Annotated in this window: 54 protein-coding genes, 2 tRNA genes, 1 other RNA gene and 1 riboswitch (1 of these 58 running past the window's edge); of the genes, 25 read left to right on the top strand and 32 right to left on the bottom strand. The window is 60.1% G+C overall.

Features of this window, described 5'->3' with window-relative positions; all coding sequences use genetic code 11:
* The 3 genes from ACCW71_RS00285 to ACCW71_RS00275 all read right to left on the bottom strand — a co-directional run.
* Positions 1–700 carry the 5' end (the start) of a DUF3772 domain-containing protein gene (locus ACCW71_RS00285; RefSeq protein WP_436368827.1) on the bottom strand. Its footprint begins 1,745 nt before the window's first position, so the window shows 700 of its 2,445 coding nt (coding positions 1–700); it begins with the start codon at positions 698–700; its stop codon lies beyond the left edge, outside the window.
* A gap of 227 nt (positions 701–927) precedes the next feature.
* Positions 928–1,875, bottom strand: coding sequence for a D-alanyl-D-alanine endopeptidase (gene pbpG, locus ACCW71_RS00280; RefSeq protein WP_436368826.1), 948 nt, complete (start codon positions 1,873–1,875; stop codon positions 928–930).
* Positions 1,876–2,051: 176 nt separating this feature from the next.
* The gene (locus tag ACCW71_RS00275) at positions 2,052–2,639 is read right to left on the bottom strand and encodes a Yip1 family protein (protein WP_436368824.1); all 588 of its coding nucleotides are present in this window, start codon (positions 2,637–2,639) and stop codon (positions 2,052–2,054) included.
* A gap of 205 nt (positions 2,640–2,844) precedes the next feature.
* Between ACCW71_RS00275 and ACCW71_RS00270 the strand changes: the two genes are divergently transcribed.
* Positions 2,845–3,423, top strand: a complete 579-nt coding sequence (locus tag ACCW71_RS00270) for a DedA family protein (RefSeq protein ID WP_436368823.1) — start codon at positions 2,845–2,847, stop codon at positions 3,421–3,423.
* Here the strand turns inward: ACCW71_RS00270 and ACCW71_RS00265 are convergent.
* On the bottom strand, positions 3,417–4,190 hold the full coding sequence (locus ACCW71_RS00265; protein ID WP_436368821.1) for an SDR family oxidoreductase: 774 nt from the start codon (positions 4,188–4,190) through the stop codon (positions 3,417–3,419). The genes ACCW71_RS00270 and ACCW71_RS00265 overlap by 7 nt on opposite strands.
* A 138-nt stretch (positions 4,191–4,328) precedes the next feature.
* On the opposite strand from ACCW71_RS00265, the gene ACCW71_RS00260 reads away from it, so the two are divergent.
* The 3 genes from ACCW71_RS00260 to ACCW71_RS00250 all read left to right on the top strand — a co-directional run bounded on the left by ACCW71_RS00260 (position 4,329) and on the right by ACCW71_RS00250 (position 9,254).
* Complete coding sequence (locus ACCW71_RS00260; RefSeq protein ID WP_436368819.1) at positions 4,329–6,143, top strand: glycoside hydrolase family 15 protein; 1,815 nt, start codon at positions 4,329–4,331, stop codon at positions 6,141–6,143.
* 199 nt (positions 6,144–6,342) lie between these two features.
* Positions 6,343–7,467: a L,D-transpeptidase family protein gene (locus ACCW71_RS00255; protein ID WP_436368818.1), complete on the top strand. Its 1,125-nt coding sequence runs from the start codon at positions 6,343–6,345 to the stop codon at positions 7,465–7,467.
* Between the two features lie 185 nt (positions 7,468–7,652).
* Positions 7,653–9,254 carry an inorganic phosphate transporter gene (locus tag ACCW71_RS00250; RefSeq protein WP_436368816.1) on the top strand — a complete coding sequence of 534 codons (1,602 nt, stop codon included), beginning with the start codon at positions 7,653–7,655 and terminating at the stop codon, positions 9,252–9,254.
* A gap of 21 nt (positions 9,255–9,275) precedes the next feature.
* Here the strand turns inward: ACCW71_RS00250 and ACCW71_RS00245 are convergent, their stop codons facing one another.
* The 4 genes from ACCW71_RS00245 to ACCW71_RS00230 form a co-directional block, all read right to left on the bottom strand.
* Positions 9,276–10,463 carry an MFS transporter gene (locus tag ACCW71_RS00245; protein WP_436368815.1) on the bottom strand — a complete coding sequence of 396 codons (1,188 nt, stop codon included), beginning with the start codon at positions 10,461–10,463 and terminating at the stop codon, positions 9,276–9,278.
* 70 nt (positions 10,464–10,533) lie between these two features.
* Positions 10,534–11,484 (bottom strand): tRNA dihydrouridine(16) synthase DusC, encoded by a 951-nt coding sequence (gene dusC / locus ACCW71_RS00240; protein ID WP_436368814.1) that lies wholly within the window; start codon positions 11,482–11,484, stop codon positions 10,534–10,536.
* A 2-nt stretch (positions 11,485–11,486) separates the two neighbouring features.
* On the bottom strand, positions 11,487–12,854 hold the full coding sequence (gene rhlE, locus ACCW71_RS00235) for an ATP-dependent RNA helicase RhlE (RefSeq protein WP_436368812.1): 1,368 nt from the start codon (positions 12,852–12,854) through the stop codon (positions 11,487–11,489).
* A gap of 233 nt (positions 12,855–13,087) precedes the next feature.
* Positions 13,088–13,480 carry a YbhQ family protein gene (locus ACCW71_RS00230; RefSeq protein WP_436368811.1) on the bottom strand — a complete coding sequence of 131 codons (393 nt, stop codon included), beginning with the start codon at positions 13,478–13,480 and terminating at the stop codon, positions 13,088–13,090.
* 179 nt (positions 13,481–13,659) lie between these two features.
* Here ACCW71_RS00230 and ACCW71_RS00225 point away from each other — a divergent pair, with 179 nt between their 5' ends.
* From ACCW71_RS00225 to ACCW71_RS00215, 3 genes are read left to right on the top strand one after another with little or no spacing between them, the layout of a single operon-like run.
* Complete coding sequence (locus ACCW71_RS00225) at positions 13,660–14,421, top strand: endonuclease/exonuclease/phosphatase family protein (RefSeq protein ID WP_436368810.1); 762 nt, start codon at positions 13,660–13,662, stop codon at positions 14,419–14,421.
* Positions 14,418–15,662, top strand: a complete 1,245-nt coding sequence (gene clsB / locus ACCW71_RS00220; RefSeq protein ID WP_436368809.1) for a cardiolipin synthase ClsB — start codon at positions 14,418–14,420, stop codon at positions 15,660–15,662. The genes ACCW71_RS00225 and clsB overlap by 4 nt, the downstream gene beginning before the upstream one ends.
* Positions 15,662–16,627 carry a lysylphosphatidylglycerol synthase domain-containing protein gene (locus ACCW71_RS00215; protein ID WP_436368807.1) on the top strand — a complete coding sequence of 322 codons (966 nt, stop codon included), beginning with the start codon at positions 15,662–15,664 and terminating at the stop codon, positions 16,625–16,627. Before clsB ends, ACCW71_RS00215 begins: the two co-directional genes overlap by 1 nt.
* Positions 16,628–16,681: 54 nt before the next feature.
* Here the strand turns inward: ACCW71_RS00215 and ACCW71_RS00210 are convergent, their stop codons facing one another.
* Together ACCW71_RS00210 and ACCW71_RS00205 are read right to left on the bottom strand one after the other, a co-directional pair.
* Entirely contained in the window at positions 16,682–17,389 is a 708-nt protein-coding gene (locus tag ACCW71_RS00210; RefSeq protein ID WP_436368806.1) for a Bax inhibitor-1/YccA family protein, read from the bottom strand.
* Positions 17,390–17,612: 223 nt separating this feature from the next.
* Positions 17,613–18,707, bottom strand: a complete 1,095-nt coding sequence (locus ACCW71_RS00205) for a DUF1615 domain-containing protein (protein ID WP_436368805.1) — start codon at positions 18,705–18,707, stop codon at positions 17,613–17,615.
* Positions 18,708–18,813: 106 nt separating this feature from the next.
* Between ACCW71_RS00205 and ACCW71_RS00200 the strand changes: the two genes are divergently transcribed.
* Complete coding sequence (locus ACCW71_RS00200; protein ID WP_436368804.1) at positions 18,814–19,599, top strand: OBAP family protein; 786 nt, start codon at positions 18,814–18,816, stop codon at positions 19,597–19,599.
* Here the strand turns inward: ACCW71_RS00200 and moaE are convergent.
* From moaE to moaA, 5 genes are all read right to left on the bottom strand, one after another.
* Entirely contained in the window at positions 19,596–20,048 is a 453-nt protein-coding gene (moaE, locus tag ACCW71_RS00195) for a molybdopterin synthase catalytic subunit MoaE (protein WP_436368802.1), read from the bottom strand. The genes ACCW71_RS00200 and moaE overlap by 4 nt on opposite strands.
* A gap of 1 nt (position 20,049) precedes the next feature.
* On the bottom strand, positions 20,050–20,295 hold the full coding sequence (gene moaD, locus ACCW71_RS00190; protein ID WP_436368801.1) for a molybdopterin synthase sulfur carrier subunit: 246 nt from the start codon (positions 20,293–20,295) through the stop codon (positions 20,050–20,052).
* The gene (gene moaC, locus ACCW71_RS00185; RefSeq protein ID WP_436368799.1) at positions 20,288–20,773 is read right to left on the bottom strand and encodes a cyclic pyranopterin monophosphate synthase MoaC; all 486 of its coding nucleotides are present in this window, start codon (positions 20,771–20,773) and stop codon (positions 20,288–20,290) included. The genes moaD and moaC overlap by 8 nt, the downstream gene beginning before the upstream one ends.
* Before the next feature lie 2 nt (positions 20,774–20,775).
* On the bottom strand, positions 20,776–21,291 hold the full coding sequence (gene moaB / locus ACCW71_RS00180; RefSeq protein WP_436368797.1) for a molybdenum cofactor biosynthesis protein B: 516 nt from the start codon (positions 21,289–21,291) through the stop codon (positions 20,776–20,778).
* A 14-nt stretch (positions 21,292–21,305) separates the two neighbouring features.
* Positions 21,306–22,292, bottom strand: coding sequence for a GTP 3',8-cyclase MoaA (gene moaA, locus ACCW71_RS00175; RefSeq protein ID WP_436368796.1), 987 nt, complete (start codon positions 22,290–22,292; stop codon positions 21,306–21,308).
* A riboswitch (molybdenum cofactor riboswitch) is annotated at positions 22,282–22,415 on the bottom strand. (Overlaps the previous gene by 11 nt.)
* Positions 22,416–22,622: 207 nt before the next feature.
* Here moaA and ACCW71_RS00170 point away from each other — a divergent pair.
* Positions 22,623–23,546: a gluconeogenesis factor YvcK family protein gene (locus ACCW71_RS00170; protein WP_436368794.1), complete on the top strand. Its 924-nt coding sequence runs from the start codon at positions 22,623–22,625 to the stop codon at positions 23,544–23,546.
* On the opposite strand, the gene uvrB is transcribed toward ACCW71_RS00170, so the two are convergent.
* On the bottom strand, positions 23,530–25,551 hold the full coding sequence (uvrB, locus tag ACCW71_RS00165) for an excinuclease ABC subunit UvrB (RefSeq protein WP_436368793.1): 2,022 nt from the start codon (positions 25,549–25,551) through the stop codon (positions 23,530–23,532). The genes ACCW71_RS00170 and uvrB overlap by 17 nt on opposite strands.
* 413 nt (positions 25,552–25,964) lie before the next feature.
* On the opposite strand from uvrB, the gene ACCW71_RS00160 reads away from it, so the two are divergent.
* Both ACCW71_RS00160 and ACCW71_RS00155 read left to right on the top strand, forming a co-directional pair.
* Positions 25,965–26,261: a hypothetical protein gene (locus ACCW71_RS00160; RefSeq protein WP_436368792.1), complete on the top strand. Its 297-nt coding sequence runs from the start codon at positions 25,965–25,967 to the stop codon at positions 26,259–26,261.
* 187 nt (positions 26,262–26,448) lie between these two features.
* Complete coding sequence (locus ACCW71_RS00155) at positions 26,449–27,171, top strand: ABC transporter ATP-binding protein (RefSeq protein WP_436368790.1); 723 nt, start codon at positions 26,449–26,451, stop codon at positions 27,169–27,171.
* Positions 27,172–27,183: 12 nt separating this feature from the next.
* On the opposite strand, the gene bioD is transcribed toward ACCW71_RS00155, so the two are convergent.
* The 4 genes from bioD to bioB are packed head-to-tail and all read right to left on the bottom strand — an operon-like array spanning position 27,184 to position 30,773.
* Positions 27,184–27,855, bottom strand: coding sequence for a dethiobiotin synthase (bioD, locus tag ACCW71_RS00150; RefSeq protein WP_436368789.1), 672 nt, complete (start codon positions 27,853–27,855; stop codon positions 27,184–27,186).
* Entirely contained in the window at positions 27,852–28,607 is a 756-nt protein-coding gene (bioC, locus tag ACCW71_RS00145; protein ID WP_436368787.1) for a malonyl-ACP O-methyltransferase BioC, read from the bottom strand. The genes bioD and bioC overlap by 4 nt, the downstream gene beginning before the upstream one ends.
* The gene (gene bioF / locus ACCW71_RS00140) at positions 28,591–29,742 is read right to left on the bottom strand and encodes an 8-amino-7-oxononanoate synthase (protein ID WP_436368785.1); all 1,152 of its coding nucleotides are present in this window, start codon (positions 29,740–29,742) and stop codon (positions 28,591–28,593) included. Before bioF ends, bioC begins: the two co-directional genes overlap by 17 nt.
* A complete protein-coding gene (bioB, locus tag ACCW71_RS00135) occupies positions 29,742–30,773 on the bottom strand; it encodes a biotin synthase BioB (protein WP_436368783.1) in 1,032 nt (343 codons plus the stop codon). The genes bioF and bioB overlap by 1 nt, the downstream gene beginning before the upstream one ends.
* 87 nt (positions 30,774–30,860) lie before the next feature.
* Here bioB and bioA point away from each other — a divergent pair, with 87 nt between their 5' ends.
* Positions 30,861–32,150, top strand: coding sequence for an adenosylmethionine--8-amino-7-oxononanoate transaminase (gene bioA / locus ACCW71_RS00130; RefSeq protein WP_436368781.1), 1,290 nt, complete (start codon positions 30,861–30,863; stop codon positions 32,148–32,150).
* Positions 32,151–32,215: 65 nt separating this feature from the next.
* Positions 32,216–32,692: a kinase inhibitor gene (locus ACCW71_RS00125; RefSeq protein ID WP_436368780.1), complete on the top strand. Its 477-nt coding sequence runs from the start codon at positions 32,216–32,218 to the stop codon at positions 32,690–32,692.
* 46 nt (positions 32,693–32,738) lie between these two features.
* Here ACCW71_RS00125 and pgl read toward each other — a convergent pair whose 3' ends face one another.
* Positions 32,739–33,734 carry a 6-phosphogluconolactonase gene (pgl, locus tag ACCW71_RS00120; RefSeq protein ID WP_436368779.1) on the bottom strand — a complete coding sequence of 332 codons (996 nt, stop codon included), beginning with the start codon at positions 33,732–33,734 and terminating at the stop codon, positions 32,739–32,741.
* Between the two features lie 154 nt (positions 33,735–33,888).
* Here pgl and ACCW71_RS00115 point away from each other — a divergent pair, with 154 nt between their 5' ends.
* Positions 33,889–34,707, top strand: coding sequence for a pyridoxal phosphatase (locus tag ACCW71_RS00115; protein WP_436368778.1), 819 nt, complete (start codon positions 33,889–33,891; stop codon positions 34,705–34,707).
* 1 nt (position 34,708) lies between these two features.
* Here the strand turns inward: ACCW71_RS00115 and modC are convergent, their stop codons facing one another.
* The 4 genes from modC to ACCW71_RS00095 form a co-directional block, all read right to left on the bottom strand.
* On the bottom strand, positions 34,709–35,767 hold the full coding sequence (modC, locus tag ACCW71_RS00110) for a molybdenum ABC transporter ATP-binding protein ModC (protein WP_436368777.1): 1,059 nt from the start codon (positions 35,765–35,767) through the stop codon (positions 34,709–34,711).
* Positions 35,767–36,456 (bottom strand): molybdate ABC transporter permease subunit, encoded by a 690-nt coding sequence (gene modB, locus ACCW71_RS00105; RefSeq protein WP_436368776.1) that lies wholly within the window; start codon positions 36,454–36,456, stop codon positions 35,767–35,769. Before modB ends, modC begins: the two co-directional genes overlap by 1 nt.
* The gene (gene modA, locus ACCW71_RS00100) at positions 36,453–37,226 is read right to left on the bottom strand and encodes a molybdate ABC transporter substrate-binding protein (protein WP_436368775.1); all 774 of its coding nucleotides are present in this window, start codon (positions 37,224–37,226) and stop codon (positions 36,453–36,455) included. Before modA ends, modB begins: the two co-directional genes overlap by 4 nt.
* Before the next feature lie 155 nt (positions 37,227–37,381).
* Positions 37,382–37,537, bottom strand: a complete 156-nt coding sequence (locus tag ACCW71_RS00095) for an AcrZ family multidrug efflux pump-associated protein (RefSeq protein WP_436368773.1) — start codon at positions 37,535–37,537, stop codon at positions 37,382–37,384.
* A 139-nt stretch (positions 37,538–37,676) separates the two neighbouring features.
* Here ACCW71_RS00095 and modE point away from each other — a divergent pair, with 139 nt between their 5' ends.
* From modE to gpmA, 6 genes are all read left to right on the top strand, one after another.
* Positions 37,677–38,459 (top strand): molybdenum-dependent transcriptional regulator, encoded by a 783-nt coding sequence (modE, locus tag ACCW71_RS00090; protein ID WP_436368771.1) that lies wholly within the window; start codon positions 37,677–37,679, stop codon positions 38,457–38,459.
* 75 nt (positions 38,460–38,534) lie between these two features.
* Positions 38,535–40,007 (top strand): molybdate ABC transporter ATP-binding protein ModF, encoded by a 1,473-nt coding sequence (gene modF / locus ACCW71_RS00085; protein WP_436368770.1) that lies wholly within the window; start codon positions 38,535–38,537, stop codon positions 40,005–40,007.
* A 222-nt stretch (positions 40,008–40,229) separates the two neighbouring features.
* A complete protein-coding gene (gene galT, locus ACCW71_RS00080; protein ID WP_436368769.1) occupies positions 40,230–41,276 on the top strand; it encodes a galactose-1-phosphate uridylyltransferase in 1,047 nt (348 codons plus the stop codon).
* Complete coding sequence (gene galK, locus ACCW71_RS00075) at positions 41,273–42,421, top strand: galactokinase (RefSeq protein ID WP_436368767.1); 1,149 nt, start codon at positions 41,273–41,275, stop codon at positions 42,419–42,421. Before galT ends, galK begins: the two co-directional genes overlap by 4 nt.
* Entirely contained in the window at positions 42,415–43,449 is a 1,035-nt protein-coding gene (gene galM, locus ACCW71_RS00070) for a galactose-1-epimerase (protein ID WP_436368766.1), read from the top strand. Before galK ends, galM begins: the two co-directional genes overlap by 7 nt.
* 151 nt (positions 43,450–43,600) lie before the next feature.
* Positions 43,601–44,353, top strand: coding sequence for a 2,3-diphosphoglycerate-dependent phosphoglycerate mutase (gpmA, locus tag ACCW71_RS00065; protein ID WP_436368765.1), 753 nt, complete (start codon positions 43,601–43,603; stop codon positions 44,351–44,353).
* Between the two features lie 60 nt (positions 44,354–44,413).
* Here the strand turns inward: gpmA and aroG are convergent, their stop codons facing one another.
* Positions 44,414–45,466 (bottom strand): 3-deoxy-7-phosphoheptulonate synthase AroG, encoded by a 1,053-nt coding sequence (gene aroG, locus ACCW71_RS00060; RefSeq protein ID WP_436368764.1) that lies wholly within the window; start codon positions 45,464–45,466, stop codon positions 44,414–44,416.
* A 287-nt stretch (positions 45,467–45,753) separates the two neighbouring features.
* Between aroG and ACCW71_RS00055 the strand changes: the two genes are divergently transcribed.
* From ACCW71_RS00055 to zitB, 4 genes are all read left to right on the top strand, one after another.
* Positions 45,754–46,107, top strand: a complete 354-nt coding sequence (locus tag ACCW71_RS00055; protein ID WP_436368763.1) for a YbgS-like family protein — start codon at positions 45,754–45,756, stop codon at positions 46,105–46,107.
* Between the two features lie 99 nt (positions 46,108–46,206).
* Entirely contained in the window at positions 46,207–46,788 is a 582-nt protein-coding gene (locus tag ACCW71_RS00050) for a response regulator (protein WP_436368761.1), read from the top strand.
* A complete protein-coding gene (locus tag ACCW71_RS00045) occupies positions 46,770–49,847 on the top strand; it encodes an ATP-binding protein (RefSeq protein ID WP_436368759.1) in 3,078 nt (1,025 codons plus the stop codon). The genes ACCW71_RS00050 and ACCW71_RS00045 overlap by 19 nt, the downstream gene beginning before the upstream one ends.
* On the top strand, positions 49,825–50,820 hold the full coding sequence (gene zitB / locus ACCW71_RS00040; protein ID WP_436368758.1) for a CDF family zinc transporter ZitB: 996 nt from the start codon (positions 49,825–49,827) through the stop codon (positions 50,818–50,820). The genes ACCW71_RS00045 and zitB overlap by 23 nt, the downstream gene beginning before the upstream one ends.
* Here zitB and pnuC read toward each other — a convergent pair.
* From pnuC to ACCW71_RS00025, 3 genes are all read right to left on the bottom strand, one after another.
* Positions 50,814–51,536 carry a nicotinamide riboside transporter PnuC gene (gene pnuC, locus ACCW71_RS00035; protein WP_436368757.1) on the bottom strand — a complete coding sequence of 241 codons (723 nt, stop codon included), beginning with the start codon at positions 51,534–51,536 and terminating at the stop codon, positions 50,814–50,816. The genes zitB and pnuC overlap by 7 nt on opposite strands.
* Before the next feature lie 24 nt (positions 51,537–51,560).
* Positions 51,561–52,622, bottom strand: a complete 1,062-nt coding sequence (nadA, locus tag ACCW71_RS00030) for a quinolinate synthase NadA (RefSeq protein ID WP_436368756.1) — start codon at positions 52,620–52,622, stop codon at positions 51,561–51,563.
* Between the two features lie 126 nt (positions 52,623–52,748).
* Positions 52,749–53,279, bottom strand: a complete 531-nt coding sequence (locus tag ACCW71_RS00025; RefSeq protein WP_436368755.1) for a methylated-DNA--[protein]-cysteine S-methyltransferase — start codon at positions 53,277–53,279, stop codon at positions 52,749–52,751.
* 159 nt (positions 53,280–53,438) lie between these two features.
* Between ACCW71_RS00025 and ACCW71_RS00020 the strand changes: the two genes are divergently transcribed.
* Positions 53,439–54,911, top strand: coding sequence for an AlkA N-terminal domain-containing protein (locus tag ACCW71_RS00020; protein WP_436368754.1), 1,473 nt, complete (start codon positions 53,439–53,441; stop codon positions 54,909–54,911).
* A gap of 435 nt (positions 54,912–55,346) precedes the next feature.
* On the opposite strand, the gene ACCW71_RS00015 is transcribed toward ACCW71_RS00020, so the two are convergent.
* The 3 genes from ACCW71_RS00015 to ACCW71_RS00005 all read right to left on the bottom strand — a co-directional run bounded on the left by ACCW71_RS00015 (position 55,347) and on the right by ACCW71_RS00005 (position 55,718).
* A non-coding RNA gene (locus ACCW71_RS00015) (RtT sRNA) lies at positions 55,347–55,480 on the bottom strand.
* A 43-nt stretch (positions 55,481–55,523) separates the two neighbouring features.
* Positions 55,524–55,599 (bottom strand) — tRNA-Lys (locus ACCW71_RS00010).
* Between the two features lie 43 nt (positions 55,600–55,642).
* A tRNA-Lys gene (locus ACCW71_RS00005) sits at positions 55,643–55,718 on the bottom strand.
* Positions 55,719–55,859: the final 141 nt, after the last annotated feature.

Below are 55,859 nucleotides of genomic sequence, written 5' to 3'. Positions count from 1 at the left end.
GCCCCACCGTCATCACCAGCAGAGCGGCCAGCAGCCAGAATACGCTGCCCACGCGCCAGCCCGGCTCCCAGGAGAGCGCCGCCGTGTCCTGTAGCTCCTGGAGGAACTCACCAATCTTCTCGCCATCCAGATCCTGACTGTTAATCAGCGGAGACCAGAAGCGTGCGCCCAGAATGGTGCCGGAGTTGAGTGCCAGCTGGCTTTTCAGCTGATCGCGCCGCAGGTTCACAATCTGCGACGAGAGCATCAGCGCACTGTTTTTAATGGTTTCAGCCTGCTTAATCTGATCGTCGAGTTTGCTTTTCTGACTCTCCAGCGCGTTACGCTTGCGCGTCACTTCCGGGGTCTCTTTCACACCGCTGTCAGCCTTGGGTGCCGGACCCAGTACCGCCAGCTGCGCATCCAGCTGCTGGCGATCGGGGATCAGCGCCTGGCCCAGGGTTTCGGCGTTGCCTGACAGCTCCAGCGCCATTTCATTCAGCTGGGTCAGCTTATTTTCGCTGGTGTCGCCTGAGACCTGGCTTTTGATTTTGTCGAGGATCTTCTGCATTTTCGGCAGTTCAACCGCGGCATTCAGCTTCGGCGGAGCATCCTGTTCCTGGTCAGCGCTGGCCGTATCATCCGCGGCCAGCGTCAGCGCCGGGGCAAAGGCCACCAGCGCCAGCATTAACAATGCAAAAAAGGATCGTAGCTTAAACATATGAGTAAGATTCCGGCAGCATAATCAGGCGATCTTCCCTCGCCAGTGGCGCGTAGTGTAGGGCTTTGCAAGGGAGGAAACTATAGGAATAGCGGGCAATTCTCTGGCTGAGAACCGGCCTGCGCTGGCGGCGGAAAGCGCGGCATATGGCGGGCTGCCGCGCCCTCCCCGCCCGCTCAGCGCGCGGACGCAGCCGGTGAGCGCAGCCGCGCTACACCGGCGATGTTCTACTCCACGCCGGCACTGTCGGCACCGTTGCTGGCGACCTGACCCGACTTCTGTTTTTTATAGGCCAGCGCGGCGGCTGGCACCGGTGCGGCTTTGCCGGTCTCAATCCAGCTGCGCAGGCGGCTGGCGTCGGCGAAGTGGGTATATTTGCCAAAGGCATCGAGCACCACCAGCGCCACCGGACGATTGTTGATCATGGTGCGCATCACCAGGCAGTGGCCCGCCTGATCGGTGTAGCCGGTCTTGGTCAGCTGAATATGCCAGTCATTCTTATAGACCAGATGGTTGGTATTGCGGAACGGCAGCGCGTAGCTCGGATGGGCAAACACCGCCGTCTCCTCTTTGGTGGTGCTGAGCGCGCCGAGCAGCGGATATTCCCGCGTCGCCTTGAGTAATTTCACCAGGTCCTGGGCGCTGGAGACGTTTTGCGTCGACAGCCCGGTTGGCTCGACGTAGCGGGTCTGCTTCATTCCCAGCGCACGCGCTTTGGCGTTCATCGCCCGGATAAAGGCGTTATAGCCGCCCGGATAGGCGTGGGCGAGGCTGGCGGCGGCGCGGTTTTCCGAGGACATCAGCGCCAGCAGCAGCATATTGCGGCGGCTGATCTGGCTGTTGAGTTTGACGCGCGAGAAGACGCCTCGCATCTCCGGGGTCTGGCTGATGTCGACGGTCAACATCTCATTCATCGGCTGATGCGCATCCAGCACCACCATCGCGGTCATCAGCTTGGTGATTGAGGCGATGGGCCTGACCCGGTCCGGGTGGCTGGAAAAGAGCACTTTATTGGTCGTGAGATCGACGATCATCGCGCTGCCTGAAGCGATCTGCGGCTGGGCAATCGGGGCCAGTTGCGACAGTGTCGTGGTCGCCTGCGCCGGAAGTGAAACCACCTGCCCGGAAACGAGCAGCGCCAGCGAAAGCAGGGTAAAACGAATTTTTGCAGGCATCGTAGAAAAAAACCCGGTTGAAATTGTGCGCTGTGTCAGACACAGGCCGCCCGCTTCGGTTGCGTCAGAGAGCAGGCTGGCAGCAGCATCATACCCGCAAGGTTAAGAAACTTCCTGGTGAGATTGTTTCCAGCCGTTAAAAAAGAGGCTGCCGCCTGAGCGGCGGCAGCCGGAGGTCAGAACAGACGGGGTCCATAGCCCCACAGCACCACGGTCAGCGCCAGTAAGACTTCAAACACCAGCACGCCAATCGCCAGGGTGGAACCGGAGAAGCGCAGGCTCTCTTCACGGTCGATATTGAGGAACAGCGGGATGCCGATATAGAGCAGATAGCCGGTATAGAGCAGCGCCAGCGCGCCAGCCAGTACGCAGAGCCAGACCAGCGGATAGAGCGCCACCAGCCCGCTGAGGAACAGCGGCGTGGCCACGTAGCCGGCAAACACGGTGCAGCGCTGCACGCCTGGCCGCTGCGGAAAATCACGCGCCATCCAGTGGATCACCCGGCCCATCACCGCGACGCCCCCCAGGATCAGCAGATAGAACAGGATGCCGAGCCCAATCCCGGTCGCCAGATTAAGCTGCACATATTGCCCCTCGCCCAGATTCCAGCCCAGCTGAGTGGTGCCAATAAAGGCGCAGATCACCGGGATCGCCGCCATCAGCAGGACATGGTGGGTGTAATGGTGCGAGACGCTCTCATTCTCTTGCTTGATATGACGCATTTCCTGATTCGGATGCGCCAGAAGTCCCCAGACATGGTTCATACAGTCACTCCTCTGCTGCGAAGGGCTGCCCGGTGAAGCATGCGTCTTTTGGGGCAGCGTCCTCTCAAGTATAAACGGCAACGCAATTTTCGTGGTGACCGGACAAAAAAAGAGCAGAAACGGACTCACCTGAGGCTCGCGGGCGGAAGCGAAGCCAAAACACGTATAAACTAATAAAAACAGCCACTGAACAGGGAGTGTCATTTTGCATCTGGATATCAACGCATTAATTACGCAGTACGGTTATCTGGCACTGCTTATTGGCTGTATAGCCGAAGGGGAAACGTTTACCTTACTGGGGGGCGTCGCCGCCCATGAGGGCCTGCTGCACTACGCGGGCGTGGTACTGGCCGCGATGGGCGGCGGAATTATCGGCGACCAGCTGCTCTACTGGATTGGCCGCCGCTGGGGAACCCGCATTCTGCGCCGTTTTAAAAAGCATCAGGATAAGGTGGTGAAGGCGAATCGCCTGATCAAGCGCCGTCCCAGCCTGTTTGTGATTGGCGTGCGCTTTATGTATGGCTTCCGCCTGATTGGTCCGATCATTATTGGTGCCAGCCGCCTCAATCCGATGAAGTTTTTTATCCTCAACATCATCGGGGCGGCTGTCTGGGCGCTGATCTTTGTCACCCTGGGCTACTTCGCGGGCGGCATCATCGCCCCGTGGCTGCACAAGCTCGACCAGCACCTGAAGCATCTGCTGTGGCTGGTCGGTGCGGTGGTGTTCGCCTTTGCGCTGCGCTGGGTGATCCGCCGCTGGCACAGCCGCCGCGCCGATCAGTAACCTTTGAACTGCGGATTCGCCAGCATAAAGCCGCCATCGATGATAAACGACTGGCCGGTGGTATAGGTCGCCCCATCGGAACAGAGCCAGGCGACCATGCTGGCAATCTCCTGGGTCTGCCCTGGCCGTCCCGCCGGGATTTCCGGCATTTTGACGGTGTGCGCGTCCTCGTCGCTCATCTTATTCATCGGCGTGGCGATGGCGCCCGGTGCCACCGCATTCACCAGAATATGGTGCGGCAGCAGGCTCAGCGCCATCGATTTGGTCAGGCCGCCTGCCGCATGTTTCGCGGCGGTGTAGGCCACCGAACCGGGCAGCGGCGTGTGCTCATGCACCGAGGTAATATTGATGATCCGTCCCCCTTCCCCCTGCTCCACCATTTTACGGGCGGCAATCTGGCCGCAGACAAACACCCCATCCACATCGACCGCAAAGGTTTTGCGCCAATCCTCGTAGGTGACATCGAGAAAATCCGCCTTGAAGTTAGCGCCAGCGTTGTTGACCAGCACGTCGATGCGACCGAAGCGGTCGATCAGCTGCTGGAGCGATTTGCCGCCCTGCTCGGGATCGGCTAAGTCGAGCTGGATAATTTCAGCGCGACGCCCTTTTTCCCGCACTTTCTGCGCGGTGCGCTGCGCACCCTCTTCATCAGAACGCCAGGTGATACCGATGTCAAAACCCTGCTCTGCCAGCATTTCCGCGCAGCGGGCGCCGATACCGGAATCAGAGGCGGTGATAATAGCGACGTGAGTCTGTGATGTGGTCATAGCGGTCTCCTCAGGAAAAGTGTCACCACCAGTATAGCCGCCGGAAAAATTCGCCCGCGCGTTAACCATCTGTGCCCAGGCGAAGCCGCAGCGGGTGGCTCGGCTATAGTTAGGAAGGACACTGACCGGGAGAGCAGGATGAGTAAGGTAAAACGTAAGATTGAGGATCATGGCGTCATCGGTGATTTACGCACCTGTGCGCTGGTCGCCAGTGACGGCACCATCGACTATCTCTGCTGGCCGGAACTCGATAGCCCTTCGGTTTTTTCAGCCCTGCTCGACAGCGACGAGGCCGGGCTTTTCTCGCTGGCTCCCGACTGGCCGGATGCGCGCCGCCAGCAGCTCTATCTGCCCGACACCAATATTTTGCAGACCCGCTGGCTGGATGAGGAAGGGGTCGCTGAAATCACCGATTACATGCCGATCTGTGATGATGCCGACAAGCTGCCACGCCTGATCCGCCGGGTTAAAATGGTGCGCGGCAGCGCGACCTTTGCTCTGCACTGTTCGCCCCGCCATGACTACGCCAGGGCGCAGACCCGCGCCGAAGCCGCGGGTGACTGCATCGATTTTCATGCCGAGGGACAACCGTCGCTGCGGCTGGCCGCCAGCGTGGCGATGACGCTGGAAGAGAACAGCGCCACCGCCCTCTTTACCCTGCAACCCGGCGAACATGCGCAGTTTGAATTTGGCAGCGTCGATGATGCCCATATCGAAGCGCTGAACACCGAACACTGCTTTGAAGAGACCCTTAACTACTGGCGGCGCTGGAGCGCCCGCAGCAACTATCAGGGACGCTGGCGCGAGATGGTGCAGCGTTCGGCGCTGGTGCTGAAGCTGCTGACGTCACATCAGTATGGCTCTATCGCCGCGGCCGCCACCTTTGGCCTGCCCGAGGAGCTGGGCGGCGAGCGCAACTGGGATTATCGCGCCTCCTGGATCCGCGACGCCTCGTTCAGCATGTATGCCCTGATGCGGCTGGGCTACACCGATGAAGCCAAACACTTTACCCACTGGGTCGGTCGTTGCGTGGAAAACAGCCATCACGATGAGATGCGGTTGCAGGTGATGTATCGGCTGGACAGCGGCACCGAACTGCATGAGATGGAGCTGCTGAATCTCTCCGGCTATGCCGACTCCACCCCGGTACGCATCGGCAATGGGGCGTGGCAGCAGACCCAGCTCGACATCTATGGCGAACTGATGGACGCCATCTATCTGGCCAATAAATATGGCGAGGCGATCTCGCACCGCGGCTGGCAGCATGTGGTCAAAATGATCGACTGGCTGTGCGAGAACTGGGATCAGCCCGACGCCGGGATCTGGGAGATGCGCGGCGAGCCGGAGCATTTCCTCCATTCGCGCCTGATGTGCTGGGTGGCGATGGATCGCGCCCTGCGTCTGGGCATGAAGCGATCGCTGCCGATGCCCTACGAGCGCTGGGATCGGGCGCGGCGGGAGATCCGCGAAGACATCTGGGCTAACTTCTGGAACCACGAGCGCGGCCACTTCTCCGCGACCCGTCACGGCGAACATCTCGACGCCTCGATGCTGCTGATGCCGCTGGTGCGCTTTGTCGGGGCCACCGACCCGGACTGGATCGCCACGCTCGACGCGATTAAAACCAATCTGGTCAGCGACGGCATGGTGCGACGTTACAATATCCATGAGACGCCCGCCGACGGCCTGAAGGGATCGGAAGGTTCATTTGGTGCCTGTTCCTTCTGGTATGTCGAATGTCTGGCGCGTGCTGGCCGGATTCAGGAGGCGCACTTTGAATTTGAGAAGCTGCTGAGCTACGCCAATCCGCTGGGGCTCTATGCCGAGGAGTTCGACGCCCATGGTCATGCGCTGGGTAACACGCCGCAGGCGCTGACCCATCTGGCGTTAATCAGTGCCGCCTTTTTCCTGAATCGCAAACTCAGCGGCGAACAGACGCAGTGGCAGCCCTGAAGCCGGTGGTTTTTCGTGCCCCCTGTTTCCGTAAATGCGCTAACATCCGGGCGGGATTTACGTAAAGTATTGCAGGCAGGTTAAAATCCCGATTCACAACCTCAGATTAATGAACATATAATGCGCAGCAGGTCACATTGGCCCGCATCGGTTCGACACATTGACAAGCCTGAAACATGGCGATAAAGACTTGTAAAATATGAAAATGAGCATTCGCGCGTTCGCTTCAATCGCATTAGCTTTGGCGGCTTTTAGTCAGTCAGCTTTTGCTGTGGTTTACCCGTTACCGCCGGCTAACAGCCGTCTGATCGGGGAAAATATTGAAATTACCGTCCCTGAAGATAGCAAGCTGCCGCTGGAAGCCTTTGCGGCGCAGTACCAGATGGGCCTCAGCAATATGCTGGAAGCCAATCCGGGCGTTGACGTTTATCTGCCGAAGGCTGGCAGCAAAATGATCATTCCTCAACAGCTGATCCTGCCCGACGCCCCGCGTGAAGGCATTGTGATCAACAGCGCTGAAATGCGTCTTTACTACTACCCGAAAGGCAGCAAAACCGTGGTGGTGCTGCCGATTGGTATCGGCGAGCTGGGTAAAGATACCCCGATCAACTGGACCACGACGGTAGAACGTAAAAAAGATGGCCCGACCTGGACGCCAACCAAAGGTATGCACGCGGACTACGCGGCACGCGGTGAAACGCTGCCCGCGGTCTTCCCGGCTGGCCCCGATAACCCGATGGGCCTCTATGCGCTCTATATCGGTCGCCTCTATGCGATTCACGGCACCAACGCCAACTTCGGCATCGGCCTGCGCGTGAGCCACGGCTGTGTCCGTCTGCGCGCCGATGATATTAAGTGGCTGTTCCAGAATGTGCCGGTCGGCACCCGCGTTCAGTTCATCGATCAGCCGGTGAAAGCGACCGTTGAGCCGGACGGTTCACGCTATCTGGAAGTGCACAATCCGCTGTCGACCACCGAAGAGCAGTTTAACTCGCGCGAGCTGGTGCCGATTACGCTGACCCAGGCGGTAAGCAAGGTGCTGGTGGATACCAGCGTCAATCAGGATCAGGTTAACGCCGCGATTCAGAGCCGTAACGGTATGCCGGTAAAAGTGAACGGTGTGGAAAACAACGTCCAGACCGCACCGGTTGAAGTCCCGGAAAACCCACAGGCCACCCCGCAGGAGCAGCCGATGACGCCAGTGGCCCCACAGGGCGCTGACACTGACCCGGCGCAGCCTCAGCAGCCGGCCACTGAGCCCGCCGCCCCGGCCGCACCGGTAACCTCAGCAGCCCCTGCAACAGCAACGAATAACAACTCGTAGTTGCCGCCCTGCTCTCAGAAGCCAGCGCCTGTCGCTGGCTTTTTTATTGGCTTTCTCCCGCACTTCTGCCGCTAACCCTGACCGCCTGCCCCGCCCGCCATCATTTTTCTGTCATATAAAGCGCGTATCACACTGCGTTGAGCTGGTGCAGATCAGCACCCGGCATCCGCAACATGAGGTACACCATGAGCGAAAACAGTCTCTCCTCCTCATCGCCCCAGGGCCGCCCTGATTTCAATAGCAAAAGCAGCCGCTTCAGCAAACCGCTGTTCTTTATGCTGCTGATCGCCGGTCTGGCCTTCGCCGGACTCAATCTGGTCAATGACGTTGAAGAGACCAACATGCCGGTGACCAGCTATCTGCCGTTCTTTCTGCTGGGGCTGGCGCTGCTGATTGCGCTGGGCTTTGAGTTCGTGAACGGCTTTCACGATACCGCCAACGCGGTCGCCACGGTGATCTACACCCATTCGCTGACGCCTGGCGTGGCGGTGGTCTGGTCGGGATTGTGTAACTTTCTTGGCGTGCTGCTCTCCAGCGGTGTGGTCGCCTTTGGCATTATCTCCCTGCTGCCGGTTGAGCTGATTTTACAGGCCAGCAGCGGTAACGGTTTCGCGATGGTCTATGCGCTGCTCTTTTCCGCCATTATCTGGAACCTCGGCACCTGGTATTTTGGCCTGCCCTCCTCCTCCTCGCATACCCTGATCGGCTCGATTATCGGGGTCGGCGTCGCCAATGCGATGCTGCACGGCCGCAGCGGGCTGAGCGGCGTGGACTGGGAGCAGGCGCTGAAGGTGGGATATGCGCTGCTGCTGTCGCCGGTGGTCGGTTTTGTCTGCGCCGGACTACTGCTCTGGGTGATGAAGCTGTTTATCCGCAATCGCCAGCTCTATCAGGCCCCGAAAAGCGATCAGTCGCCACCGGTCTGGATCCGTGGCCTGCTGATCCTGACCTGTACCGGCGTCTCCTTTGCCCACGGCTCCAACGATGGCCAGAAAGGGATGGGGCTGATTATGCTGATCCTGGTCGGCACCATGCCGATCGCCTATGCGCTGAACCGATCGCTGCCCGCCGATCAGATCCCACGGGTGGCCGCGCTGACGGAAGTCACCGCCCATCAGCTGCTGCAACTGCAACCGGCCACCACGCCCGCCCCCGCCTCCCGCGAGGTGCTGACCGGCTTTGTCGCCACTAACCGAGTGACACCTGAGGTGCTGCCCGCGCTGGCGATGACCCTCAATGAGGTCGGTGATGAGATCCGTCGTTACGGCTCGATGGACAACATTCCGGCGCAGTCGGTGACCAACACCCGCAACCAGATGTATCTGGCGTCAGAGGCGATCAAGCATCTGCACAGTACGGAGCTGACGTTACCGGCCGCGACGCAACGCAATCTGAACGCGGTGAAAAGCGAACTCGACAGCGCCACCCGCTTTATTCCGATGTGGGTCAAGGTGGTGGTGGCGATTGCGCTGGGACTCGGCACTATGGTGGGCTGGCGACGGATTGTGGTCACGGTGGGCGAACGGATCGGCAAAACCCATCTGAGCTATGCGCAGGGAGCCAGCGCCGAACTGGTGGCGATGGCGACCATCGGGGCGGCGGATGGTTTCGGCCTGCCGGTCTCGACCACGCATGTGCTGTCGTCCGGTGTGGCCGGAACGATGGCGGCCAACCGCTCCGGCTTACAGCTTTCGACCCTGCGTAATCTGGCGATGGCCTGGCTGTTAACCCTGCCGGTGTCGGTTCTGCTCTCCGCCCTGCTCTACGGGCTGTTTACCCGGTTCTGAATGGTGTCGGGCTTGTCGCGCTCAGGCGGCAAGCCGCTGCTGCCAGTAAAGCCGCAGCGTAATCGCCAGCGCGCCCAGCACCATCAGCGCGGCGGCCAGATAGACTGACTGCATACCCCAGTGGCCGATCAACAGCCCCGCCACCGGACCGGTCAGGCCCAGACCGAGATCGAGAAAGGCGGAATAGGTGCCGAGCGCCGAGCCCTGATCCTGCTGCTCAACCCGCTTCACCGCCTCCACGCCCAGCGCCGGAAAGATCAGGGAAAAGCCGCTGCCGGTCAGGAAAGCACCCGCGCCCGCCAGCCAGGCGCTCTCCGCCTGCCAGATAATCAATAATCCCAGACACTCTAGCAGCAGAGAGAGCAGCGAGACGCGCAGACCGCCAAAGCGGGTGATAAAACGGCCAAAGCCGAGCCGCACCAGCACGAATCCCAGGCTGAACAGCGTCAGCGCATAAGCGGCACCCTGCCAGTCGCGGCTGGCAAAATAGAGGGTGATAAAGGTGGCGATCACGCCAAAACCAATGGTGCCGAAGCCGAGCGCCAGACCGTAGAGCCAGACCCGGGAAAAGACGCGATGAAACGGGATGCGTTCGCCGACAGTGACCGTCACCGCCGGTTTGCGGCTGGCCAGCAGATAGCCCGCTATCCCCATCAGCGCAATCAGCCCGGCAAATCCGCTCATGCCAAAGTGGGTGTTAAGCAGCACGCCCAGCGGCGCACCCACCGCCATCGCCAGATAGGTGGCGACGCCATTCCAGGAGATGACGCGCGCGGTCTGCATCGGCCCGACGATATTCATGCCCCACAGCGTGGAGCCGGTGCTGCTGAAACTTTCGCCCACCCCCAGGCAGAGTCGCCCGGCGGCCAGCAGCGTCAGGCTCAGCACCGGCCAGCCGCTCAGCAGGGCGGCCACAATGGTCAGCACCCCGCTCATGCCGCAGCAGAGCAGCCCCAGCATCACCACCCGTTTCGGTCCGAGCCGATCGGCCAGACGGCCGGAGTGTGGACGGCTGAGTAAGGTGGCGAAATATTGCAGGCTGATGATCAGTCCGGCGGCAAAAGAGCTGAAGCCGAGCTGATTTTTGACGAAGCCAGGCAGTACCGCCAGCGGCAGTCCAACGGAGAGATAGCAGAAGAAGGTGAAAACGATAACAGAGAGGATGCGTTTATTGAGCTGGCTGTTGCTCAACAGAGCGGCGTCAGACATAGCAGACCTGAAGTGCGGAAAATTTTTCCTACTATAGCGTCAGAGCCGTGATCGGTCGTCCGCTTTTTTATCACAAACCATGAACAGCGGCATGGCGATCGATCGCCTGTGCAATGTCGCCCGACGATTTTAACGCCCGGATTTCACTGAATAAGTCCTCTGCGTCGTGATATTCCTTACGCAGATAACCGAGCCACTGTTTGATACGCGCCACGTGATAGAGGCCGGTATCGCCCTGCTTTTCCAGCCGGCTATATTTCTGCAACAGGCGCACCACCTCAGGCCAGGCCATCGGCGGTTCGTTATATTTCACCACCCGGCTCAGGTTGGGAACGTTGAGCGCGCCCCGGCCAATCATCACCGCATCGCAGCCGGTCACGGCCATGCATGCCTGCGCACTCTGCCAGTCGCGGATTTCGCCGTTGGCGATAACCGGAATGCGCAGCCGCTGACGAATCTCGCCGATGGCTGGCCAGTTAATCGCCTCGGCGCGATAGCCTTCCTCTTTGGTGCGGCCATGTACCACCAGTTCGCTGGCCCCGGCCTGCTGGACCGCATCGGCAATCTCCAGACTGCGGGCGCTGGAATCCCAGCCGAGCCGCACTTTCACCGTCACCGGCAAATCGGCAGGCACCGCTTCACGCATCGCTTTCGCGCCGCGATAAATCAGATCGGGATCTTTTAGCAGGGTTGCGCCGCCGCCGCTGCCGTTGACCAGTTTAGAGGGACAACCACAGTTGAGATCGACGCCCCAGGAGCCCAGCTCCACCGCGCGTGCGGCGTTCTCGGCTAACCATTGGGGATGCTGCCCCAGCAGCTGCATCCGCACCCGCGTGCCGGATGGCGTGCGGCTGGCGTTATGCAGCTCGGGACAGAGGCGGTAGAAGGATTTTACCGGCAGCAGCTGATCGACCACGCGCAGAAACTCGGTAATACAGAGATCGTAGTCGTTCACTTCCGATAACAGCTGGCGCACCAGCGAATCAAGCACGCCCTCCATCGGCGCCAGTAAAACCCTCATACTCAGACGTTTCCGGTGCGCTTCGCTGCGGCCGGACGACGCGGACGGGCAGCGGGTTTATCACCCTGCGGCGCGGACTGGCCTGGACGACGCGACTGTGGACGCTTGTCACCGGATGAGCGCGGTGCGCCTGCACCCTGTCCACCCTGACCGCGGCCACGACCGCCGCCACCGGCACCGCCACGCGACTGCTGCTGGCGTCCGTTAATGATCGGCTCCGCTTTGATGCTCGGATCGGGTTCATAACCGGGGATCGCCAGGCGCGGAATTTCACGCTTCAGCAGACGTTCAATATCCCGCAGCAGTTTATGCTCATCCACACAGACCAGCGACAGCGCGACGCCGGTGGCGGCCGCACGACCGGTACGGCCGATACGGTGAACATAATCTTCGGCGACGTTCGGCAGCTCGTAGTTCACTACGTGTGGCAGCTCTTCAATATCCAGGCCACGGGCCGCGATATCGGTAGCGACCAGCACGCGGATACCGCCGGACTTAAAGTCAGCCAGCGCGCGGGTTCGTGCGCCCTGGCTCTTGTTGCCGTGGATCGCGGCGGCGGTGATGCCATCTTTGCCCAGTTGCTCGGCCAGATGGTTCGCACCATGTTTGGTACGGGTAAAGACCAGCACCTGCTGCCAGTTGCCTTCACCGATTAGCTGCGACAGCAGTTCCCGCTTGCGCTTCTTATCGACGAAATGCACCTGCTGCGCCACCTGCTCAGAGGCGGTGTTGCGGCGAGCGACTTCGATCAGCTCCGGGTTGGTCAGCAGTTTTTCCGCCAGACCTTTAATCTCATCCGAGAAGGTGGCAGAGAACAGCAGGTTCTGACGTTTCGCCGGCAGGCGCGCCAGCACGCGACGGATGTCGTGGATAAAGCCCATATCGAGCATCCGGTCCGCTTCATCCAGCACCAGCACTTCGACCTGCGACAGATCGACGGCGTTCTGTTGCGCCAGATCGAGCAGACGGCCCGGTGTTGCCACCAGAATATCGACGCCGCCACGCAGTTTAACCATCTGTGGATTGATGCTGACGCCGCCAAATACCACCATCGAACGCAGGGAGAGATATTTGCTGTAGTCGCTGACGTTTTCGCCCACCTGCGCCGCCAGTTCACGGGTCGGGGTGAGGATCAGCGCGCGCACCGGGCGACGGCCGCGCACCGGCGTGCTGCTGGCCGCGAGTTTCTGTAATAACGGTAAGGTAAAACCGGCCGTTTTGCCGGTGCCGGTCTGGGCACTCGCCAGCAGATCGCGGCCTGCCAGCACCACAGGAATCGCCTGGCGCTGGATAGGTGTAGGTTCGCTGTAGCCTTGTTCGGCGACCGCGCGCAAAATATCGGCACTCAGGCCGAGAGAGTCAAAAGACATTACGTGATTTACTCCGGGTCCGCTCTGGCCGTGATTCACGGTGTAGTTTTCAGAGGGATAGTGACGCCAGCTGGGGCTGACGCATGAAAAGGGCACAAACTACGATGCGTAAGCGGGCGAGTGTAGCAGCTTTAGGCGCGCTGTGCGAGATAGCTCACATTTGCTCACACAACTTATCCTCTAATCCGCGGGTGCGGCAGAAACAGGAAGGCCACCCGGAGGTGGCCTTCAGCTTAGCTACGTTTTTTTTCGATTCGCCGCGGCGGCTCTTTCGCCAGCAGCGAGACCAGCGCCGGACCCAGCAACATTACCACGCCGAGGCACGCCAGCAGCAGGTTGTTGTGGTAGATCCGCGACACCAGAAAGAGTGTCATCATGGCGGCGCCAAAGTAGTAAGTGGTGGTCGCTTCTTCAAGATAATCGCCGAGCGTGCGTAACCGGGCAATGCGCTGCGTAATCAGCATGGCGATAAACACCAGCGCATAGGTTGCCACCAGCGTGCTGCAAACATCGACCAGCGCTTTGTGTTTCCAGCCCCAGATCAACGCTGCGATCACCAGCAGATGCATAGCGATATGCATGTACGTCTGACCCGTGATGATTTGAATACGATTAGACCATTTCATTCAGTTCTCCTGGCAGACCCAACAGGTCGCCCAAGTGCTACCGGCACAAGCCGGAAACGGTTTCCTCAATGTAAAACAATTTTCGGATAACACCCTAATTATCACCCTCTTTCACCACTCATTTGTGACAAAGACTACACTTTGATTCTATTGATGATGAAAAGGAGTGCGTCGCGAGTATGCCACAAAACCAGCAAGGATTTTCAATTAAAGTCCTGACGATCAACACACACAAGGGTTTCGCCCCTTTTAATCGCCGCTTCATTTTGCCGGAATTACGCGAAGCCGTTCGCGCAACCTCGGCAGATGTGGTCTTTTTGCAGGAGGTGATGGGCACCCATGCGATTCACCCGCTGCACCATGAAAACTGGCCCGATTCACCCCACTATGAGTTTCTGGCCGACACCATGTGGAACGATTTTGCCTACGGGCGCAACGCGGTCTATCCCGAAGGCCATCATGGCAACGCCGTGCTGTCGCGCTTCCCGATTACCGATTATGAGAACCGGGACATCTCGGTGGCGGGCAGTGAGAATCGCGGCATGCTGCACTGCCAGATCGCCCTGCCAGAGCCACACGGCACCCTGCATGTCATCTGCGTGCATCTCGGTCTGAAAGAGGCGCATCGTCACAGCCAGATGAAGATGATCTGTGAGCATGTCTCCTCGCTGCCGCCCGATGCGCCGGTGGTGGTGGCGGGCGATTTCAACGACTGGCAGCGACGCGCCAACGCAATATTGAAACAGGGCGCAGGCCTGAAAGAGGTATTTAGCATGAAAACCGGACGCCCGGCGCGCACCTTTCCGGCGCGCTTCCCGCTTCTGCGGCTTGACCGCATCTATGTGCGCAACGCCACCGTCAGCCATCCGTGGGCGCTGCCGCGTAAGCCCTGGTCGCACCTCTCCGATCATGCGCCGCTGGCGGTGGAGATTCACCTATGAATTTCACCTGGCAGGAAGGCAACCGGCTGCTGCTGCTGGAGAATGGCGAAGCCTTTTTCCCGCGCGTCTTTGGCGCGATCCAGCGGGCAGAGCGCACGGTACTGATCGAAACCTTTATTCTGTTTGAAGATGAGGTGGGCAACGCCCTGCACCGCGAACTGCTGGCGGCGGCGCAGCGCGGCGTGCGGGTCGAAGTGATGGTCGATGGCTATGGCTCCCCCGACCTCTCCGAACAATTCGTTAACAGCCTGACCAGCGCGGGCGTGCGCTTCATCTATTACGATCCGCGCCCGCTGGTGATGGGGATGCGCACCAACGTCTTCCGCCGTCTGCACCGCAAAACGGTGGTGGTGGATGAGGTGGTCGCCTTTGTCGGCGGCATCAACTTCTCCGCGGAGCACAACACCGATTACGGCCCGGAAGCCAAGCAGGATTACGCGGTGCAGGTAAAAGGTCCGGTGGTGGGTGACATCGCCCGCTATCTGCAACAGGCGATTGGCAGCGAATCACATACCCGCCGCTGGTGGGGATCGCGCTCCCATCGCCCGGCGCGCAACGCCACCCCCGGCGACGCGCAGGTGCTCTACGTCTATCGCGACAACGACGAACATCGTGACGACATCGAAGTGCACTATCTGGAGATGCTGCGCGAGGCGAAGCGGGACGTGATTATCGCCAACGCCTACTTCTTTCCCGGCTACCGGTTGCTGCGCGAGATGCGCAACGCGGCGCAGCGTGGCGTCCGGGTACGGCTGATTGTGCAGGGCGAGCCCGATATGCCGATTGTCAAAGTGGGCGCTGAGCTGCTCTACAACTATCTGGTCGATGGCGGCGTAGAAGTTTACGAATATATCCGTCGTCCGCTGCACGGCAAGGTCGCGGTCAAGGATGACCACTGGGCCACCGTTGGTTCCAGCAACCTCGACCCGCTCAGCCTGTCGCTTAACCTTGAAGCCAATCTGATTATTCACGATCGGCCCTTTAACCAGACGCTGCGTGACAATCTGGAAGCGCTGCTGGCCAACGACTGCCAGCGCGTGCAGGACGATCGACTGCCGCCGCGCAACTGGTGGCAGCTGAGCAAGAGCGTGGTGGTGTTCCACTTTCTGCGCCACTTCCCGGCGATTGCCGGCTGGTTACCGGCGCATACCCCGCGTCTGGCCCAGGTCGATCCGCCGGTGCAGCCGGAGCTGGAGACGCAAGATCGCGTTGAAGCCGAGAATGAAGGAGCAAAACCCTGATGGCGAACAAGCATCCACGCTGGCAGCTGGCGAAAAAGATCCTTACCGTGCTGTTTTTTATCGCGGTGGTGGTTCTGCTGGTGGTTTATGCCCGCAAAGTGAACTGGGAAGATGTCTATAACGTTATTGTTAACTACAACCGCTTTGTGGTGCTGACCGCCGCCGGGCTGGTGGTGCTGAGCTATCTGGTTTATGGCTGTTACGACTTAATCGGCCGCGCCTACTGCGGCCATAAACTGGCGAAGCGGCAGGTGATGCTGGTGTCGTTTATCTGCTACGCCTTTAACCTGACGCTGAGTACCTGGGTCGGCGGCGTGGCGATGCGCTACCGGCTCTATTCCCGCCTCGGCCTCGACAGCGGCACCATCACCCGCATCTTCTCCCTGAGCATCGCCACCAACTGGCTGGGCTATATCCTGCTGGCCGGGGTGGTGTTCAGCGCCGGAATGGTGTCGATCCCCGGCGGCTGGTTTATTGGTGAAACCACGCTGCGGCTGATTGGCGGGCTGCTGCTGATTCTGGTGGCGGTCTACCTGTGGGCCTGCGCCTTCTCGAAACAGCGGCGCTGGACGATAAAAGGCCAGACGTTACAGCTGCCTTCGCTGCGCATGGCGCTGTTACAGTTTGGCGTGTCGTGCGCCAACTGGATGGTGATGGGGGCGATTATCTGGCTGCTGCTGGGACGGGATGTGGGCTATCCGATGGTGCTGGGTGTGCTGCTGATCAGCAGTATCGCCGGGGTGATCATCCATATTCCGGCCGGGATTGGCGTTCTGGAAGCGGTGTTTCTGGCGCTGCTCAGCGGTCAGCACGCCTCACACGGCACGATCATCGCCGCGCTGCTGGCCTATCGGGTGCTCTACTTTATTTTGCCGCTGCTGCTGGCGCTGGTGCTCTATCTGGGGCTGGAGAGTCGGGCGAAGCATCTGCGACAGAAGAACGAGCAGAAATTACAGAAGTCATAAACGCGCGAGGGAGGCGCAACCGGTGCGCCTCCCCCGCTACTTTAAACTGCCCGCTTAACGGCGGTTGCCGAAAATCCGTAGCAGCATCAGGAACAGGTTGATGAAGTCGAGATAGAGGGTTAACGCGCCCATAATCGAATAGCGACGCAGGTTCTCGGTATCACGCGCATCGATCTGCTCACCGATGTTTTTCAGCTTCTGGGTGTCATAGGCGGTCAGACCCACAAACACCACCACCCCGATGTAGGTAATCGCCCACATCAGCGCCGGACTCTTCAGCCAGAAGTTCACCAGCGACGCCAGCACAATACCAATCAGCGCCATAAACAGCAGGCTGCCAAAGCGACTCAGATCGCGTTTGGTGGTATAGCCGTAGAAGCTCATCGCGCCGAACATTCCGGCGGTGACAAAGAAGGTGCTGGCGATTGAGGAGTAGGTGTAGACCAGGAAAATACTCGCCATCGTCACGCCGGTCAGCGCCGAATAGAGCATAAACAGCCCGGTCGCCACCGCCCCGCTCAGACGATGCACCATGCCGGAGAGGACGAAGACCAGCGCCAGCTGCGCGATAATCAGCCCGAAGAAGGTGAAGCGGCTGGCAAACACCAGCTCCATCACCGCCGGAGTGCGGGCCGCGAACCAGGAGACAAAGGCGGTCAGCAGCAGGCCGCAGGTCATCCAGCCATAGACCTGCGCCATGTAAGCCTGAAGCCCACGTGACCCGGACTGAACAATGGAGTTGTTTTGTGGATATCGATCCATGATGCACCTCTTGTTGATCGGTTTAAAACAGGCCCCGTAAACGGAGCCGGGTTAACAGCCTGTGTTAGCAGGCGTCTGATGTTGCCGCCAGTGTACCCATGGCGCGTGAGTAATCCCAACGGTGCGACACAGAGATGACGAACCAGGCCCAGGGGTCAGAAGGACAAATCTGGATAACGTCTAAGTGTGGCACAGCTCAGCTCAACTGCGCCACAACATGCTGTTAACGTCGCGACAGACACTGCTGATAACGGCTGTCAACGCGCTGGGCAAACCACGCCGTGGTCAGATTACGGGTAATTTTCGGGCTCTCCAGTTTGATGCCTGGCAACATTTCACGCGGCAGCCGGCGACCGGCCATTTTATCCGCCAGGGTAAAGACCTGTTTCCACAGCTCGCTGTCGCTGAACGTCTCCTTCTCCCCTTTCTCCAGGTCGCGGCGAATGTCGCTGTTGCTCATATCGATCTGCTTCGCCAGGGTGCGCACCGCCAGTTCGGTGCTGCCTGCCGCGTCCGAGCCATAAAGAATCAGATCGCCATCCAGCGCCAGCTTCATCCCGGTGGCCCGCGCCACGGCCGCCTGAAACGCGGCATTACGGCTGGCGTACCAGCCCGCGTTGAAGTCAGCAAAGCGATAGAGCGGCTGGCTGTAGTCGGCCGGATAGCCGAGCAGATGCAGCGTGCCGAAGTAGATCCCGCCGTGACGGGTAAAGACTTCACGCCGGATGGTGCCATCAACCGGCCACGGATAGCCCTTCGCATGGGCTTCAGCAAAGGCGATGCTGACCTGCATCGGCCCGCCGGTGTGGATCGGATTGAGATTGCCAAACAGCGTCTGGCCCATCGGTACCATGTCGATCAGGTCATCAAAAATGGCGCTCAGCTCTTTTTCACTGCGCACTTTATCCAGCCGGGCCGCGTAGCTTTCACCGGTGGGTGATTTAATCAGCAGCGCGGTGCGCACCAGGAAGGCGGGGACATGCACTTTAGCCGCCCGGCGATCGATCTCAGCCCAGGCGATTTTCGGCAGGCCAGGTACGGCGGCCTCCGCGCTGAAGCCCGACTCCTGATCCGCCACGGCGATCACCGCGCAGAGGTTGCTGGCGCTGGGATCGAGCTGCTGGGTGCGGAAGGTGGTGTAGATGTCGTCAGCCCACGCCGCTTTATTACTGACGTGCGACGGCAGCAGTCGCTGGATCTGCGCTTTGACATCCTCGGGCTGCCGGATCGGCGCTTCGGGGCTTTTCTTGCTGCTACAACCCGCCAGCACCAGCGCGGCGACCAGCGTCAGACGTTGCAGAATCGGAGTGAATGACATGCCTGTCCTCAGAATGAACCAAACCTCTACTCTATCATTGCCAGAGTTTCACAGTCAGGAGAGAACTGAACTAAGGTTATCTTTTTTAACGTTAAAGGAATTTTCGATGTTTAAACTCTGGCCTGTTGCGGCGATCGGTCTGTTATTAACCGGTTGCGGCGCGCATAACACCCCTGCCCAGGTGCAGTCACCGGGCGCGCCGACCTCCGCGTCACTGAAACTGCTGGAGACCGGCGCCAGCGTAATGCAGTCGCGCCCGCCGATCGACGCTATCAACACCTATCTCGACGGCTTCCATTTTTATAATGGCGATCAGAACGGTCAGATGGAGGCGCACCACTACGTGACGGTGCTCAACGACGATGTGATGCAGGCGGTGATCTACGACGGCAATACCCGCGACGCACGGCTGATGGGAGTGGAGTACATTATCAGCGAACGGCTGTTTAACACCCTGCCGCCGGAAGAGAAAAAGCTGTGGCACAGCCATCAGTATGAGGTGAAGTCGGGCACGCTGATTGCGCCAGGTCTGCCCGCCAGCGCCGATCATGCCCTGATGAAGCGTATCGTGAACACCTACGGGAAAACCTGGCACACCTGGCATACCGATCGCGACAAGACGCTGCCGCTGGGCATTCCGGCGCTGATGATGGGCTTTACCGCCGATGGTCAGATGGATTCCCGGCTGCTGGCCGACCGCGATCGCCGGTTTGACGTCGATACCAAAGCGATCCGCGATCAGCGCGCCGATATTGTCGCGCAGCCAGTCGCAGCGGGGGCCAACGCCTGGCAGCAGGGCCAGGTGATTCAGCTGAAGCGCACCCGCGGCGGCGGTGAGCACAGTCACGGCCAGACACACTTTGGTCCGGCCGAGCAGCTAAAACAGCCTTAGTCCCAGCGCCGGGCGGCGTGGTGGTCGCTGTCACGGGCATCGACCCAGCGATCGCCCTGCTCTGTCGCTTCGCGCTTCCAGAAGGGAGCGCGGGTTTTCAGGCAGTCCATAATAAATTCCGCGGCGGAAAAGGCGCTGCCACGGTGCGCGCTGGTGACGCCCACCAGCACGATCTCATCGCCGGGAAACAGCTCGCCGACCCGATGGATCACCGTGACGCGCTGGAGCGGCCAGCGTTCACGCGCCGCATCGACAATCTCCTGCAACGCTTTTTCCGTCATGCCGGGATAGTGCTCCAGCGTCAGCGCCGCCACGTCACTGCCCAGATTGTGGTTGCGCACTTTGCCGGTAAACGTCACCACCGCGCCATCTTCATCGCAGGCGGCCAGCCAGCGATACGCTTCCGCCATATCAAACGGCGCGGGGCCGACCCGAATCTGGGTTTCCATCTCAGCCTCCGGTCACGGGCGGGAAAAAAGCCACTTCATCACCGGCGCGCAGGGGATGACTCATCGGCACCAGCGTCTGGTTTACCGCCGCCAGCAGCTTGCCCGACTCCAGCGCCAGCGCCCAGCGATCGCCCCGCTGCGCCAGCGCCTCGCGTAACGCCGCCACATCCGCATACTCCGCACTCACCGCTAACTCAGCGGTGCCCGCCAGCTCACGCACCTGGGCGAAAAACAGCACCTTAATCATGGGTCACCGCCTGGAAATCGCCGCTTTTGCCGCCGCTCTTGCTGATTAACCGCAGCTGATCGATAACAATATCTTTCTGCACCGCTTTGCACATGTCGTAGATGGTCAGCGCGGCAACCGAGGCGGCGGTCAGCGCCTCCATCTCCACGCCGGTTTTACCGCTGAGGCGGCAGAGCGTGGTAATGCGCACCCGGCTGTGGTCCGGCTCCGCCTCCAGGCTGACCTCTACTTTGCTCAGCATCAGCGGATGACAGAGCGGGATCAGCTCCCAGGTGCGTTTCGCCGCCTGAATACTGGCGATGCGCGCGGTCGCGAAGACATCCCCTTTGTGGTGGCTGCCGTCGATAATCATTTGCAGGGTGGCAGGCTGCATCAGCACCAGCACCTCCGCCCGCGCTTCGCGCACGGTTTCCGCCTTGGCGGAGACATCCACCATGTGCGCTTCACCGGCGGCGTTAATGTGTGTGAGTTGAGACATTCTTAGCGTTTCTTCAGATGTGAGACAAAATTACAGGGCGCGGTACGCGCATCGAGCTGCTCCGCGATAATGCGCTCCCAGGCGCTGCGGCAGGCGCTGGTGGAACCGGGCAGCGCCAGGATCAGCGTCTGATTGGCGAGACCGGCCACGGCGCGTGATTGCAGGGTTGAGCCGCCAATCTCCTCATAGGAGATCATGCGGAACAGTTCACCGAAGCCGTCAATCTCGCGATCAAACAGCGGCAGCAGCGCTTCCGGCGTACTGTTTTTCGGGTTAAAGCCGGTGCCGCCGTTGATAATCACCACCTGCACATCTTCGCTGGCGATCCAGCGCGAGACGGTGGCGCGAATGCGATAGAGATTCTCCGGCACGATGGCATGATCGACCACCTCATGTCCCGCTTCCGCCGCCGCGGCGCGCAGATAGTCGCCGGAGGTATCGTTGCTGGCGTCACGCCGATCTGACACGGTCATCACCGCAATCTGCACTGCCTGAAATTCACTGGCTGGTTTACCCATAACGCCTCCTGAAATTAGCCGCCAATGTAAGAGAGATTCTGTGTGATGCCGGTGTTGCCCTGATGCAGAAAATGGGTCTGCTTTTTCTGTCCCAGGCTGCTGGCGATGCGCGCCTGCAATTCGGCCTGCTGCTCATCGGACGCCAGCAGATCGCGCAGCGGCACGCCGCCGTCACCAAACAGGCAAAGGTGCAGGTTCCCCTGCGCGGAAACCCGCAGGCGGTTGCAGCTGGCACAGAAATCTTTGGCATAGGGCATGATCAGGCCAATCTCGCCGAGATAATCGGGATGGGTAAAGACCTGGGCCGGACCGTCGCTGCGTCCGCTTTCACGGCGCTGCCAGCCCTGGGCGATCAGCTGGTCGCGGATCACCATGCCGGAGACGTGCTGATCGCGGAACAGCGTGCCGCCATCACCGGTTTCCATCAGTTCGATAAAGCGCAGCTGAATCGGACGGGTACGGATCCAGTCGAGGAAGGTCGCCAGGTTGCGGCTGTTCAGGTCGCGCATCAGCACGCTGTTGACTTTGACCTGCTGAAAACCGGCGTCAAAGGCGGCATCGATGCCGCTCATCACCTGGTGGAATTTATCCTGACCGGTAATGGCGTGAAACTGACGGGCGTCCAGACTGTCAACGCTGACGTTGAGCGCGGTTAAGCCCGCCTCGCGCCACTGTTTCACGTCGCGTGCCAGCCGGTAGCCATTGGTGGTGACGGCGATCTGGCGGATCGAGGCGTTTTCACGCACCGCCGCAATGATCTCGGTGAAATCACGGCGCAGCGACGGCTCACCGCCGGTCAGCCGCACTTTTTCCGTGCCCGCCGCGGCGAAGGCCCGCGTGACACGGCGGATTTCACCCAGAGAGAGAAAGCTTTTGTTACGAATTCCCTGCGGCTGGTAGCCGTCAGGCAAGCAGTAGGTACAGCGGAAATTACAGACATCCGTGACCGACAGGCGCAGGTAATAGAACTTACGCGCGTATGCATCAGTAAATTGTGACACCAGAACACCTTTCCAGATTGGGAGATGCAGTCATTTCTTCCTGCACCCTGGCAGCTCGTTGGCTGCGGCCTGAATCCCCTATCCGCAGACGTAGGCATTCAGGCTTGAGTGTGTACGCTGACCCGTTGATCAGCGCGGTTAACCAAGATGGTAGCGTGATTTACGCCACTCTTCCATTGGCTCTTTTCGCTATATAATCTGATACATATCGAATTTTCACCGCATTTTCGCGACAGGATACGTTAAAATGCAATCCAGATTTTGACGTAAGTCATCCGCGCGGGATTAGCGTTTTGAGCGCCGCCGCGCGCATCGCCTTTAAGGAGAAGTATGAATCGCACTCTGGCCGATCTCGATCGCGTGGTGGCACTGGGTGGCGGACACGGGTTAGGCCGCGTGATGTCTGCCCTCTCCCCGCTCGGCTCGCGCCTCACCGGCATCGTCACCACCACCGACAACGGCGGATCAACCGGCCGCATCCGGCGCTCTGAAGGCGGTATCGCCTGGGGCGACATGCGCAACTGCCTGAATCAGCTGATTGCGGAGCCGAGCGTGGCCTCAGCGATGTTTGAATATCGCTTTGCCGGTAATGGCGAACTGGCTGGCCACAACCTCGGCAACCTGATGCTGCGGGCGCTGGATCACCTCAGCGTGCGCCCACTGGAGGCGATTAATATCATCCGCAACCTGCTGAAGGTGGACGCCTTTTTAATTCCGATGTCGGAGCAGCCGGTGGACCTGGTGGCGATGGATGCCGAAGGCAACATGGTCTACGGCGAAACCGCGATTGATGAGATGAAGCAGCCGCCGCAGGAGATGATGCTGCATCCCAACGTACAACCGACACGGGAAGCGTTGCAGGCGATTGGCGAAGCGGATCTGATCCTGATTGGGCCGGGCAGCTTCTACACCAGCCTGATGCCGATTCTGCTGATGGAGGAGATGGCGCAGGCGCTGCGCCGTACCCCGGCCAGAATGGTGTTTATCGGCAACCTCGGTCGCGAACTCAGCCCGGCCGCCGCCAGCCTGTCGGTGGCGGATAAACTGGCGATGATGGAGCGTTATATCGGTAAACGGGTGATCGATGCCGTGGTGGTCAGCCCGGCCGCCGACACCCGCAACATCGAAAACCGCCTGATCGTCCGGGAGCCGCTGGAGGCCGCCGACATTAAATATCGTCACGACCGCCAGCTGCTACGGCTGGCGCTGGAACACGCCATTCAGAGCTTTGACGGCGCTACGAGGCCGCAATAAACAGCGTCCGCAGCTCATGCAGCTGATCGCGCACGCTGGCCGCCTGTTCGAACTCCAGGTTTTGCGCGTGCTGCTGCATCTGTCCCTCCAGCTGGTGGATCTTCTTCTGCAACGCCTGTGGGGTAAGCGACAGGAAATCCGCTTTGGCTTCCGCTTCCCCCGGTCGCGCCGGTTTCGCTTTGCCGCGGGTTTTCACCACGTTCTGGCCCAGTTCCAGAATATCGGTGATCTTCTTGTTCAGGCCCTGCGGCACAATGCCATTATCAATGTTGTACTGCTGCTGTTTCTCGCGACGGCGTTCGGTCTCTTCAATGGCGCGCGCCATCGACGGCGTGATTTTATCGCCGTAGAGAATCGCCTTGCCGTTGATGTTACGCGCCGCACGACCAATGGTCTGGATCAGCGAGCGCTCCGAGCGCAGGAAGCCTTCTTTATCGGCATCGAGAATCGCCACCAGCGAGACTTCCGGCATATCCAGCCCCTCACGCAGTAAGTTAATGCCCACCAGCACATCAAACTCACCCAGACGTAAGTCGCGGATAATCTCCATGCGCTCGACCGTGTCGATGTCAGAGTGCAGATAGCGCACCTTCTCGCCATGCTCGGTCAGATACTCGGTCAGATCCTCCGCCATGCGTTTGGTCAGTACCGTCACCAGCACACGTTCATTGATCGCCACCCGCTGGCGGATCTCTGACAGCAGATCGTCCACCTGGGTCGCCACCGGACGCACTTCGAGGATCGGGTCCAGCAGGCCGGTCGGACGCACCACCTGATCGATCACTTCACTGCCCGATTTCTCCAGCTCATATTTGCCCGGCGTGGCCGAAACGTAGATGGTCTGCGGCGCCAGCGCCTCAAACTCCTCAAACTTCATCGGGCGGTTATCCAGCGCTGAGGGCAGACGGAAACCATACTCCACCAGCGTCTCTTTACGCGCCCGGTCCCCTTTGTACATCCCGCCAATCTGGGGAATGGTGACGTGTGATTCATCCACCACCAGCAGGCCATCCGCCGGCAGATAGTCGAACAGCGTCGGCGGCGCTTCGCCCTGGCCGCGCCCGGAGAGGTAGCGTGAGTAGTTCTCAATGCCGGAGCAGTAGCCCAGCTCGCTCATCATCTCCAGGTCGAACTGGGTTCGCTGGGTAATACGCTGCTCTTCCAGCAGCTTATTGTTCTCCAGCAGCACCCGGCGGCGATCCGCCAGCTCTACCTTAATATCTTCCATCGCCTGCAAAATCCGCTCGCGCGGTGTGACGTAGTGGGTTTTGGGGTAGATGGTGAAGCGCGGCACCACCGACTCGATCTGACCGGTCAGCGGGTCAAACAGCGACAGACGCTCGACCTCCTCATCGAACAGCTCGACGCGCAGCGCAATATCGTCCGATTCCGCCGGGAAAATATCGATCACCTCACCGCGCACCCGGAAGGTGCCGCGCTGAAACGCCTGATCGTTGCGGGTGTACTGCAACTCCGACAGGCGACGCAGAATGCTGCGCTGATCGATAATCATGCCGCGGGTCAGGTGCAGCATCATCTTCAGGTAGAGGTCGGGATCGCCGAGGCCGTAGATGGCCGACACCGACGCCACCACGATCACGTCGCGCCGCTCCAGCAGCGCTTTGGTGGCCGACAGACGCATCTGTTCGATATGTTCGTTAACCGAGGCATCTTTTTCGATAAAGGTGTCGGAGCTGGGCACATAGGCTTCCGGCTGATAGTAGTCGTAGTAGGAGACGAAAAACTCCACCGCGTTGTCCGGGAAAAACTCTTTCATCTCACCGTAGAGCTGAGCCGCCAGCGTTTTGTTGGGCGCCAGCACCATCGTCGGACGGTTGAGGTCGGCAATCACGTTGGCTACGGTGAAAGTTTTCCCCGAACCGGTAACGCCTAATAGGGTCTGATGGGCCAGTCCATCTTCCAGCCCCTCTTCGAGACGACGGATCGCCTCAGGCTGATCGCCTGAAGGTTTAAAGGCGGAATTCAATTTAAAGGCTTTACTCATGAATGCATTTCCTGCTGGAGAAGTCGGCGGGCAGGCACTTATTTTACTCGGCTATGGTGATTTTGCCAGAAAATAATACTGGATATAAAAACAGTGTTGATGCAAAGTAGCGCGCAGATTGGATGCTTTTCCCGCCACGATGCGCTGACGGCTTAGCCGCCGCGGTTGTTGCGCAAGGTTATCCCCAGGCGGAGATCGGATTTAACATTTGTCAATAGAGCGTCATAAAATTACAGTTCGGTTACCTGACAGATAATTCTCAGGCTTGTTTTTTACTAACTATATGATTTTATTCAAATAACCTCATAAGGCCAGATTCTCGTCATTATGTTACCAGGCCCCGTATTTCCTCGCTTCCAACTGGTTTTCATTACCTAATGCACAAGGTTATCCACAGGAATGGTGGATAAGTGATGGCAGCCCCGCCGCCATCAGCTGTGTATAATTTTTCCCTGCCCCGCTGCCCCGACCAAAATAATTTTTTTTGCGCTAAATTTGCCGCCCGGCACAGCCGGATTATTCTGCATTTTTCCCCTGACGCCCGCCGCACCGCGCAAATTTACCGCACAAAGACTACGATTCTTAATCAGATTCGCTCGCTTATCACCGCCCTCTGCACCAGCAACAGCGCCCGCAGGCACCGCAAAAGTGCAACGGTCTGCTTTCCGGGGGAAATTGATAAGTTTTTCTCAACTTTCATCCCGGCCTGACGCTATTGTCATCGTTATCCTGATCCCTTACAGATCTGGCCTGGGAATTGCAGGACTCTCTGGCATCACCGCGCATCCTGCGCAATGCAACAGAGTGCAATGGCGAGGCGGCCGTTGCTGATGACTTGTTTGCCAGACGACGCAGAGCGGAAGCAATCAGGCTAACGATCGGGAAGGAGTGTGTCAGATGCTGAGTCTACGTTCGGTAAATCAATTTTACGGTCAGAACCATATTCTGTGGGATGTTGACCTCGATCTCTCGCCTGGCACCTGTACCGGCGTGCTGGGTCGGCCTGGCATGGGTAAAACGACGCTGGTGAACTGCATCATGGGCAGATTACCGATCAACAGCGGGTCGATCTTCTGGAAGGAGGATGGCTCCCCCCCGGAAGATCTGCTGCGGCAACCGGCTGAACAGCGCGCGCAGATGGGAATTGGCTATGTGCCGCAAGGCCGACACATTTTTACCCAGATGAGCGTGGAGGATAACCTGCTGATTGCGCTGCTGGCGGGGGCCAGCCACGGCGATCGTCATCGCGCCATTCCTGAAATGGTGTTTGACCTCTTCCCGGCGCTCTACTCACTGCGCCAGCAGCGCAGCGGCGATTTGCCGATCGATCAGCAGCAACAGCTGGCGCTGGCGCGCGCGCTGGTGCTCCAGCCAAAACTGCTGATTCTGGATGAGCCGACCGACGGTATGTCGCCGTGGCTGGAGGAGGAGATGGGCAACCTGATCCGTCGACTTAACCTCGACTACGGGCTGACCATCCTGTTACTGGAGCAGCGCCTGTCGCTGATCCGCCGCGTAGCAGACTATTTTCTGCTGCTGCATCGTGGCCGCAATGTGGCGCAGGGCAGTATGGCGCAGCTCGATGACCATACCGTCGATAAATGGCTGACGGTGGCCTGATGAGCCAGGCGCTTACTCAGGCAGCCTCAGATAGTGGCCACACTCCGCCTGCTGCGCCGCATCGGTGAGGTAGGGAATGGTGCCCAGACAGGGCGCGGGCAGTCGCTGCCTGAGGCTGCTGAGATACTCCTGATAGCGTTTACCGGGTGGCTCGACGGTGTTGGCAATCCAGCCCGCCAGGGTTAACCCGCGCGCCCGCACCGCATCTGCGGTCAGCATCGCGTGGTTGATGCAGCCGAGTTTGATCCCCACCACCAGAATAACCGGCAGCTGTTCGCTGCTGACCCAGTCCGCAAAGGTGTGCTGCTCTGACAGCGGGGTATACCAGCCGCCCGCCCCTTCCACCAGAATCCAGTCAGCCAGCGGCTCCAGCGTGGCGAGTCCGGCAGAGAGCGCCAGATGGGTGATTGGCCGGCCCTCTTCGGCGCTGACGATATGCGGTGAGGTCGGCTCGATAAACGCCAGCGGATTCACCTGCTGATAGCTTAACGGCACGCTGCTGTAGCGTTGCAGGGCCAGCGCGTCGCTGTTACGGACCCCTTCGGGGGTCATTTCGCAGCCGGACGCGACCGGCTTATAGCCGGCACAGCGATAGCCCGCCGCGGCGGCCGCCTGTAACAGGGCGCCGCTGGCGACGGTTTTACCGACTTCGGTGTCGGTGCCGGTGATAAACCAGCGTTTCATGATCTGCTTACTCCATAGATGAGATGGTAACTGAGGCGGAAGCCGTGCCGATCGCGCGGCCAGTGCGCCTCTAACGCGGTCAGCCGCTGGCGGGTTAAAACCCGCCCGTCGCGCCCGTGGTGCAGGTGGGTGGCACCGATTCCCTTCAGGGAGCGCATGGCGCTCAGCGCATCGGGGAAATGCAGCGTGACGACCTCTGAGGTGCAGCTCAGCTGCTGGTTGTGGCAGGCTGAGGCGATCTGCGGCTGACTGAGAAAACGGTTGGCGTGTGGCAGCGCATCCAGATGGGACCAGGCCTCATGCACCTCCTGCAACGATCCGTCGCCAAGCGTGGAAAAGAGCAGCGTGCCGCCGGGCCGCAGCACCCGCCGGAACTGGCTCAGCGCCCGATCAAGATCGTCGCTCCACTGCACCGCCAGGTTGCTCCACACCAGGTCCATGCTGTTATCCGCCAGCGGCAGCGCGTCGATGTCGCCCGCCAGATAGTGCTGCGCCGCGTGGTTTTCCCGCGCCTGTTGCAGCATCTGCGGTGAGAGATCCAGCGCCGTCACCTGTTTGCCGCGCTCGCGCCACAGCCGGCTGTACCAGCCGGTGCCGCAGCCGGCATCCAGCAGAGAGGGACCGCTCTGCGCCGGGGCGTGCGCCAGTAGCGCATCCCCGCTGAGCCGTTGCAGGGCGGCATGGGCGTCGTAGTGACCGGCGGCACGCCCGAAGGCGCGCGCCACCGCGCGCTTATCAACCGGCAGCGTCATGCAGCGCCTCCAGCAACCGATCGATATCCTCTGGCTGATGCGCCGCCGTCAGGGTGATGCGCAGCCGGGCAGTGCCCGGCGGAACGGTGGGTGGCCGGATGGCGCTGACCCAGCAGCCCGCCGCCGCCAGCCGCGCCGACAGCGCCATCGCCTGGGCATTTTCCCCTACCAGCAGCGGCTGAATCGCACTGTCCGTGTTCATCAGCTGCCATGGCAGCGAAGCCGCACCGCGCCGGAAGCGCTGAATGTTCTGCTGTAAACGCTGACGCAGCTCATCCCCCTGCTGTACCTGATGCAGCGCCGCCTGGAGCGCGGCGGCCTGCGCCGCGGGCATGGCGGTGGAGTAGATCAGATGACGGCTGAATTGCAGGAAATAGTCGGCGGTCGTCGCGTCGCACAGCAGCGCCGCGCCGCTGACGCCAAAGGCTTTGCCGAAAGTGACCACCAGCAGTTCCGGTTTCACGCCCTGCTGCCAGCAGCTGCCGCGCCCCTGCTCACCCACTACGCCGATGCCGTGCGCATCATCCACCAGCAGCCAGCCTCGTGCCTGGCGCGTCTGCTCGGCCAGCGCGGCCAGCGGCGCGCTGTCGCCATCCATGCTGAAAATTCCCTCGGTCACCACCAGGGTTTCGCCGTCACAGGGTGCGGCGAGCCGCGCCGCCAGACTCTCCGGCGCGTTGTGGCTGAACCGCCGCAGCTGCGCCGGGCTATGGCTGGCGGCATCCAGCAGCGAGGCATGGCTGAGTCTGTCGGCGAGGATGCGGTCGTTTTTTTCACCCAGCAGATGGATCACCGCCTGATTAGCGGCGAAACCGGAGATAAAGAGTAGCGCGCGGTCGTAACCGAGCCAGTTGGCCAGCGCCTCCTCCAGCGCGGCGTGCTGCCGGTGGTAGCCGGTGACATGGCCCGACGCGCCCGCCCCCGCCCCGGCCTGCTCTGCCCCCTGCTGCCAGCCAGCGATAACCGCCGGATGCCGGGTCAGGCCCAGATAGTCATTGCTGGAGAAGTGGGTGTAGCAGCGCCCGCCGCTGTGCAGGGTGCGGGTAGTCTGCTGATCGATGACCGGGCGTTGCCGCCAGCCATCGCTGGCACGGCGCTCTGCCAGCGCCTGCCCGATACGTTGCTGCCAGCTCATCACTGCGCCGCGTTGTAGAACTGTTCTGTGTCGGCGTGCAGCAGCTGCTCGCTGAGATGCTGCTGCTGTTGCTGATCGCCATGCGAGGTATGAGTATGCTCCGGGTTCAGCCCCAGCTTGCGGAACAGCACCCGATCTTTATCCTCTTCCGGGTTGGGCGTGGTCAGCAGTTTGCAGCCGTAGAAAATCGAGTTCGCGCCCGCCATAAAGCACATCGCCTGGGTCTGCTCGCTCATCTGTTCGCGGCCCGCCGAGAGGCGCACGTGTGAGGTTGGCATCATGATGCGCGCCACCGCGATGGTGCGGATAAAATCGAACGGCTCGACATCATCGTTATCCGCCAGCGGCGTCCCTTTGACCTTCACCAGCATGTTGATCGGTACGCTCTCCGGCGGGGTCGGCAGGTTGGCTAACTGCACCAGTAGCCCGGCGCGGTCATCTACGGTTTCGCCCAGGCCCACAATGCCGCCTGAACAGACTTTGATCCCGGCGTCACGCACTTTGCCCAGCGTATCCAGCCGCTCCTGATAGCTGCGGGTGGTGATAATCGAGCCGTAGAATTCTGGCGAGGTGTCGAGGTTGTGGTTGTAGTAATCGAGACCGGCGCCCGCCAGCCGCTGCGCCTGCTGATCGCTGAGCGTGCCCAGCGTCATGCAGGTCTCCATTCCCATCGCCTTCACCCCTTCAACCATCTTTTCCAGGTAGGGCATATCGCGCTCGTGCGGGTTTTTCCAGGCCGCGCCCATGCAGAAACGGGTCGATCCGGCCGCCTTCGCCTGACGCGCCGAGGCCAGTACCTCTTCCACCTCCATCAGACGTTCCGACTCCAGACCGGTCTTGTAGCGCGCACTCTGCGGGCAATATTTGCAATCTTCCGGGCAGGCGCCGGTTTTAATCGACAGCAGGGTACTGACCTGCACCTGACGCGGGTCGAAGTGCTGACGATGCACCCGCTGCGCTTCAAACATCAGTTCGAGAAAAGGTTGTTCAAACAGCGCCTGAGCCTGTGCGATTGTCCAGCGTTGAGCCATTACTTACTCCAAAAAAAGGGTGTCATCCCGACGAAAAGCAGGGTTATACTTGTAAACTATATTTTTTTATTTTGGTTTACAACTCCGATGTTCACTGCTGAAGATGCCCTCTTTGACCGCCAGCATATCTGGCATCCCTACACCTCGATGCAGGAGCCGCTGCCCTGCTATCCGGTTGTCGCCGCGCACGGTTTTCAGCTGCAACTGGCTGACGGGCGTGAGCTGGTGGATGGCATGTCATCCTGGTGGGCGGCGATCCACGGCTACAACCATCCGCGCCTCAACCGGGCGCTGACGGAACAGGCCACACAGATGTCGCACGTGATGTTTGGCGGCATTACCCATCCGGCGGCGGTGGCGCTCTGCCGTCAGCTGGTGGCGATGACGCCTGCGGCGCTGGAGTGCGTCTTTCTGGCCGACTCCGGCTCGGTGGCGGTGGAAGTGTCGATGAAGATGGCGCTGCAATACTGGCTGGGGCGCGGCGAGAAACGCCAGCAGTTCCTGACGCTGAAACGCGGCTACCACGGCGATACCTTTGCGGCGATGTCGGTGTGCGACCCGGACAACTCGATGCACAGCCTGTGGCGCGGCTATCTGCCGGAACATCACTTTGCCGAGGCGCCAGCCTGCGGTTTCGATGATGAGTGGCAGAGCCAGGATTTCGACGATTTCGCCCGGCTGATCGCACAGCATCACCACCAGCTGGCGGCGGTGATCCTCGAACCGATTGTGCAGGGCGCGGGCGGCATGCGTTTCTACCATCCGCGTTACTTACAGCAGGTGCGGGAAGCGTGCGATCGCTATGGCGTGCTGCTGATTGCCGATGAGATCGCCAGCGGCTTTGGCCGTACCGGCAAACTCTTTGCTTGTGAACATGCCGGGATTACCCCGGATATTCTCTGCGTCGGCAAAGCGCTGACCGGCGGCATGATGACGCTGGCCGCCACCCTTACCACCCGCGAGGTGGCCGACACCATCAGCCGCAGTGCCGCGGGCTGTTTTATGCACGGCCCGACCTTCATGGGCAATCCGCTGGCCTGCGCGGTGGCGGCGGAGAGCCTGGCGATGCTGGCAGAGGGCGACTGGCAGGCGCAGGTGGCGAATATTGAGCGCCAGCTGCGGGCTGAACTGCTGCCGCTGCGCCACGCGCCGCAGGTAGCGGACGTGCGCGTGCTGGGGGCGATTGGCGTGGTGGAGACCCGTCGGGCGGTAAATATGGCGGCGCTGCAACAGTTCTTTGTTGAACAGGGCGTCTGGATCCGGCCGTTTGGCCGGCTGATCTACCTGATGCCGCCCTACATCATTACCCCGCAGGCGCTGAGCAGGCTGGTGCAGGCGATAGCCGCCGCGCTGGAACATCCGCAACATTTTGTCTGACCGCTGCAACCGCCGACACTTTTGGCTATGATGAAAGGCTATTCATCGACAGCGAAGGAGATGTGATGCGCATTTTTAGTCAGGATTTTAATGACGGCGAGAAGATGCCTGAAAAGCATGTTTTCAACGGCATGGGGTATCAGGGCGAGAATATCTCTCCCCATCTTGCCTGGGAAGACGCGCCGGAAGGCACCAAAAGTTTTGTTGTGACCTGCTACGATCCTGACGCGCCGACCGGCTCTGGCTGGTGGCATTGGGGGGTCGCCAACATTCCGGCCAGCAGCACGTCACTGCCGCAGGGTGCCGGTTCCGGTAAAGCCTCACTGCCAGCGGGTGCCGTGCAGACACGCACCGATTTCGGTCAGGCGGGCTACGGCGGCGCGGCACCGCCTCCGGGCGAAACCCATCGCTACATTTTCACCGTGCATGCGCTGGATGTGGAGACGATTGAGGTTGATGAAGGTGCCAGTGGCGCGATGGTCGGCTTTAATGTCCATTTCCACGCGCTGGCGAGCGCCTCGCTGACCGTGAACTACCAGTAATTACGCCGCTCCTCTCCCGTGCGGGAGAGGAGCATTCAGTGGCCTGCTACGCCTGCAACTGATGGATCACCACCCACATCGGTCCCTGCCCCACCGCATAACGTCCCAGCGGCTGTAACAGCCCTTTGGGTTCGGTAATACGATAAACTTCAATGTGATGTGATTTCTGTCCCGCCGCCACCAGATAGCGCCCGCTGTGATCGATATTAAAGCCGCGCGGCTGGGTTTCGGTTGGCTGGAATCCTTCCAGCGTCAGATGATCGCCCTTATCGCTGACGCTGAAGACCGCCAGCGTGCTGCTGGTGCGATCGCAGGCGTAGAGGAAACGGCCATCCGGTGTCAGATGAATATCCGCCGCCCAGCGCGTGCCGCTGAAGTCCGGCGGCAGAATGTCCAGCGTCTGCACCCGCGCCGCGCCATCGTTGCTTAGCGCCCAGACGTCGACGGTGCTGTCGAGTTCGTTGACGCAATAAGCGTACTGGCCGTTGGGATGGAACTGCATATGACGTGGCCCCGCGCCCGCCACGGTGTTCACCTGCGCAGGCTCGCGCGGCGTCAGCTGACCGTCCGCGCCCAGCGTAAACAGGCAGATGCGATCCTGCTTGAGCGCCGGTACATAGAGCGTCTGGTTGTCATTGTCGATATTGGCGGAGTGACACCCTTCCAGACCGTGGATCACCTGCAACGGCGCCTGCGGTAACCCCTGTTCATCAATCGGGCTGACGCTGACGCAGGCGTCATTGTAGGAGCCACAGAACAGGAACTGACCGCGGCGATCGGTCGAGATGTGGGTCGGGCTGCCGGGCAGCGGGGCCTGGCCCGCTTCGGTCAGCGTGCCATCTTCGGCAATGCGAAACGCCAGCACGCGAAAATTGGGACGCACACCGACATAGAGAAAATCGCGGTTCGGACTCACCACCATCGGCTGAACCTGTCCGGCGACATCCGTCACCTGAAGCAGCGTCAGCGCGCCCTCTTCATTCATCTGCCAGACATGGATCTGCTGGCTCTCGGGACTGGCGGTGTAGACAACTTGTTTCATGCATTCTCCTTGTTTGCGGCTGATCAGAGTCTGTGAGTCACTGTAGCGCGTTTTATTGCCCTGCGCTGGAATCATTTGTGCCCTGCTTTTTGTCTCCGGGCCGCGGTCAGGTGTAGACTTGAGGCTTCGCTAAGCTACCCGAACGGAAGGATTAATGCGCTATCGTGTAATCGCCCTCGACCTCGACGGCACGCTGCTGACCCCAGCCAAAACCATTCTGCCGCAGTCTGTCGAAGCGTTAAATAAAGCCCGCCAGGCCGGTGTTCACGTCGCTATCGTGACCGGACGCCACCACTGCGCCATCCATCCTTTTTATCAGACGCTACAGCTTGATACGCCCGCCATCTGCTGTAATGGCACCTATCTGTATGATTATCAGCAGAAAAAGGTGCTGGCGTCCGATCCCCTCGACCCTCAGCTGGCGTTGCAGGTGATTGAGATGCTGGATCAGCAGCAGATCCACGGTCTGCTCTATGTGGATGATGCGATGCTCTATCAGACCCCGACCGGGCACGTGATGCGCACCCTGAAGTGGGCCGAATCGCTGCCCGCTCACCAGCGTCCGCTGTTCCGCCAGGTGCCCGATCTGGCTCAGGCGGCACGCGAGGCGGGATCGATCTGGAAATTTGCGCTGTCGCACAGCGACACCACTGAACTGCAACAGTTTGCCAGCCGGGTTGAGGCGGAGCTGGGTCTGGCCTGCGAATGGTCCTGGCACGATCAGGTGGATATTGCCAAAGGCGGTAACAGCAAAGGTAAACGGCTGGCGCAGTGGGTCGATTCACTGGGGCTGAGCATGTCCGATGTGATCGCCTTTGGCGATAACTACAACGATCTCAGCATGCTGGAAAGCGCCGGGCTGGGCGTGGCGATGGGCAATGCCGACGAGGCGATTAAAGCGCGGGCGAAAAAAGTGATCGGCACCAACCTGGAAACCGGTATCGCCGATACGCTCTATCAGTTCGTGTTGTAAATCAGGGCGTCACTGAGACGCTTTTGATCTGGGCATAGAGCCACTGATCCGGCCGGATGCCCAGCTCATCCCGCGCCCAGGGCGTGATGCGCGCCCAGAGTTCGCTGATGCCGATGCGCAGCTTCACCTCTACCTGATCCCCGACCTCCACCAGCTCCACCACCTGCGCCGGTAAAATGTTGCGGATCGAGCTGTTGTGCGGCGGTTGCAGCGCCAGCGAGACGTCGGCCGAGGCGATGCGGATGCGCAGCGGCGTCTTTAGCGGCTGATTAACCCGGCTGACCCAGATATGTTGATCGCCCAGCGACAGCGCGGTCATTGGATAGTCGGGATGCTGCTCCAGCACCTGCACCCGCAGCACGCTGGTCAGCTCGCTCATCGGCAGCCAGGGCCGCATGGCGCTGCTGCTCCAGACCCGCTCCAGCGGGCCAAAGGCTTTCACTTTACCCGCGTCCAGCACCAGCACGTTATCAGCCAGTTGCAGGATCTCCTCCAGGCTATGGGAGACGTAGAGCATCGGAATATCGACCTGCTTCGCCAGCTTTTGCAGATAAGGCATCAGCTCACGTTTGCGCGGCAGATCCAGCGACGCCAGCGGCTCATCCAGCAGCAGCATATCGGGTGCGGTCAGCAGTGCCCGGCCAATCGCCACCCGCTGCTTTTCACCGCCCGACAGCGACAGCGGAAAACGCGGCAGCAGCGCCTCCAGACCCAGCAGCGAAACCAGGGTATCAAACTGCGCTTTCATCTTAGGTGCCATGCCATATTGCAGGTTGCCGCGTACCCGGTAGTGCGGGAACAGCCGCGCATCCTGAAACACATAGCCGATACGGCGCTTTTCGGGCGGCAGTGCAATCTTCTGCTCCGCATCAAACAGCAGGCGGTCATGCAGCTGGATGCGCCCCTGCTGCGGCTGGGTCAGCCCGCTGATGGCGTTGATCAGTGAGGTTTTCCCCGCCCCGGAGACGCCGAAAATCGCGGTGATCCCTTTGGCGGGAATTTGCAGGTCAATCTCCAGCTGGTGGTCACCCAGCTGCTGCATAAAGTTGAGTGATAACATCAGTTTCCCATCCGCTTACGGCCTGAACGGGCCAGCCATTCAGACACCAGCAGCGACGCCAGCGCCAGCACGATAGCGATCACGCAGAGTCGTGCCGCCGCCCCTTCCGCGCCGGGGGTCTCAATCAGGGTATACATCGCCAGCGGAAGGGTGCGCGTCTCGCCGGGAATATTGGAAACAAAGGTAATGGTGGCGCCGAACTCGCCCAGCGAACGGGCAAAGGCCAGCACCGTGCCGACAATCACGCCGGGCAGGGTCAGCGGCAGGGTGATGGTGAAAAAGACCCGCCAGCGTCCGGCCCCCAGGGTGCGCGCCGCCTGCTCCAGCCGGCTATCCACCGCCTCCAGCGCCAGCCGGATGGCGCGAACCATCAGCGGAAAGGCGACCACCGCCGACGCCAGCGCCGCGCCGCGCCAGCTAAAGGCAAAGCTGAAGCCGAACCAGTCATAGAGTTTTTCACCGATCACGCCGCGCCGCCCCAGGCCAAGCAGCAGCAGATAGCCGACCACCACCGGCGGCAGCACCAGCGGCAGGTGGATCAGGCTGTCGAGCAGCGCTTTGCCGGGAAAATGGCAGCGCACCAGAATCCACGCCATCAGGATGCCAAACGGCAGACTGCCCAGCACGGCTATGCCAGAGACTTTCAGGCTAAGCAGTACCGCCTGCCATTCGGGATCGCTAAGTATCATTTCGTGGGTGTGAATCCGTAATGTGTAAATATCGCCGCGGCCTGCGGTCCTTTGAGGTACTGATAAAAAGCCTTAACGGCAGCACTGTCGCGATCTTTAACCATCGCCATCGGATATTCCACCGGTTTGTGACTGGTTGCCGGAAAACGTCCCACCACCTGCACCTTGTCACTGGCCACGGCATCCGAGCCATAAACAATGCCATAAGGCGTTTCGTTACGCTCAACTAGCGCCAGCGCGGCCCGCACATTATTGGCGCGCGCCAGCACAGGCGCCACGCTCTGCCAGGCCCCCAGCTTTTGCAGCGCCTCTTTCGCGTAGATGCCCGCCGGAACGTGATCGGGATCGCCCACCGCCAGACGTTCACCGCGCAGCAGGGTTTTCCAGTCGGTCTGCTGATCCAGCGTCACCGCGTGGGTGGCGGCACTGCGCGGGGCAATCAGCACCAGATCGTTACCCAGCAGGGTATAACGGCTAGGCTCAATGACGCTCTTTTTCGCCACCGCGTCATCCATCCACTGCTGATCGGCAGAGATAAACAGGTCGGCAGGCGCGCCCTGCTCGATCTGGCGCGCCAGGGTTGAAGAGGAGGCGAACGAAGAGACCACCTTAACCCCTTTTTCCTGCTGATAACGGCTGGCAATATCCTGCATGGCGTTGGTCAGCGAGGCGGCGGCAAACACCGTAATGTTATCGGCGGCCATCGCCTGTCCGGCCAGCGAGACGGTGACCAGCGCCGCCGCGCCCCAGCGAGTGTAATTCAGTGACATAATCTTCTCCGGTTAGTCGTTGTGTAACGGATAATACAACGCTGTTCTGGAGGCTGTCAGGAAATTATCGGCAGGATTGCGGGAAGATTGAGGTGAGTCAGATTACGGCAGGATAAAAACCACCACGCCCGCGCAGAAGGCGGGCGTGACAGTTATTAATTGTGCGTGCGGGCGGTGGATTTGTCGCGATGACCCAGTTTAGAGAAGATGTTAAACACTTCACCGAGGCCATAAATCATTCCGAGTATCAGCGCCATGACCACCGGGATCATCAGCACGGCGATGGCGAGGCTTTTAAGTAATTCCAGCATGGAGAGTCTCACTCAGCGAACAAAAAAGTGATTGTAACGGGTCAGGAAAAATTTGCGCAGCCCTTTTCGTGCTTTTACTCTGGTCACCCAACGCCGCTATTATCGGCCAGTTACGCCTCAACCCTTTGCCGGAGCTGTCATGCAAGCCGAACTATCCCTTCATATCCGTCTGCAACAGAAACTGTTTGCCGATCCGCGTCGCATTGAGCTGCTGAAACGGGTGCAGCAGACCGGGTCGATCAGTCAGGGGGCAAAGCTGGCGGGCATCAGTTATAAAAGCGCCTGGGATGCGATTAATGAGATGAACCAGCTGGCGGATGAAACCCTGGTCGAGCGGGCAACCGGCGGCAAAGGCGGCGGCGGCGCGACGCTGACCCGCTACGGTGAACGCCTGATTCAGCTGTTTCAGCTGATGGAGCAGATCCAGCAGAAAGCCTTTAATGCGCTGCAACAGGATACCCTGCCGCTCGACAGTATGCTGGCGGCCATCGCCCGCTTTTCGTTGCAGACCAGCGCGCGCAATCAGCTGTTTGGCAGCGTGGTCAGCAACGATGCGCGGCAGGTGGTGCAGCATCTGACCATTTTACTGGCCGATGGCGTCACCCGCCTCCAGGTGGCGCTGACCGAGCGCAGTGCCGATCGTCTGCACCTGGCGGCGGGCAAAGAGGTGCTGGTGCTGATCAAAGCGCCCTGGATCAGCATCAGTCGCCAGGCGGCGGAGCAGGATAATCAGCTGACCGCGACGGTCAGCGCCATTGAGCCCGGCGAGCAGGCCAGTGAAGTGCTGATGCAGCTGAGCAGTGGCGAAACCCTGTGCGCCACCCTGAGCAACGAACGGGCACAGCAGCTGAATCTGCAACCGGGCGATCGCGTCATCGCCAGTTTCAATGCGGAACACGCCATCGTCGCCACCCTGCTGTAACCCGCGCGGCTGATTTGACTTCACCGCGGCCAATGGTTACAACTCAGGGACACGATGCAGAAAATGGAACAGATCATGGCTTCATTGCACATTTCGCAAGGCACGTTTCGTCTTAGCGATACCCGGATACTGACCCTGAATCAGGCTGAGCTGCAATCCGGCGAGAGCTGGGCCTTTGTTGGTGCCAACGGCAGCGGGAAATCGTCGCTGGCGCGGGTGCTCTCCGGTGAACTTGCGCCGCTGTCAGGCAGGGTCAGCAGCGATTTCAGCCGACCTGTCCGGCTGTCGCTGGAGCAGTTGCAGGCGCTGGTGGCCGAGGAGTGGCAGCGTAACAACACCGATATGCTGAGCGAAGGTGAAGAGGATACCGGGCTGACGGTGGCAGAGGTGATCCAGGCCGAGGTACAGCAGCCTGAGCGCTGCGACCGGCTGGCACAGCAGTTTGGTATTGAAGCCCTGCTGTCGCGCCGCTTCAAATATCTCTCAACCGGCGAAACCCGCAAAACCCTGCTCTGTCAGGCGCTGATGAGCCAGCCGGATCTGCTGATTCTGGATGAGCCGTTTGACGGGCTGGATGTGGCGTCGCGCGCCAGCCTGACAGAGACGCTGCGCAGCCTGCAACAGCCTGACTTTACCCTGGTGCTGGTGCTTAATCGCTTTGACGATATTCCCGATTTCATTCAGCAGGTTGGCGTGCTGGCGGAGTGCACCCTCACCCACAGCGGGCCGCGTCAGACCATTCTGGCGGAGGCGCTGGTGGCACAGCTGGCACACAGTGAACAGCTGGCTGGCATGGCGCTGCCCGAGGCAGACGCGCCGGATCAGCTGCCGTCGCTGGCGGATGACGCGCCGCGCGTTATCCTGCGCAACGGCACCGTCTCGTATCACGATCGCCCCGTGATTCAGGGACTGAACTGGCAGGTGAACGCTGGCGAGCACTGGCAGATCATCGGTCCGAACGGGGCGGGTAAATCGACCCTGCTCAGCCTGGTGACCGGCGATCATCCGCAGGGCTACAGCAACGATTTAACCCTGTTTGGCCGTCGGCGCGGCAGTGGTGAAACCATCTGGGATATTAAGCAGCATATTGGCTATGTCAGCAGCAGCCTGCATCTCGATTACCGCGTCAGCACCAACGTCCGCACGGTGATCCTGTCGGGCTTTTTCGACTCCATCGGCCTGTATCAGGCCGCCTCTGACCGGCAGAAAGCGCTGGCCCGGCAGTGGCTGGCGCTGCTCGGCATGGACAATGCGCTGGCTGACGCGCCCTTCCACAGTCTCTCCTGGGGACAGCAGCGGCTGGTGTTGATCGCCAGGGCGCTGGTTAAGCACCCTACGCTGCTGATTCTGGATGAGCCTTTGCAGGGGCTGGACCCGATTAACCGTCAGCTGGTACGCCGCTTTGTCGATGTGCTGATCGGCGAAGGACGCACTCAGCTGCTGTTTGTTTCCCATCACGCTGAGGATGCGCCCGCCTGCATCACCCATCGCCTTAGCTTTATCGCTCAGGATGGCGGCTATCGCTATCAGCAGGAGCAGCTCCGCTAATCCTCCCCGACGCCGCTGCCGCGGCGTTTTATCACCTCATGTGTAACCGCTACCATTACGCACCCTGTTTCTTTGCTCCCTTGCGTGCTTAACGCCACTGAATAAGAATATTCAGCTTGTGTAAACGATACCATTTATCCAGACTTGATCACGCTTTCGGCCGCGCTGATGTGCTACTTTTTATCGATGCCTTTTGGCTTTTGACGCTTACCAGGATTCAACATGGAAAAATTTAACCCGGTCGATCATCCGCATCGCCGTTACAATCCACTGATTGATCAATGGATTTTAGTTTCACCTCACCGGGCTAAACGCCCGTGGCAGGGCGCGCAGGAGACCCCGGCGGTCAACACCTTACCGTCGCACGACCCGGACTGCTTCCTCTGCGCCGGAAATACCCGCATTACCGGCGATAAGAATCCTGACTACCGCGGCACCTACGTCTTTACCAACGACTTTGCCGCGCTGATGACCGATACGCCTGACGCGCCAGAGAGTGACGATCTGCTGATGCGCTGTGAAAGCGCGCGCGGCACCAGTCGGGTGATCTGCTTTTCACCCGACCACAGCAAGACCCTGCCGGAGATGTCGCTGAGCGCTCTCGAAGAAGTCGTGCGCACCTGGCAGCAGCAGACCGCCGATCTCGGTCAGCACTATCCCTGGGTGCAGGTATTTGAGAACAAAGGCGCGGCGATGGGCTGCTCCAACCCGCATCCGCATGGTCAGGTCTGGGCCAACAGCTTCCTGCCGAATGAAGCGCAGCGCGAAGATGACCACCAGCGCAACTATTTCGCCAGACATGGCTCACCGATGCTGGTGGATTACCTGGCCCGTGAGCAGCAGGATGGCAGCCGTAGCGTGGTGGAAACCGATCACTGGCTGGCGGTGGTGCCGTGGTGGGCTGCCTGGCCCTTTGAGACCTTGCTGCTGCCAAAAGCGCACGTCAGACGGCTGACCGATCTCAATGAGGCGCAGCGCAGCGATCTGGCGAAAGCGCTGAAACTGCTGACCAGTCGTTACGACAACCTGTTCCAGTGCTCTTTCCCTTACTCAATGGGCTGGCACGGCGCACCGTTTAACGGTGAAGCTAATGACCACTGGCAGCTGCACGCCCACTTCTATCCGCCGCTGCTGCGTTCCGCAACGGTGCGTAAATTTATGGTTGGCTATGAAATGCTGGCCGAAACCCAACGCGATTTAACGGCGGAACAGGCGGCGGAACGTCTGCGTTCTGTCAGCGACGTTCACTTCCGTGAGGCACAACAATGAGCTTAAAAACCATCACGCAGCAGATTTTCTCTGAAACCTTTGGTTACGCCGCCACCCATACCATTCAGGCACCGGGCCGCGTCAATCTGATTGGCGAGCACACCGACTATAACGACGGTTTTGTGCTGCCCTGTGCCATCGACTACCAGACGGTGATCGCCTGTGCCCGCCGTGACGACCGTCAGGTGCGGGTGGTCGCGGTCGATTATGACAACGCGCAGGATACCTTCTCGCTGGATGAAGAGATTGTCAGCGTGCAGGAACCGATGTGGGCCAACTATGTGCGCGGCGTGGTGAAACATCTGCAACAGCGCCACGCTGATTTCGGCGGCATCGATATGGTGATCAGCGGCAACGTGCCGCAGGGCGCGGGCCTCAGCTCATCGGCCTCGCTGGAAGTGGCGGTCGGCACCGTGGTGCAGCAGCTCTATGATCTGCCGCTGGATGGCGCAGCGATTGCGGTCAATGGTCAGGAAGCAGAGAACCAGTTCGTCGGCTGTAACTGCGGCATTATGGATCAGCTGATCTCCGCGCTGGGCCAGAAAGATCACGCCATGCTGCTCGACTGCCGCACCCTGGGGACGCGCCCGGTGTCGATGCCGGAAGATGTCGCGGTGGTGATCATCAACTCTAACTTCCGCCGCAACCTGGTCGGCAGTGAATACAACACCCGCCGCGAACAGTGTGAAGCGGGCGCGCGTTTCTTTAACAAAAAAGCGCTGCGTGATGTGGAACTGGCTGAGTTTGACGCGGCGCAGGCGCAGCTGGACCCGCAGGTGGCAAAACGGGTGCGTCACGTCCTGACCGAGAACGCCCGCACGCTGGAAGCGGCCGATGCGCTGAGCCGCGGCGATCTGAGCCGCATGGGTCAGCTGATGGCGGAGTCGCACGCCTCGATGCGTGACGACTTTGAGATCACCGTGCCGCCCATCGACACGCTGGTTGAGATCGTGAAAGCGCAAATCGGCGAGCGCGGCGGTGTACGCATGACCGGCGGCGGCTTTGGCGGCTGTATCGTCGCGCTGATGCCGCTCGATCTGGTCGATCAGGTGAAAGCCGCTGTCGCGGAGCAGTATGAAGCGCAGACCGGCATCAAAGAGACCTTCTACGTCTGCAAAGCGTCTGAAGGAGCCGGCCAATGCTAAACGACGTCAACTCCCATGCGCCTGACGGCCAGCCGTGGCGCATCACGGTGCTGCGCAATGCCAACGGCATGCTGGCGACCTTTATGGACTGGGGCGCGACCTGGCTCTCCGCCCGCGTGCCGATGCAGGATGGCACGGTGCGCGAAGCGCTGCTCGGCTGCGCCACGCCCTCTGACTATCTGCATCAGGATGCCTATCTCGGTGCCACGGTTGGCCGCTACGCCAACCGCATCGCCGGAGCGAAACTCAACAAGCTGAATCGTCAGCTGGTGGCGAATCAGGGTGCACATCAGCTGCATGGCGGGCCGGAAGGTTTTGATAAACGCCGCTGGCAGATTGTCAGCCAGTCGGAGAGTGAGGTGCACTACCGGCTCGATTCACCGGATGGCGATCAGGGCTATCCCGGTAATCTGATTGCCGATCTGCATTATCAGCTGGATGACCAGAACTGCCTGAGCATCCGCTATGAGGTGCGCTGCGATCAGCCCTGCCCGGTCGGCCTGACCAACCACGCCTACTTTAACCTTGATGCGCATCATGGCGACGCCCGCCAGCATCGCTTACAACTGCACGCCGACCATTATCTGCCGGTCGACAGCGAGGGCATTCCGAACGCGCCGCTGAAAGCCGTCGCCGGGACCAGTTTTGATTTCCGTCAGGGCAAAGTCGTGGCGCAGGATTTCCTGGCAGACGACGACCAGCGGGCGGTGAAGGGCTATGACCATGCGTTTCTGCTCAACAGCGCCGGTGACGACACCCAGCCTGCGGCGGAACTCTGGTCGGAAGATGGCAGGCTGCAACTCAGTGTGACCACCTCGGCACCGGCGTTGCAGTTCTATTCCGCGAACTATCTGGCGGGCACCCGTGCCCGTGAGCAGGCGAGCTATACTGCTTTTCAGGGCATTGCGCTGGAGAGTGAATTTTTACCAGATTCGCCTAATCACGCTGAGTGGCCGCAGCCCGATTGCTGGCTACAGCCGGGAGATTGCTGGGAATCGGTGACGCGCTATCGCTTTACGCCACGCTGAGCCGCCGGCTGAAAAACGCGCAGTGCGTCACACACAGGCTTACGCGCTGCCCGCTTTTCCGCTATGGTATGGCGCAACGGGCTCGCCTCTCAGGCGGGCAGCAGCAGGTTTCCATTCTCACAGAAACATCACAGTATTAAGGAGTTAAGCTATGGCTGTAACTAAGCTGGTTCTGGTGCGACACGGCGAAAGCCAGTGGAACAACGAAAACCGCTTTACCGGTTGGTATGATGTTGACCTTTCTGAAAAAGGTCGTGGCGAAGCCAAATCAGCGGGTCAGCTGCTGAAGAAAGAGGGCTTTGTTTTTGATTTCGCTTACACCTCAGTACTGAAGCGTGCGATTCACACGCTGTGGAGTGTGCTGGATGAGCTGGATCAGGCCTGGCTGCCGGTTGAGAAAACCTGGCGTCTGAACGAGCGTCACTACGGTGCGTTGCAGGGGCTGGATAAAGCGGAAACCGCTGCCAAATATGGTGATGAGCAGGTTAAGCAGTGGCGTCGCGGCTTTGCCGTAACCCCACCTGAGCTGGATCGTTCGGATGAACGTTTCCCTGGCCACGACCCGCGTTACGCTTCACTGACCCAGGATCAGCTGCCTACCACTGAAAGCCTGGCGCTGACCATTGACCGCGTGATCCCTTACTGGAACGACACCATTCTGCCGCGCATCAAAAGCGGTGAGAAAGTGATCATTGCCGCCCACGGCAACTCACTGCGTGCGCTGGTGAAATATCTGGATAACCTGAGCGAAGATGAGATCCTCGAACTGAACATCCCAACCGGCGTTCCGCTGGTTTATGAGTTCGATGAAAACTTCAAACCGCTGAAACGCTACTACCTGGGCGACCAGGATGAGATTGCCGCGAAAGCCGCAGCCGTAGCGAACCAGGGTAAAGCGAAGTAATTCCGCGCTGAAAGACAAAAAGGCCAGACGCAAGTCTGGCCTTTTTTATGCGCTGCGCACTCAGCCGCGGCGCTGTTTAACCGCTGCCGCCAGCTGACGCAGTACCTTGTCAGTATCTTCCCAGCCGATACAGGCATCGGTAACGCTTTTGCCATAGACCAGCGGCTCACCGCTCTCCAGGCTCTGATTGCCTTCCACCAGATGGCTTTCAATCATCACGCCGACAATCGCCTGCTCGCCGTTGATCAGCTGCTGTGCGACATCATTTGCGACATCCATCTGCCGCTGGAACTGCTTGCTGCTGTTGGCGTGGCTGAAGTCGATCATCACCTGCTGTGGCAGGCCCGCTTTAGCCAGACCCGCTTTCACCTCAGCCACATGCTGCGCGCTGTAGTTTGGCTCTTTGCCGCCACGCAGAATGATATGGCAGTCGCCGTTGCCGCTGGTTTCCACAATCGCCGAGTGACCATATTTGGTGACCGACAGGAAGCAGTGCGGTGAACCGGCGGCGTTGATCGCGTCGATAGCGACTTTAATCGTGCCATCGGTGCCGTTTTTAAAACCGACCGGACAGGAGAGCCCGGACGCCAGCTCACGGTGTACCTGCGATTCGGTGGTGCGTGCGCCGATCGCGCCCCAGCTCATCAGATCAGCCACATATTGTGGGGTGATCATATCCAGAAACTCGCCCGCCGCCGGTAAGCCGCTGTCGTTGATCTCCAGCAGCAGTTTGCGCGCCAGGCGCAGACCGTCATTCAGCTGATAGCTGCCATCCATATAGGGGTCGTTGATCAGCCCTTTCCAGCCGACCGTGGTGCGTGGTTTTTCAAAATAGACCCGCATCACCACTTCCAGCTCGCCTTTCAGCTCATCACGCAGCGCCAGCAGGCGGCTGGCGTACTCTTTCGCCGCCTCGGTATCATGGATAGAGCAGGGGCCAATCACCACCAGCAGACGATCGTCCTGACCCTGCAAAATGTGGTGAATCGCCTGACGCGCCTGTGACACCGTCCGGGCTGCGCGCTCGGTGGCCGGGAATTTTTCGAGCAGTGCGACTGGCGGCAGCAGCTCTTTAATCTCTTTGATGCGTAAGTCATCATTCTGGTAATTCATACTGATTCCATATTATTTCTGGCCCGGCGCCCGCCAGGCACAACCTGCCCAATGTAGCCCGAAGCGCCTGGGGTGTAAATTCCCGCCGCGCGGTAAATGTGCGGGTGATATTTGCATTAATCAGGTTAGCGACTAGACTTTTTAAAGGTAAGCACTGAAGAACATCCCGCTTACACGATTAAATCACCCAGTTTAAGCCAACCGGCGAATTTTATTTCGTCCGGGACTTTTTTACCCAAAATAGCACCTCTGGGCTCAAAGCACCTTCATTGATTAATGGGAGCATAATGATGAAAAAGTTCGCCTTACTCTTTTTAACAGCAGCAATGACACTGAGCAGTGGCGCGGTACTGGCCAACAACGGCACTTCTAACCAGGCGGCTGACGCGGGTGCGGTAGCCGGTGGCGCGAAAGAGAATCTCGCCCCCAATAAGGTCGATAACAGCAAAATTAATAACACCGGCACTAATACTAATCCGGCGACGGCGGGCAGCACCACCAGCAGCGGTAATATGTCTGCTAACGAAATCGACCAGAACAGCCAGTGTAAAGATGGCAAATGTCCCAACATCAACCGCAAAGTTGAGACCAAAGTGGGTGGCGGTGACGTGAACACCAAAACCGACGGCACCACGCAGTAATTCCGATTCACCAGGAGAGCAGCCGCTCTCCTGGGTTTTTCTCCCCTCTGCCCCACTCTTCCGCTATGCTGAACCTGTGAAAATGACAGGGAACCCTTCATGGCTGTATTGCTTCTGATTGATGATCATCCGCTGGTTGAAGTGGCGCTTGAAGCTGCGCTCAGTCAATCCCCGATTCCGGTTCAGCTCAAATCTGCCAGCAGTGAACAGGCGGCCCGCCCTTTCCTTCAGCAGCCGCTGGATATTATCGTGCTGGATATTGGGCTGCCCGACGGCGATGGTCTGGAAATTCTGCGCCGTCTGAAGATCCATCTGCCCGACTGCCCGGTACTGATCTACTCCGCCCAGCAGACCCGGCACTATCTGCGTCGGGCGCAGGCGCTGGGGGCCGCCGGTTACGTGGTGAAGAGCCAGCGCATGGCCCAGCTGCTCAGCGCGATTCTGGCGGTGCTGGGCGGACAGACCGCCTTTCCGCTGATGGAAGATGAACCGGAGTTGCCGCTGACTCAGAAAGAGCGCCAGATCCTCGCCCTGCTGGCCAGCGGCTTATCCAATCTGCAAATCGCCGCCCAGCTGCATATCAGCAACAAAACGGTCAGCACCCATAAAAAGAACATCCTGGAAAAAACCGGCGCGCGTTCGGTGGTGGAACTGGCCGATCTGTGGAAAGCGCAGTCGTGAGATACGCGCTACTCCTGCTGTTGCTGTTGTGCGGCTCGGTTCTGGCGGAAGTCCGCCCGGTGAGCAGCGTCAATCTGCCGATGATGCTGCCGGTCACCCATGCCGAAGCCATGCAGGGCCGCATGTTGCGTGTCGGGCTGCTGGAGGAGAACCATGCGCCCTGGGCGATGCGTATCGGCAACGATCTTTACGGCATCAATGCCGACTATCTTTCGGCGCTGCGTCAGCTGACCGGTGCCCAGTTCACTCTTAGCCTCTATACCGATTCGTCGCAACTGATGCTGGCGCTGAACAGCGGCCAGATCGATTTTGCGCTCGGTATGCTGGCTGCACCACTGCCGGACGGCACACTCAGCAGTGACACCTGGTACAGCAGCCCGCTGCGCATCTACCGCAATCAGCAGAACCAGCGCGCCGTAATGTTTAACAGCCAGAATGCGCAGCTGGCCATCAGTGACACCACCCTGGCGCAGCTGCCGCCCGCCCTGGCCGCCCGCCATCGCTGGCGGCACTACAGCAGCGATCTCCAGGCGCTCTATACCCTGCTGAATCAGCAGAACGATTATGTGGTGGCGGATGAGACCAGCGCCGGGTTTCTGCTCAGCCAGTTGCAGCAGGGGCAGATTTATCAGATCGCCTCGCCGATTGATGCCGGACAGCTCAACCTGCGGGCGGTGGCGCGCGACCCCGAGCTGATTAGCTGGATTAATCAAAGTCTGCGCCAGCTGCCGGCGGAGCTGATGAACAGCCTCCAGGCGCGCTGGAGCAGTACGCTGCCGCGCTATCAGGACACCCAGACCCTGATGCTCAGCCCGGCGGAACGCGCCTGGATTGCTGCCCATCCGCGTCTGCGCTACACCGCCGAACCCGACAACTATCCGTGGAGTTACCGCGACAGCAACGGCACGCCGCGCGGTTATGGCGTGGAGCTGCTGAAGGTGATCGCGCAGAGTACCGGGCTGCAATTTGAACCAGTCTGGGTGAATAATCCCGGTCAGGCCAGCACGCGGGTCGCTCAGCAGCAGGCGATGCTGCAACTGATGCAGCCGCTCAACGGCGATGCGATGCAGAGTACCTCACTGCCAGTTTGGCGCGCCTTGTGGGGCGTTTACAGCGTCCGCGATGAGACCCTGACGCAGTGGCGCGATCTGCGCGGCAAACGGGTCGGCGTGTTGCAGGACGATCTGGCGCTGCGTCTGCTGCCAGACGATCTGCACCCGCAGCTATTTGTCGATCGCAATGCGCTCTATGACGCGCTGGCCAGCGGGCAGATCGATGCGCTGGTCGATAACGTATTGTCAGCACGCTGGCGGATTGCCAGCCGTGACGATGCGCGTATTCACCTCGCCTTTGCCGCCAGCGACATCGCCTGGCCGATCGCGCTGGGGGTGACGCCTGACCAGCCGCTGTTACGCGCCCTGCTCGATCGGGCGTTACAGCAGATCCCGGCTGAAACCCAGAGCCAGATGCGCGACAGCTGGTCGACCCCGCCGCAGCCCGGCAGCGTGATGGTGATGCGGTCGCTGCCGATGATGGTGCTGCTGCTGGCGGGCGCAGCGATTGCGCTGCTGCTGTTACTGCTGGCGCGGCGCTACTGGCAGCAGCGCCGCGAGCGTCAGCAGCGTGAGCAGGCGGAGCACGCCAATGCGATGAAGAGCCAGTTTCTGGCGACCGTCAGCCATGAGCTGCGCACCCCGATGCAGGCGATCCTCGGCCTGCTGGAGCTGGAGAAACAGCAGCACAGCAGTCAGAACCTGACGCTGCTGCACAGCAGCGCGCAATCTTTGCTGACCCTGCTGAACGATTTGCAGGACCATGCGCGCATTGAGAGCAACAGCTTTACCCTGGCACCCCGCCCGCTGGCGCTGCGGCAGTGGCTCGATCAGCAGCAGCACTTTTACCACCCCTTAATGCGCGCGGAGGGGCCACGGCTCGTCGTTGAAGCGCTGACGCCGCTGCCGGAAGTGATTGTGATCGACGCCGATCGCCTGCAACAGGTGGTCAACAATCTGATGACCAATGCACTGAAATTCACCCGCCAGGGCGAAATTCACCTGAGTCTGGCGGCGCAGCCGCCGCAGCTGATCCTGACGGTGAGCGACAGCGGCAGCGGAATTCCGCCAGAGGAGCAGCAGAAGCTGTTTGATCCCTGGTATCAGGCTCCCTCCGGCAAGTCCGTTTCGGTGCAGGGCAGCGGCCTTGGGCTGTTTATCTGCCGCGAAATGGTGCTGCGCATGGGAGGCGACATCCGGCTGACCTCGCAGCCCGGCCACGGCACCCAGGTGACGGTCACGCTGCCGTTGCAGATCGGCGATCCACTCAGCGGCGCAGACGAAAGCCAGCTGCCCACCTTCCCGCAGTTGCGGGTAGCGATTGTGGACGATCACCCGACTAACCTGCTGGTGATGCAGCAGCAGCTGGCGCGTTTTGCGATTCAGGCGGATATTTTTGAACAGGGGCGTGCTTTATTGCAGGCCGATGCGCAGCAGCCTTACGATCTGCTGTTTATCGACCAGATGATGCCGCGGCCCGACGGCACGCTGCTGCTGCGACTACTGCGCCGGCGTGACCGTCAGCGCGGCCGTCAGGCGATGCGGGTGCTCTGCTCCGCCGATGCCCAGCTGCTGTCGCGACCGATGGCGGCACGGGAGCGTGTACTGATTAAACCGGTGCAGCTGGCCGATCTCAGCGCGCTGCTGGCAGAGTGGCAGGATGATCCGCTGGCGGGGCTGGATGACAATCTGTGGCAACTGGCGCAGCAGAATGACAAATTTCTCAGCCGGTTGAGCCAGACGCTTTGTAACACCGTCTCTCAGGATCTGGCGATGATGAAGGAGGCGCGGGAGTCCGAAGCCTGGGCGCAGTTTGCCGAAGCGGCACACCGGATGAAAGGCAGCTGGCTGCTGGTGGGGCTGGAGCAAGGCGCACAGCTCAGTCAGCAGCTGGCGGAACAGGCCAGACAGCATCAGGACACCTCTGAAGCCTGGCAATTACTGATAACATTAGCGAACAGGCTACTGAAAAAACTGGAATCTTATGGCACATACCCACACTCATAGCGGGCAGGATAGTAATCGCACGCGCCTGGCGGCCGCCTTCGGGGTGACCGCCGTTTTTATGGTTGCCGAAGTCATTGGCGGCTGGCTCTCAGGTTCCCTGGCGCTGCTGGCGGATGCCGGACATATGCTGACCGACGCGGCGGCGCTGCTGATGGCGTTGCTGGCGGTGCAGTTCGCGCGCCGTAAACCCAACGCGCGCCACACCTTTGGCCTGCTGCGGCTGACGACCCTCGCCGCCTTTGTCAACGCCATCGCGCTGCTGGCGATAACGGCGCTGATCGTCTGGGAGGCGGTGCGCCGCTTCGCCGATCCGCAGCCGGTCACTGGTGGGCTGATGCTGGGGATCGCCATCGCGGGCCTGCTGGCGAACCTGCTGTCGTTCTGGATGCTGCATCACGGCAGCGGAGAGAAGAATCTCAACGTGCGGGCGGCGGCGCTGCATGTAATGGGCGATCTGCTCGGCTCGGTCGGCGCTATCGTGGCGGCTGTCATTATTCTGCTGACCGGCTGGACCCCTATCGATCCGATTCTGTCGCTGCTGGTCTCGCTGCTGGTATTGCGCAGCGCCTGGGCGCTGCTGCGTGAGAGTCTGCTGGAGTTACTGGAGGGGGCACCGCGTTCGCTGGATGTGAACCGGGTGGTGCGGGATTTAACCCTGAACATCGCCGAAGTGCGCAATGTGCATCATGTTCATCTGTGGCAGGTGGGTGAAAAACCGCTGCTGACGCTGCATGTGCAGGTGATCCCGCCCTACGATCATGACGCGCTGCTGCACCGTATTCACGACTACCTGCGTCAGCACTATCAGATCGCCCATGCCACCGTGCAGATGGAGTATCAGCCCTGCCGCGGGGCGGAATGTGAACTCAGCTTCAGCGGCGTAGCTGCCGGTCATCACGGCCACCAGCACGCCGCTTCACACGGCCACGATCACTCCCATGATCACGAACACGCCAAAGAGCACACTCACTGAGCCGACAGCGCGCGGGAACCCTGTTGCCGCGCGCTGCGGATCCACATCCTGGAGCCATTCAGCGCGATCAGCGTCAGAATGGCATATTCCAGCGACATCGCGTAGACGCCCTGGCGCGCAAAGATCATCACGCTAATCACATTGATGATCACCCACAGCAGCCAGTTCTCCACATATTTGCGCGTCATCAGAATCATCGCCGCAATCGACAGCACCATCATGCAGGAGTCCCAGAACGGGAACGCATCCGGCTGTAACACGGGCATCGCCACTGACAGCCCCAGCCCGTTCATCAGCGTTACCGCCGCCCGGGTTAACAGCGCAAAGACCGGATCGATATAGAGGGTCATCAGCGCAATCGCCAGAATGCAGCCCGCTCCCCACGCCAGCGCTTTTGGCAGCGGCAGCCAGCGAATCTTCAGCGCCGCCTGATGATCGGAGGTCTGCCGGCTCCAGGCGTACCAGCCATAGATATTGGCCGCAAAGAAGAACAGCTGTAGCAGCAGGCTGGCGTAGAGCTGAATCTGGAAGAAGATCACCGCGAACAGCGTGACGTTAATCAGGCCAAAGGGATAGTTGATGATCTTTTCCAGGCTGGCAAACCAGATGCAGAGTAAGCCAGCCAGCGTGCCGATAGCCTCAATCCATGAGAGATCGTAGCCACCGGCCCCCAGCGGAATGTGAACCAGAATATTGTGTGTGCTGAAGAAGTCCATGCCGGGCACCTGTCAGGAAAACGCTCAGGCGTTTCCCTTCACGTTGAGTTTAAGTTCTGCTGCAAAGGATAGCATGCGGTTCAGTGGCCGTAACGCCGCCTCACGCAGCGTTTCCTCAACCCCGATTTCATGATCCGCCCCGCCCGACTCCAGCGCCTCGGCAATCGCCTTAAGGCCATTCATCGCCATCCACGGACAGTGGGCGCAGCTGCGACAGGTGGCCCCCTCACCGGCGGTGGGCGCTTCCAGCAGCTCTTTGTCGGGCACCGCCTGCTGCATTTTGTAAAAGATGCCGCGATCGGTGGCGACAATCATCTGCGGATGCGGCAGCGAGCGGGCGGCCTGGATCAGCTGGCTGGTGGAGCCGACCGCATCCGCCAGATCGACAATCGCCTGCGGCGACTCAGGATGCACCAGCACCGCCGCGTCGGGATAGAGCGCTTTCATGCGCTGCAACGCCTGGGTTTTGAACTCGTCATGCACAATACAGGCGCCCTGCCAGCACAGCACATCCGCCCCCGATTTCTGTGTCACGTAGCGGCCAAGATGACGATCCGGTGCCCAGATGATCTTTTCGCCCAGGCTGTCGAGGTGCTCAATCAGCTCGACCGCAATGCTGGAGGTCACCACCCAGTCCGCCCGCGCTTTCACCGCCGCCGAGGTATTGGCGTAGACCACCACTGTGCGATCAGGATGAGCATCGCAGAAAGCGTTGAACTCCTCAATCGGACAGCCGAGATCCAGCGAACACTCCGCCTGCAAGGTGGGCATCAGCACGGTTTTCTCCGGGCTGAGGATTTTGGCGGTTTCACCCATAAAGCGTACGCCCGCCACCAGCAGCGTGGTGGCCGGGTGAGAGCTGCCAAAACGCGCCATCTCCAGCGAGTCCGAGACACATCCACCAGTCTCTTCAGCCAGCGCCTGAATTTCCGGGTCGGTGTAGTAGTGCGCCACCATCACCGCATTGCGCGCTTTCAGCAGCGTCTTAATCTTCTCGCGGTAATAAGTTTTCTCATCGTCATTCAGACGGGCGGGTTTCGGCGGAAACGGGTAAACAGCGCTCTCAGGGTCAAACATCACACTCATGACACAGCTCTCGTTTTATGTAATTAACGAAAATCGCCTTATGAGGCGACTTATGGCGTTCAATCCGCCATCGTGTTTTATATGCTAAACACGATAACGGAAAAGCCAGCCGCTGTCGTGGGATATTTACTCTGCCGCTCTTTCATGCGCAGCGGCGGCATCCGCCAGCGCCAGCACGGCCTGTGGCGCCTCCAGCGCCAGCAGAAAGGCTTTAATATCCAGTCCGCCAGCAAAGCCGGTGAGCTTGCCGTTGGACCCAATCACCCGGTGACAGGGCGCGACAATCGAGAGTGGATTGCGGCCATTGGCGGCCCCGACCGCGCGTACCGCCAGCGGATGACCGATCTCCCGCGCGATCTGACTGTAGCTGCGCGTTTCGCCAAACGGGATCGCCACCAGCGCCTGCCACACTTTTTTCTGGAATTCAGTGCCGACAAAATCGAGCGGCAGCTCAAAACAGCGACGCGCACCGGCGAAATATTCCCGCAGCTGCCGCTCGGTTTCGTTCAGAATCGGATGATCGTCATCGCGCGTTTGTGGCAGAAAGCGGGTGCGCTTCGGATCGTCGTTTTCCCATAAAATGCCCGCCAGGCCGCGATCGCTGGCAACCAGTTTCAGCTCGCCCACCGGGGTGACTATCGGTTTGAAGTAATACATGGTGACTCTCCCCTCACTGTTCGTTCGCCTATTATCCCACTTTTTATTCCCCTGACTGGCTGTTTTCGGTCAGGTAGCTAAAACTGTTGTGCTGTCCGAAAACAGCCAGTCAGCCGGAGATTGCCGGTGTAGGCTGCGCCTATTTGCCGGAGAAATACCATGCTCGATCCCGAAATCGCCTATCAGGCGCTGACGTCACGTGATACCCGCTTCGACGGCGTATTCTTTGTCGGCGTCACCTCAACCGGCATCTACTGTCGTCCCATCTGCCCGGTTAAAGCGCCGATGCAGAAGAACTGTCTGTTTTTCAGCAGCGCCGAAGCGGCGGAGAAAGCCCGCTTCCGCCCCTGCCTGCGCTGCCGGCCCGAACTGGCACCGGGCAACGCCCCGGTTGACCAGCCGCACCGCGTGGCGGACCGGCTGATTCAGCGCATCGAAGAGGGGATGCTGGAGCAGCGCGAAGGGCTGGAGGCGATCGCCGCTGAGTTCGGCCTCAGCCTGCGTCAGCTGCGCCGCATCGTGCAGCAGGAGCTGGGCGTTTCACCGCTTGAGCTGAAGCAGACGCGGCGTATGCTGCTGGCCAAGCAGCTGCTGACCGAGACGCAACTGCCGGTGACGGAGGTCGCCTACGCCAGTGGCTTCAGCAGCCTGCGCCGCTTTAATGATGTGTTTCAGACGCGCTATCGCATGACGCCGAGTGCGCTACGCCGGGAAGGTGGCGCAACGCGCCAGCAGCCGGGCGACAGCCTTACGCTGCGGCTCGCCTATCGGCCGCCCTATGACTGGGACGCCATGCTCTGGTTTTTACAGACGCACCTGATGAAGGAAGTTGAGGCGGTGGAGGATGGCAGCTGGCGGCGCACCGTGGCGCTGGGCCGCTGTCGCGGCTGGGTCAGCGTTTGTGATTTACCGCAGAAGAGTGCCTTGCAGGTGACCTTTTCCACCTCGCTGACGCCGGTGCTGCCGCTGCTGCTACGCCGCCTGCGCGATCTGTTTGATCTCGACGCGCAGCCGCAGCGTATCGCCGCCTGTCTGTCACAGGACGCGCTGCTGGCCCCCAGCCTGCTTTCTCACCCTGGCCTGCGCGTACCTGGCGCGTTTGACGCTTTTGAGCTGGGGGTGCGCGCTATTATCGGCCAGCAGGTGACGGTGAAAGCCGCGACCACGGTCAGCAGTCGTTTTGCCGCCGCCTTTGGCGAGCCTTGTGAGACGCCGTTCGCCGATCTGACCCGTTACACCGCGCTGCCTGAACGCATCGCCGGGCTGACGGTAGACGAGGTTGCGCCGTTAGGGATTGTCAGCGCCGCGCGCTCCCGCGCCATTATCTCCTTTGCCAGAGCCTGTGCCAGCGGAGATCTGCGCCTCAGCGCCGCTCAGCCACCAGACGAGGTGATCAAAAAACTGGTCAGCCTGCCGGGCATTGGTCCCTGGACCGCGCATTATATCGCAATGCGTGCTCTGCGCTGGCCGGATGCCTTTCCCAAAGAGGACATCGCTATCCGTAATAATCTCGGCGGCATGACGTCGAGAGAAGCGGAGGCGCGGTCGCAATCCTGGCGTCCCTGGCGCAGCTATGCGGTGATGCATATCTGGGAGAGCCTCGCGGTGGCGAAGACAAAGAAAAAGCCGTGACGGCGTGTATGCAGTTGAAATCTAACGGCAACGCAGAAGCTCAACGCGCAGGGAACGGGGTCAGAAGAGGAAAGCGTCCCGCGCCAGAGACGGCGCGGGCCGAGCGGCCAGGGATTGGCATTAGCGCCTTTCCGATCTGACCCCCTTCCCTTGCGTAGGCTCGCTCTCACCGCTGGCGGGAGTAAGCTACCAGACTGATGACAAAGCCCAATCAGAGCAATTCTAACCGCAGCGGGTAAGCTCAACGCGCAGGGAACGGGGTCAGAAGAGGAAAGCGTCCCGCGCCAGGGACGGCGCGGGACGAGCGGCCAGGGATTGGCATTAGCGCCTTTCCGATCTGACCCCGTTCCCTGCGCAGGCTCGATCTCACCGCTGGTTATTGGCTTCCGTACCGCAGAATCGAAAAAAGCGCCCAAAGGGCGCTTTTTTCTTAATTGGTGGGTCGTGCAAGATTGCCCCGGCCCATCCTGGGCCTCGCCCTTCGGGTGATGCTGACGCATCAGCCTGAATCGCCTGGCGATTCAGTCGGACCTGCGGCAGGTTCTCATCCTGCACGTTTAACCGCGTGCTCTGAAAACGAAAAAAGCGCCCAAAGGGCGCTTCTTTCTTAATTGGTGGGTCGTGCAGGATTCGAACCTGCGACCAATTGATTAAAAGTCAACTGCTCTACCAACTGAGCTAACGACCCGCTGGGGGCTTACAACCGTTCAGCATATCAGGCTGAAATAAGATGGTGGGTCGTGCAGGATTCGAACCTGCGACCAATTGATTAAAAGTCAACTGCTCTACCAACTGAGCTAACGACCCATCTTAGGTTGTGAAGCAATGCTGAATTCTTCTGAAAACCGCGCGGTCACAGCGCGTCTGACGGAAGATGGTGGGTCGTGCAGGATTCGAACCTGCGACCAATTGATTAAAAGTCAACTGCTCTACCAACTGAGCTAACGA

Origin of the sequence: Pantoea sp. C2G6 (assembly GCF_051336815.1) — a bacterium.
Classification (GTDB): domain Bacteria; phylum Pseudomonadota; class Gammaproteobacteria; order Enterobacterales; family Enterobacteriaceae; genus Pantoea.
This window is presented reverse-complemented; position numbering and strand designations above follow the sequence as displayed.

Excerpts from the sequence above, each read along its gene's own strand:
- modE (WP_436368771.1), top strand. The coding sequence starts at position 37,677 with ATGCAAGCCGAACTATCCCTTCATATCCGTCTGCAACAGAAACTGTTT.
- ACCW71_RS00250 (WP_436368816.1), top strand. The coding sequence starts at position 7,653 with ATGAGCGAAAACAGTCTCTCCTCCTCATCGCCCCAGGGCCGCCCTGAT.
- bioB (WP_436368783.1), bottom strand. The coding sequence starts at position 30,773 with ATGGCTCAACGCTGGACAATCGCACAGGCTCAGGCGCTGTTTGAACAA.
- pnuC (WP_436368757.1), bottom strand. The coding sequence starts at position 51,536 with ATGGACTTCTTCAGCACACACAATATTCTGGTTCACATTCCGCTGGGG.
- ACCW71_RS00055 (WP_436368763.1), top strand. The coding sequence starts at position 45,754 with ATGATGAAAAAGTTCGCCTTACTCTTTTTAACAGCAGCAATGACACTG.
- moaE (WP_436368802.1), bottom strand. The coding sequence starts at position 20,048 with ATGGAAACCCAGATTCGGGTCGGCCCCGCGCCGTTTGATATGGCGGAA.
- ACCW71_RS00125 (WP_436368780.1), top strand. The coding sequence starts at position 32,216 with ATGCGCATTTTTAGTCAGGATTTTAATGACGGCGAGAAGATGCCTGAA.
- ACCW71_RS00160 (WP_436368792.1), top strand. The coding sequence starts at position 25,965 with ATGGCAGCCCCGCCGCCATCAGCTGTGTATAATTTTTCCCTGCCCCGC.
- ACCW71_RS00025 (WP_436368755.1), bottom strand. The coding sequence starts at position 53,279 with ATGTATTACTTCAAACCGATAGTCACCCCGGTGGGCGAGCTGAAACTG.
- uvrB (WP_436368793.1), bottom strand. The coding sequence starts at position 25,551 with ATGAGTAAAGCCTTTAAATTGAATTCCGCCTTTAAACCTTCAGGCGAT.
- galK (WP_436368767.1), top strand. The coding sequence starts at position 41,273 with ATGAGCTTAAAAACCATCACGCAGCAGATTTTCTCTGAAACCTTTGGT.
- ACCW71_RS00275 (WP_436368824.1), bottom strand. The coding sequence starts at position 2,639 with ATGAACCATGTCTGGGGACTTCTGGCGCATCCGAATCAGGAAATGCGT.
- modA (WP_436368775.1), bottom strand. The coding sequence starts at position 37,226 with ATGTCACTGAATTACACTCGCTGGGGCGCGGCGGCGCTGGTCACCGTC.
- ACCW71_RS00115 (WP_436368778.1), top strand. The coding sequence starts at position 33,889 with ATGCGCTATCGTGTAATCGCCCTCGACCTCGACGGCACGCTGCTGACC.
- ACCW71_RS00265 (WP_436368821.1), bottom strand. The coding sequence starts at position 4,190 with ATGACCACATCACAGACTCACGTCGCTATTATCACCGCCTCTGATTCC.
- clsB (WP_436368809.1), top strand. The coding sequence starts at position 14,418 with ATGAATTTCACCTGGCAGGAAGGCAACCGGCTGCTGCTGCTGGAGAAT.
- pbpG (WP_436368826.1), bottom strand. The coding sequence starts at position 1,875 with ATGCCTGCAAAAATTCGTTTTACCCTGCTTTCGCTGGCGCTGCTCGTT.
- ACCW71_RS00255 (WP_436368818.1), top strand. The coding sequence starts at position 6,343 with ATGAAAATGAGCATTCGCGCGTTCGCTTCAATCGCATTAGCTTTGGCG.
- ACCW71_RS00215 (WP_436368807.1), top strand. The coding sequence starts at position 15,662 with ATGGCGAACAAGCATCCACGCTGGCAGCTGGCGAAAAAGATCCTTACC.
- ACCW71_RS00050 (WP_436368761.1), top strand. The coding sequence starts at position 46,207 with ATGGCTGTATTGCTTCTGATTGATGATCATCCGCTGGTTGAAGTGGCG.
- ACCW71_RS00020 (WP_436368754.1), top strand. The coding sequence starts at position 53,439 with ATGCTCGATCCCGAAATCGCCTATCAGGCGCTGACGTCACGTGATACC.
- bioF (WP_436368785.1), bottom strand. The coding sequence starts at position 29,742 with ATGAGCTGGCAGCAACGTATCGGGCAGGCGCTGGCAGAGCGCCGTGCC.
- galT (WP_436368769.1), top strand. The coding sequence starts at position 40,230 with ATGGAAAAATTTAACCCGGTCGATCATCCGCATCGCCGTTACAATCCA.
- moaB (WP_436368797.1), bottom strand. The coding sequence starts at position 21,291 with ATGGGTAAACCAGCCAGTGAATTTCAGGCAGTGCAGATTGCGGTGATG.
- modB (WP_436368776.1), bottom strand. The coding sequence starts at position 36,456 with ATGATACTTAGCGATCCCGAATGGCAGGCGGTACTGCTTAGCCTGAAA.
- pgl (WP_436368779.1), bottom strand. The coding sequence starts at position 33,734 with ATGAAACAAGTTGTCTACACCGCCAGTCCCGAGAGCCAGCAGATCCAT.
- ACCW71_RS00170 (WP_436368794.1), top strand. The coding sequence starts at position 22,623 with ATGAATCGCACTCTGGCCGATCTCGATCGCGTGGTGGCACTGGGTGGC.
- ACCW71_RS00230 (WP_436368811.1), bottom strand. The coding sequence starts at position 13,480 with ATGAAATGGTCTAATCGTATTCAAATCATCACGGGTCAGACGTACATG.
- gpmA (WP_436368765.1), top strand. The coding sequence starts at position 43,601 with ATGGCTGTAACTAAGCTGGTTCTGGTGCGACACGGCGAAAGCCAGTGG.
- rhlE (WP_436368812.1), bottom strand. The coding sequence starts at position 12,854 with ATGTCTTTTGACTCTCTCGGCCTGAGTGCCGATATTTTGCGCGCGGTC.
- ACCW71_RS00095 (WP_436368773.1), bottom strand. The coding sequence starts at position 37,537 with ATGCTGGAATTACTTAAAAGCCTCGCCATCGCCGTGCTGATGATCCCG.
- ACCW71_RS00210 (WP_436368806.1), bottom strand. The coding sequence starts at position 17,389 with ATGGATCGATATCCACAAAACAACTCCATTGTTCAGTCCGGGTCACGT.
- moaC (WP_436368799.1), bottom strand. The coding sequence starts at position 20,773 with ATGTCTCAACTCACACACATTAACGCCGCCGGTGAAGCGCACATGGTG.
- ACCW71_RS00200 (WP_436368804.1), top strand. The coding sequence starts at position 18,814 with ATGTTTAAACTCTGGCCTGTTGCGGCGATCGGTCTGTTATTAACCGGT.
- ACCW71_RS00260 (WP_436368819.1), top strand. The coding sequence starts at position 4,329 with ATGAGTAAGGTAAAACGTAAGATTGAGGATCATGGCGTCATCGGTGAT.
- nadA (WP_436368756.1), bottom strand. The coding sequence starts at position 52,622 with ATGAGTGTGATGTTTGACCCTGAGAGCGCTGTTTACCCGTTTCCGCCG.
- modF (WP_436368770.1), top strand. The coding sequence starts at position 38,535 with ATGGCTTCATTGCACATTTCGCAAGGCACGTTTCGTCTTAGCGATACC.
- ACCW71_RS00205 (WP_436368805.1), bottom strand. The coding sequence starts at position 18,707 with ATGTCATTCACTCCGATTCTGCAACGTCTGACGCTGGTCGCCGCGCTG.
- modC (WP_436368777.1), bottom strand. The coding sequence starts at position 35,767 with ATGTTATCACTCAACTTTATGCAGCAGCTGGGTGACCACCAGCTGGAG.
- dusC (WP_436368814.1), bottom strand. The coding sequence starts at position 11,484 with ATGAGGGTTTTACTGGCGCCGATGGAGGGCGTGCTTGATTCGCTGGTG.
- bioC (WP_436368787.1), bottom strand. The coding sequence starts at position 28,607 with ATGACGCTGCCGGTTGATAAGCGCGCGGTGGCGCGCGCCTTCGGGCGT.
- ACCW71_RS00245 (WP_436368815.1), bottom strand. The coding sequence starts at position 10,463 with ATGTCTGACGCCGCTCTGTTGAGCAACAGCCAGCTCAATAAACGCATC.
- bioA (WP_436368781.1), top strand. The coding sequence starts at position 30,861 with ATGTTCACTGCTGAAGATGCCCTCTTTGACCGCCAGCATATCTGGCAT.
- bioD (WP_436368789.1), bottom strand. The coding sequence starts at position 27,855 with ATGAAACGCTGGTTTATCACCGGCACCGACACCGAAGTCGGTAAAACC.
- ACCW71_RS00225 (WP_436368810.1), top strand. The coding sequence starts at position 13,660 with ATGCCACAAAACCAGCAAGGATTTTCAATTAAAGTCCTGACGATCAAC.
- zitB (WP_436368758.1), top strand. The coding sequence starts at position 49,825 with ATGGCACATACCCACACTCATAGCGGGCAGGATAGTAATCGCACGCGC.
- galM (WP_436368766.1), top strand. The coding sequence starts at position 42,415 with ATGCTAAACGACGTCAACTCCCATGCGCCTGACGGCCAGCCGTGGCGC.
- ACCW71_RS00155 (WP_436368790.1), top strand. The coding sequence starts at position 26,449 with ATGCTGAGTCTACGTTCGGTAAATCAATTTTACGGTCAGAACCATATT.
- aroG (WP_436368764.1), bottom strand. The coding sequence starts at position 45,466 with ATGAATTACCAGAATGATGACTTACGCATCAAAGAGATTAAAGAGCTG.
- moaD (WP_436368801.1), bottom strand. The coding sequence starts at position 20,295 with ATGATTAAGGTGCTGTTTTTCGCCCAGGTGCGTGAGCTGGCGGGCACC.